The following is a 57389-nucleotide window of genomic DNA, read 5'->3' on the forward strand; positions in this document are numbered from 1 at the left end:
TGGCCTGTGCCATCAATACTCACTGTGCTGCTGTATACTTCCGGGGTTTCCAGCTCTTGCCAGACTTCTGCGCCATCAGGATTCTCGTACATGTGACGGGTGACTGTCTCAGTGAGCGTCTCGCCATCAATGGACCATGTGCCATCTGCGCCGAATGTAGCCATGGTTCCGTCGGCTCTATATTGCCAGATATCATCTGTTTCGCAGTTGCTGGTTTTGGGCGCCCATGTGCCTGTCAGCATCATGCTGGTTATCGTAGGTTCCTCTGGTTCCGGTTTGGCGGGCTGCTCTGCAGGAGGTGTCTGAGGTCGTGTAGCAGTAGTATCATCGCCCGCTTTCTGGCCATTCAGGTACCAAAGAATGCCGCCCAAAAGCATGGCAAGGGCAAGCAGGAGGATAACCAGGTTTTTCGCCTTCATGCCCGCGCGCCGGCTTCGCTTACGCCGCTGCTATTGTGACGGAGCGCTTTCAGCACGGTTTCCACAATCGCCTCGCTGTCGAGACCTGCTTCCTTATATTGTTTGTCGGGGCTGTCCTGGTCCTGGAACTGGTCGGGCAGGCGCATGGTGCGCAGTTTCAACCCGCCATCGATAAGGCCATCGTCACTGGCCATGGTGAGCACATGCGCGCCCAGGCCGCCAATCGCGCCTTCCTCAATCGTCACGCACACGTCATGGCTGGTGAGCAGTTTGCGGATCAGTTCCTCATCCAGCGGTTTGGCAAAGCGCAGGTCGGCTACAGAGGTGCTCAGCCCCTTTGCATCCAGCTCATCCGCGGCTTTTTCAGCTTCGGCCAGCCGTGCACCCAGCGACAATATGGCCACTTTCTTGCCCTCTCGAACCATCCGCCCCTTGCCAATTTCCAGCTTTTGCGGAACATCGGGCAGAGGCACACCGGTGCCGCTGCCACGCGGATAGCGGAACGCGATCGGGCCATCATCATATTCGGCCGCGGTATAGGTCATATGCACCAGCTCGGCCTCATCCGCAGCCGCCATCACGACGAAATTGGGCAGGGTGGCAAGGTACGTGACATCAAATGATCCGGCATGGGTGGAACCATCCGCGCCGACCAGCCCGGCCCGGTCAATCGCAAAACGCACGGGCAGGTTCTGGATCGCGACGTCATGCACTACCTGGTCATAGGCGCGCTGCAGGAATGTTGAATAAATCGCTGCAAATGGCCGCATCCCCTGCGCCGCAAGGCCTGCGGCAAATGTTACGCCATGCTGTTCGGCAATGCCGACATCGAAAGACCGTTCAGGGTGCGCTTTGGCAAATCTGTCAACGCCGGTACCCGATGGCATGGCGGCTGTGATAGCGCAGATACGCGGGTCACTCTCGGCCAGTTTGGCGAGCGTATCGCCGAACACATTTTGGTAAGCGGGCGGTCCGCCACCTGGTCCCTTGTCCTGTTTTCCGGTGACGACATCAAATTTGGCAACGCCATGATATTTGTCAGCTGATTCTTCGGCAAAGCTATAGCCCTTGCCCTTTTCGGTGACGACATGGATCAGGATCGGACCATCTTCGGCATCGCGTACATTTTCCAGCACGGGGATAAGATGGTCGAGATTATGACCATCAATCGGGCCGACATAATAGAAACCAAGCTCTTCGAACAATGTGCCGCCTGTGGCCATACCGCGCGCATATTCTTCTGCTTTTTCGGCGACATTGTGGACACGGCGTGACAGTTTGCCCGCCACCTTGCTGGCGAGGCTGCGCAGTCCCAGATATTCCGAAGAGGATACAGCGCGCGCCAGATAGGCGGAAAGTCCGCCGACAGGCGGCGCGATCGACATGTCATTATCGTTGAGGATGACGATCAGGCGGTTGCCGGCCTGCTCGGCATTGTTCATCGCTTCATAGGCCATACCTGCGCTCATCGCCCCATCACCGATTACCGCAATGCCTTTGCCTGGCTTGCCATTCAGCTTGTTGGCGATCGCAAAGCCAAGTGCGGCGGAAATGGAAGTTGAACTGTGCGCGGCGCCGAACGGGTCATATTCGCTCTCGCTGCGTTTGGTGAAGCCCGATAGTCCGCCGCCCTTGCGCAAGGTACGAATACGGTCGCGGCGTCCGGTCAGGATTTTGTGTGGATAGCATTGATGCCCCACATCAAAGACCAGCTTGTCTTCGGGGGTGTTGAATACGTAATGTATTGCGGTGGTCAGCTCGACCACACCCAGCCCGGACCCCAGATGCCCACCCGTGGTACCCACCGCGCTGATGACTTCGGCGCGCAACTCATCGGCCACTTGCCGCAATTGTTCCGGCTTCAGTTTACGCAGATCATGGGGGAAGTTAACCGTATCCAGCAACGGGGTTTCAGGATTCGGGGTGGGAGCGTCTGTCATATATTCTTTCCTCAGCTACGCGCCACTTTAGGGGCAAAAATGCGTGCTGTCGATTGTAATGGCAGAATTATGAACGGCGGTAGAACGAGCTATATGAGCGATGAAATGAATATGCGTGGTTATCAATCACACTCGCCGCATTTGCCGCGGACTTCTATAACCGGGCGGACATCACCGAAACCGGCTTTTTGTGCGGCATTGCGAACACTGCCGGAGAGAGCATCATCGTCCAGATGTGTGGCGCTGCCACATTCATCACAAAGCAGGAAAATGCAGTCATGCAGGCACCCAGGGTGTGAATTGGCGATATAGGCATTGGCGCTCTCGACGCGGCGAGCCAGATTGGTTTTCACGAACAGGTCGAGAATCCGGTAGACGCTGTTGGGCGCGACGCGCTTGCCGCGTAGCTCGCTTACGCGTTCGGCTATATCATAGGCAGAAGCCGGCTTTTTCACCTCGGCCAGCGCATCGAAAATGGTCGAACGCATATCAGTCCACTGCTCGCCCGCCTGTTCCAGTGTGGATTTCGCCGCGCTCGTCAGGTCGTCGCCCGCATGTTCATGATGATGATGTGCTGCCATGGACTCTATTTAGTGCATGGGACGGAGGAGCGCAAGATTAACCCCGTATCGGCTTTGCAGTATATAGCTTTGGAAACACCCGTTTCAAATTTGCCACCTTCGGCTTGTCCCAGCGCAGAATATAGCCATGGCGGGGGTTTTTGAACATAAAGTCCTGATGATATTCTTCCGCCTTATAGAATTTCTTATAGCCTTCGATTTTTGTCACTATGGGCTGCGACCAGATTTTCGCTTTACCCAGCTGGGTGATGTATGCGCGGGCCACGCGCAGCTGTTCATTATTCATTGGTACAATGGCACCCCGGTATTGGCTGCCACGATCCGGCCCCTGGCGGTTGAGCTGTGTCGGGTCCGTGGTGACAGAGAAAAACACCTGCAATAGCTGATCATAGCGCACGACCTTTGGATCATAGACCACGCGCACTGCTTCGGCATGACCAGTGTCGCCGTAATTGGTGCGGCGATAGGTGGCAGTGGATGCGCCACCGCCATGATAGCCCGATACCGCGCTTTTGACGCCACGCACATGGCTGAACACGCCTTCGACGCCCCAGAAACAGCCACCTGCGAAAATCGCGACTTGCAATTTGGCGGGTTCTTTTGCCGTAATTCGCGGTGCGGGGAGGATCTTCGCTTCTTCTGCGATGATCGCGGCAGCCGGTGACAGCGACATGATACCTGCTGCTCCCGCTATGGCAAGACTGAGCGCTGCGATGGGGAGTATGCCGCGCATATCAGCCCGGCGCCTGGATATGCGCCGCCACGCTGGTCAGTTTCTGGGAGATTTCGGCACGTGCGTCAGGTGCCTGTAATGCGAACAGCGCGGCTGTTCCTAGCGCAAAACCGCCAACAAAAAGGGCGAAAACTTCTGATTTTAAAAAATTTATCATCATCATGTCTTTCTTAGGCTGTGCTCTCTATTCGCACCAACGCATGAAACGGTTACATGGGTGCGGCATTTATTTGCCCCTGTAGAGCGCTGCTATGGCATCAAAATAATGGATAAACTGTGAATAGGCGCACAGGTACGCGTTCAGCTTCTAACCTTATGGCGCGATAAACTGCGCCTGCATAAGCCCGCGAAGTGAATTGCCGATATAAAAGCCTTGCTCCAGATCGGCGGAGGTCAAAGCGGCTTCGCACGCTGTGCCGTTTTCCAGCATTTCGCGCCGTAATATGCCGGGCAAAAGGCCGAGTTCGAGCGGCGGTGTGCGATATCCCGCCTTCGCATCTCCCACGAAAATATGGGTGAAGCTGCCTTCGGTCAGGCGGCCTTTGGCATCGGTAAATATCACTTCGTCTGTGCCATGCTGGGCTTGCGCGGTTCGGCGTGCGTTATCATAAAAATCCCGGTCACTGGTTTTGTGCCGCAATCGGAAATCGTCGCTTTCCACCGGCAGTGGTGCGATGAAAACTTTCATCGGCCCCTTCGCCATTTTCGGCATGGGCTGCATTTCAATGGCAACCGCTCCGGCTTTGCCTAACATCAAACGGACTTTGACGGCGTGTTCAATATGAAAACAGGCGGCCTGTATCTGGTTGCGTGCGGCATGCCGGTCAAATTCAAACCCCAGCACCGCCGCGCTTGCCTTGATGCGTTCCAGATGCATTTCAAGGCGGAGGATACCGCTGGCCGGGTCGAAAGCCATGGTTTCTATCAGGTCAAACTTGCGCATGCTGCCTGTCAAAAACGCTCCTTTCAGCGCGCATTCGCGCCACTCCGATACCGGATCACTATCCGCGACTATAGCAGAACCCAGCCCCATAGTGGCGGTTTTTGTGGGCGTGTCCAGACGCAGTGTACGGATGGCGACATTAAATGCAGCATCACCATCCGCATCAATCCGCCCCATTGACCCGCAATAGGGACCGCGCGGACTTCGCTCTAGGCCAGCGAGTGTTTCCATGGCCCGAATTTTGGGCGCGCCGGTGATTGACCCGCATGGATAAATCGCGCGCAATATATCGGCAGGTGTCTTATCCTTTGCCAGTCTGGCTTTTACGGTAGAGGTCATCTGATGCACCGTGGGATAGCTTTCGATTGCAAAAAGATGTGGCACATGCACACTGCCTGTTTCGGCCACGCGTGAAATGTCATTGCGCAGCAGGTCGACAATCATCAGGTTCTCTGCCCGGTCCTTTTCATTGGCCTGCAAAGCTTTGACCGCCTTGTCATCTTCAGCAGGATTGGCATGGCGCTGGACCGTCCCTTTCATCGGGCGTGCGGTGATTTCACCTCTGTAAGCAGTGAAAAACAGCTCAGGAGAGAAGCTGAGCAGCCAGTCAGTCCCGTCATATATCATCCCGCCATATCCAGCACCTGCGCTGGCACGATAGGCTGCATAAATTGCAAACGGATCACCCGCATATTGCCCCGCCAGCTTATAGGTCAGGTTCGCCTGATAGATATCGCCTGCACGGATGGCGCGCTGCACCTCGGCATAGGCTGCATGATAGGCGGGGAAACTGATATCGGGCGCGGCATTATAAACCGCGCCTTCGCCGCTTTTTCGCTCGGCCAGCCATGCAGGAATATCGTGCGGTACAAGAGGGCGATAGCTTTCAAAAAAGGCGAACCAGCAAAGTGCTTTACTATTCGCGGGCAGTAAAGGCTCCAGGCGCTGCTCGAGTGCATAACCGGCTTCATAGCTGAAATAACCAGCCGCATGCAGCCCAGCCGCCTGTGCCCTATCCAGCTCTTTTAGCGCCGAGTGCAGTTCTGCCGAGTCATGGGCGGTGATGATACGAACCGGATTTTCATATAGCCGCGCATCCGATGCATCTTGCGCACGCGCATCGTCAAGCAACACAAAGGGGGTAATGGCAGTGGCTTTTTTCGCGGGCATTACCCCGCTTATAAACGCTTAGACAGGCTCCGCAAGCGAAGCCGCACCACCGCGCAGCGCATATTCCTGCGTGCCTTTGTGATAAACTTTATCCTGCGGCAGGACCGCGCAGTTGGCAAAGGTAAAGCCCGGGTCGAGCGATTCGTACAGATCGTTGAAATCACGGTCGACTGTCATCGCGAACAGCTCTTTAAAACTGTCGATCACGAAATAAGTCGGCTGCAGGTCGGAAATCACATAATCGGTACGCACCACCCGGTCGACATCCAGGTGGATACGATTGGGCGATTTGGCTTCCACGGCGAAAACAGCTTCAGTCGGGCCGGACAATATACCTGCACCATAGGACTTGATGCCATCGGCTTCGTTGATCAGGCCGAACTCGACTGTGTACCAGTACAGTGCACTAAGCGCTTTCAGGCGATTATATTTAAGCGCTTTCCATCCTGCACGGCCATAGGCTTCCATATAGTCAGCAAATACCGGGTCGGTGAGCAACGGCACATGGCCGAACACGTCGTGGAACACATCGGGTTCCTGAATATAATCGAATGTCTCGCGGGTGCGGATAAAGTTTCCGGCAGGAAACCGGCGATTGGCAAGATGCCAGAAAAATACATGATCGGGGATCAACATTGGCACGGGCACAACTTCCCAACCGGTAATGGCAGAAAGCTCTTCGCTCATTTCCTGAAAATCAGGTACGCCACCCCGGCCAAGGTCAAGCCGTTTCAGGCCATCCAGAAAAGCGGTCGCAGCGCGGCCGGGCAGGATATCCATCTGCCGTTTGAAAAGATCGTCCCAGATATGGTGATCTTCGGCCGTATAAACGCGTTGCTTTGGTTCCAGCCAGTCGAGCCCGACATGATCCGGCTTGGCAAGGGGTGCGGTAAAGGTATCAGTCGGAAGTTCGGGGATGGCTTCAAAAGCTGTTGTATTTTTCTGTATCAATGTCTGTTCCATACCGCGGTTATAACAGGGATAAGTTGAAATATCTTGCCTTATCCTTGCTATATACAAGGTGATTAAGGTATATTTTACCTCCAATGATACTATTTAGGAAAGTATTACCCGTTATGTCGATTTCAGAGGAAGATTCTAAAATACTGCGCGTGTTGCAGGAAGAAGGGCGCATTTCCAACGCTGACCTGTCTGCACGCGTAGGTATGTCTGCCAGCCCTTGCTGGCGGCGTGTTCGCAAACTGGAACAGGAAGGCGTCATCCGCAACTATGCTGCCCGGCTTGACCGGCGCGCACTTGGATTGGACGTCTATGCCTATATCAGTGTGCAGATTGAGGATCATAGCGAGGATATAACGGCGCGGTTCGAAAAGGCAGCCCTGTCTATTCCCGAAATCATCGCCTGTCACCAGGTAACGGGCAGTGCTGACTATATGCTGGTGGTGGCGAGCAGCGATCTCGACAGCTTTGCACAGCTTGCCAATAATAAACTGCGGCGGTTGCCGGGTATCAAATCGATCAATTCCAGCTTCGTTCTGAACGATGCCAAGCCATATGCCGGATTGCCAGTTTAACAGCCGCCTAAACCAGATAAGCGAGCGTCAGAAATGTGATCAAGCCTATGCTGGACGCGAAGATGGTTTTCCTGCGATAGGCCCTGGACAAGAGCCCGACAGCCAACCCGCCTATCACCACGCAGAACAGCGCGATACCGGCAAATATCTGAAACAGCTTGAACGCGGCTGGACCATGACCCTTATGCAGTTCCATCATGCTGTAATACAGGCCTGGCCTGTTATGCGTCGCATGCCACCCATCAGGTGTCTTTGCAAACCGGACGAAATTTTGTGAGGTGGGGCGCGTTGTGATCCGGTCTTCAGTAACGCGCAGGCTTTCAAAATCCGAATCTATATCCAGGTCATCCAGAATCAGGCGGATATCCTGTTCGATTGATGGACTGCCAGGATCAATCGCCCGATCCGCTGGAAGCGTGAGCGGTGTTTCAATAATTTCCGGTTCAATTTTAGCGAGATCAAGCGTGCCGGTAACCGCCACCATGATGAATGACGGCGCCAGAAGCGCCGCCAGGAAAAGATGGACAAGCACCAGCGTATTGCGGGCTTTGACTTGGTTGACTGCCATTAATAGCCGCTTTCTGTTTCAGAAGGTTTGGCGGTTTTGGTGATACCGGGCTTCGTGGCACCGCGGATAAGCGACTGTGCTTCGGCAATGGCTCTTTTCTCTTTCAGTTCACCTTTGGAAATTTCGGTGCCCATTTCCAAAAGCCGCCCGCTGATCACTGTTCCCGTGGCGGCCTCTTCTTCAACGGTGACGCCTTTATACCTGCCGATAGCTGCGTCCCATTCAGCCCGAACCGCGGCCCAGTAACTCTGTGTCTTACTCCAATAGTCGTCTGCGGCGCTAACAGGGTATCCATCAAATTTTCTATAGGTGTTCAGCACCGTTTCCTGGACGAATGGGACCAGTTTTCCGTCTACAAGGCCCATCTTGGTATTGTCCTGCCAATGGATCCATCCGCCCGGCATTGGTTGGTGCCGGTTAATGGCATTATAGCGGTCATAAACGGGGTTTCGCACGGCATCACGGCGGGCGAGTGGGCGCAGCGTCCAGTTGGAACGCCAGGTACGGATGCCGTTGACGGTTCTCCACTGCCCCCAGCCTGCATAGCGCGGACTGTCATCAACCTGATAGACGGTCTGTGACCAACGGCCTTTGCGCATCCGCTCGGGAACATCCTGAAGCACCCATTTGCCGGGCCCTGCGTAGGCGAGTATCTGTGCAGGCTCATATTCCCAGTCCTGCCGCCAGTGTTTGACGATGAATGGAGAATCATCGGAACCTACAACGAGCAAGTGCTGCAGCACGATTTTGCGGCCTGTATCTTCGATGATGCGCACACTTTCATGCCCGCCGGAAATCTTCGCCTTGATGGGTGTATAATCATCGCGCCAGGCAGTCGTTTCCTTCATATCGAAAGTCACTTTGTAATTGCCCGCCATCGCCAATATGTCGGCACGATCGGCGGTAAAGCTGGCCTGTTCCTGTTCAGCTGTGCGCTGTTTTACAGGGCCGTCCGCCAGTGCGGGCGTTGTGATAAGCGCTAATGCCAGCATGGCAGCGCCGAGTTTCGAATGTGCTTTGATAAACATGGTGTTTCTCCCCAAATATTAAAATGTTGCGCTGAGCGAGACGCTGAAATTGCGGCCAGGCTGCGTGAATGCGTCAGTTATGATGGATGTTTCGGCCAATCCGCGGACACTGCTCCAAAATGCGTACTTCCTGTCGGTGATGTTGAAGAGTCCTGCGCGGAGCTTGAAATTATCAGTTATGCGGGCAAACGCGGTTGCATCCAGGATCACGGATTCTTTCGGACGGAAGCATGCGGCGCTGCACACACCAACCGTTTCATTTGCTTCCTTCCGCGCGTTGTAGCTGACGATAAATTCACCGCCAAAAGCGCCGTCCGGATCGCGGTACCCAAGGCCGAATATGGCATTGAGCGGGTCTATGCTTGAAAGTGGCCGGTCCGCTTGCCCGGGTTGCTCTGTCTTGCCATCGGCAAAGGCCAGGGCGAAACGTGTCCGAAAACCGTTATCAGCCTGGTAACTTGCTTTGGCCTCAAAACCCTGAACAGCGACACTGGTAATGTTGACAAACTGGAAAATCGCCGGGTCACCAGGGCGAAAGGAACCGCCAATCTGTTCCTGGCTGATAAAGTCGTCGTAATCCGCGTGGAAACCGGTCAGGGCCAGGCTGACGCCATCTTCATTATAACGGACACCCGCCTCGAAACTTTCACTGGTTTCGGGGGTAAGGTCCGGATTGGGTTCTGACGTGTAACCAAAGGCCAGGTTCTCGAAAAAATTATTGACCTGGCTGGGCGTCGGTGCTCGAAAACCGCGCGCATAATTGCCGAACAGGCGGACACCGCCGCCCAGATTGGCGACAGCACCGATTTTCGGGGACAGTTTGGAGCCATCCTGCCCGCCAGGTGTGAATGTCGGCAATAGTGGATTACCGGTTGGATCCAGGTCATAAAAATCGTAGCGCAGAGCCGGATAAAGTGTAAAGGCACCGTCCGCGAACTCGATTGCATCGCCAATAAATATACCGCCGAGTGTGTAATCTGTGACTGGGAAGGCACGTGTGGGGAACACTTCACCAAAGGGGGGAACAACGCCGTCGCGCAGCCCTTCCTGCCGGGTCCAGCTGACATCGCCACCGAATGTCAGCGTGTGCTTGATGGAGCCGGTACGGAAGCTGGAACGGAAATCGGCAATACCGCCATAGACCCGGTTATCAAATGTATTGAGCCGTTCCCTGTCAGGGCGTGGGCGCGTGCCGGTGGGAGAGCGATCCTCATCGGCAAACTGCCGGTCTTCGCTGTCCTGCCAATAGGCGGCAATATGGGCATAGTCGATAACACCGCTGCTTTCCTCGCCCACATCATAGGTCCAGTCGAGCGAAACGCGGGTGCGTTTTGTTTCATCATTGGTGGTCAGGCTGTCGACGATCCAGCTTGGCGTAGGGCCGAACAGGAAAACAGGGCCGCGCCCGGACAGGACATCTGAAAATACTTCCCGGTCCAGATATTCGCCGGTCAGGCGGACACGGTGGCTATCATTGGACCAGACCAGCTTGCCCAGGAACGCATCGGATTCGCCATCCTGTGGATTGGGCGTTGTACGTGAGGAGTCTTCTGTGTCGACGGTTCCCTTGTTATCCAGTTCCTCAAAGTCGCGGCGGGAATAGGCCAGCATGGCGGAAAATTCGCCAAACTGCGCAGCCAGTGCTGTGGATTCTGCAAATTCATTGTCTGCAGAGCTGTACAATGCGCGAGCAAAACCGCCAAAGCTGTTCCCTTCATCAATAAAATCGACAGGGTCGGCTGTGATGAAGCTGACCGCGCCCGACAGGCCATCGCTGCCGTAAAGCGCTGATGCAGGACCGCGCAGGATTTCGACTGACTTGATAAGACCCACATCGGTGGCATTGCCGCGCCCCACGCTTTGCGCGCCAAAGCTGAACCCCTGCGGAGACCGGATGCCGTCCACCTGGATCAGCGCACGATTACCGCCAATGCCGCGAATGTTGAAATCTTCATTTCCTGCACGACCCGTACTGCCAAGCGCCGCACCAAAGCGGGCAGGCTGACGGCGGACCGTGACGCCCGGTTCAAAGCGGACAAGGTCTTTCACATCGGTTGCCAGTTCGTCGGCAATCTGTTCGGAATCTATAACCGTGACAGTGGCAGGCGCATTTTCCACTTCATCGGGAATCCGTGTTGCCGTGACCGTTATGACCGGCCCCGCATCAGCTGCCAGACTGTCTGAATCGTCGAACTCGGTAGCTACTGCACTGCCAGCCCAAAAAGGCGTCGCAGCGCATAGCGCCAATACGCTCACAGCTCTATATCTGTTCATTTCCGTCCTTTGCTAATGAGTATGATTCTCAATAGCATCTACATACAGGGATGATATATGGGCGCAAGAGGAATTTTCGTTTATGTGCAAAATTGTGTGGGAATGTCCGCCGACAGCGCATGAGTACGCTATGGACAAGCCTCAGCTAACGGGTTTTGCCCTCAATCAGCGTGCGCTTTGCGATGAGCGCATCACACAGGTAGCGCATGAGCGTCTTGATACGTGGTGTGTCTTTCAGGTCCGGGTGGGTGAGCACCCATAGGTGCTGGCCTGTCACGGTCTTTGCACCGGGCAGCCGCATCAGGTCAGGTTCGGTGTCGGCCATATAGCACGCCGTACGCGCCATACCCTGGCCTGCCAGCAACGCTTTGTGCCGCATGGTCAGGTCGCTCATGGCATATAGTATCGGTGCATCGGAAAATGGTGATGTTTTTTTCCATTCGTCCTGGCTCCAGTTATGCGCGGTTGCCAGCCAGCGGCGTTTTTCAGGCGGCGTGTCATCCAGATAGCCACGCTTGCAATAATGGCTGAGCGCATAAGGGAACAGGCGCCGCCCCACCAGATGATCGGATGGTTTATCTGTGCCGCGTATCACCATATCGGCTTCTGACCGGTCCAGATTGGCAAACCCGTATGAAGAGATGATGGTAAGGTCAATATCAGGGTAAAGCTTGCCGAACTCCCCTATATCTTCGAACAGCAGGAACTGGCCAATGGCTTCGGGCAGCGATAGCGTGATCGGCCCTTTGTCGGCGGAACCTGCGGCGCGTTGTTGCCGCTCAGCCCGCTGGGCAATTTCTTCCATGTCTTCGGCTGCGCTGACCATTTTTGCGCCGGTTTCAGTGGGACGATAGCCGCCGGCAACCTGTTCGAACAAAATACCTGCAGAGCCGGCCTGCAATGTAGCGAGGCGGCGGGAGACCGTACTGTGGTTGACGCCTAGAAGCCTGGCAGCGCTTCGCAAGCTGCCGCTGCGATGCAGCGCGAGTATAAGGCGGTAATTATCCCAATCATCCATTGGTGCATTTTTACACCACTAGATCCATAAGTAAATCCATTCATGTCCTAATTTCTGGGATATATGGTGCTAGTACGCAACTTAAACAATCATATGAGGTCCCATGCTTCCATTCCCCCGCGAAATCATTTCTTTCCCCATTCTGGCAGGCGTATCTCTGCTGGCCACGGCCTGTAGCGCAAATCCGGCCGCGCAAGCGAGTGACAAAACTGAAGTCGCTTCATCAAATGAATCCAGTGTGCTGCAACTGAAATTCCGAAAAGGGCAGGTCCTGTCCTTTGTGGCACCTGAAGCGCGTGAAGACGGCGACGCTGCCCGCGAAGCTTATTACAGCAAGGCTTTCCCCATAGCTGAAAAACTGGGTTTCAGCCGCAAAGCAGTGTTACGGGTGCAGGACAAGATTATCAGCGATTACGACCCGAGCGGATTCATACTCTATTCCTGGCCTGATGCAGGTGCATTGGCAGCATTTGAGGCGGATTCCGCATGGCCTGCCATCAAGGCTTCGCGTCCCGATGCCTGGTCGGAGCTTAAAATATATACGGACGAGCTGGAGGAAGACCTGACACTCAGTTTTGATCCGGCCAAGACATATACGGTTGTTGTGGCCTGGCTGAATCCGGGCAAGGAAGCGGATTATGCGCGGTACCTGGATGGCATTACTGAAGCAGTCAATGCTGCAGGTGGGCGGTTTATCTACAAGATGAAAGACCCTGTTTTTGAAAGCCATGCGTCATCGCCTGCCGCGCCGCAGCAACTGACCTTTGTCGAATGGGATAATGTTGAGGGTTTTTCGAAGGTCCGGCAGAGCGACGCATATAAGCAGAATCAGCAATATTTCGCGAGTGGTGTCGATCATGTCGAGTTCTACCGGCTTGCCCTGCCTGAGGAAAAATAGCGCTACCGAAAAAACGTCAGTCATTTTTGTGCTATAGGAGCATGCGACTCTGTAATTGCAACAGGAGTGACTGACCCATGCCCTTTTACAACGACCTGCGTCCCGACAGTGATCATAAGAAGCGTGATTATGCGCTGATCTTTCCGGACATGAAAAAATCGGAGAAGAAGCGGGCGATACAGGGGATATTGCGTCTGAAAGAGGGGTTGGACACGCATATCCCGCCGCGCCGGACGGGCAGCAGCCTGTTGATCGCAAGCTGGAATATCAAGGAATTTGGCCATACACGGCAACGCTTGCCCGAGGCTTATTTCTATATTGCCGAAGTAATTGCGCGTTTCGACCTGGTGATTGTGCAGGAAATCAAGTCCACGCTGGATGACTTGCATATACTGCTGCGTATTTTGGGCGGGGACTGGGACTATATCGTCAATGATATCACCAGCGGCGATGACGGCAATTCGGAGCGCAGCGCGTATCTGTACAACAATAAACGCGTGAAGCTGTCGGGCACCGTGGGCGAGCTGGTGCTGTGGAAGGACATCACCGATGGCAGTGCGATCAAACAGCTTAAACGCACGCCATATCTTACGGGCTTTCGGGCCGGGTGGAAAGAATTTGCGCTGCTTAACGTGCATCTGCAACCGGGTGATGACAAGGAAGAGGTTAAGTACCGCAAGCAGGAAGTCAGCCTGATGATGCGCGCTCTGGCAGAGAAGATGGACGAAGGCTGGACCAAACGCCTGGTCATTGCGGGGGATTTTAATTTCTACCGAAAGAAAGATGATGAAACGATTTCCATTATCGAAGACGCTGGGTTTTTCGAGATTGAAGGGTTGGTCGGCGTCAATACCAATGCCGCTGACAAACACGCATTTGACCGCATGTTCATCCGCAAGAATGAATATTTCAAAATCGTGCGGGACATTGAGGGCAGCCGCGTGGGCGGTGTGTTCAATATTTTCGACTATGTGTACCGCGAAGGGCAGGCGAAGCGGTACAAGAAATATATTCTTGAGAGCTATGGCGGAACCAAGGATCTGGATGGGGATGATGTTGCTCTGGAAAAACAGTACCATGTTTACTGGAAGCGCAACCAGGTTTCAGATCACCTGCCGATCTGGTTTGAACTGGAAATAGACAGCTCACAGAAATTCCTGGAGGGCAAGCTGGAATCTTTTTAGGTTTTCGGCTCCGATGGATGGATCAGCTATTGGCATCAATCCATTCGATCAGTGTGTCGACATCGCATATTTCAAGCGATCCATAGCCGGTCTGCATCAGGCCCTGCACCGCCAGCGTCTTGAGCGCCTTGCTGAGTGCCACTCGCGAAACCGCCATTTCTTCGGCAAGATCATTCTGGCGTACCGGCATTTCTACCCGGCCCTGTGCATGTCCGGCTTTTTCGAGCAGATTTTTGGCAAGACGTACTCTTAGCGGCAGGCGGCGTTCGTCTTCAAGCAGCTGCAAAGCACGGTAAAACTGACGGGTGACATGGCCGATTATATAATCGCGCAGTTCCGGGTGGCTGTCCATAAGCCGGTCGAGCTGTATTTTTGAAATGATCCGGAGCCGGCAATTTTCCGCAGCATAGGCATCAAAAGCACGGTTTATACCTGCAAATAATGGAAGTTCACCATAGGCCTCACCCGCAGTCAGCACCGTAAGAACGTTGGTATAACCATTCATATCAGTGTTGCTGAAACGTACGCCGCCACGATCAATTATCGTAAATTCCTGGCCGGAATCTCCGCTCTGGTGAATCATCTGCCCCTTTTCATAAGCGACGATATGACCCTGTGCAGAGATGGCATGGCGAAGCTCTTCGGGCAGCGTCGTATAGAAACTGGCCAATTGCAGAGGGCGAGTGAGTATCTGGCGACTGTTTTGCATAAAAGTAAACTAGTTTATTTTTCGATGTGCGTCACTGGTTTATATGCCTATTCAAGATAAACCCGTAGCGCAGCAACCTGTTCCATAAGTTTGGTAAAAGGAGACAAGATGAAGCCTGAGATGCTTGTTATATTAGGCATTTTCATGGGCTTTACCCTGCTGGAAATCCTGCGTACCGGTTTTTTCCATAAGAAAGGCCAGAGAGGCAAGGACGCCTGGGTCGAGATTATCGGTACTGTCACGTTGCTGGGCTTTACCCAGCCACTGGTCCTGGGCACAGCCTATTTTCTTATGTCACACGTGTTTCCGGGGGCGGAAGGTAGCTGGGCGGTGTTGCCCATCATTGCGCAGGTCGCGCTGCTTTTGGTATTTGACGACCTGACCCAATATGGCTGGCACCGACTATCACACAGCGTGCCATGGCTGTATGCGCTGCACCGCCCGCACCACGATGCCCCCTATATGAGTACGCGAATCGTTTATCGGAACAATATATTCTATTATTTCCTGATGCCGGGCATCTGGTTTTCCGGTGCGCTCATTTACCTTGGCCTGGGCTGGATTTACGCGTTCTATATCATAGTCAAAATGACGGTGATTATCGGTGCGCATAGCGATGTGCGCTGGGATGAAAAGCTGTATGAAATAAAATGGCTATCGCCGCTTATGTGGGTGGTGGAACGCACAATATCGACGCCAGCAACGCATGGCGCACATCATGGACGCCATGCGGCTGACGGTATTACCAACTATAAAGGCAATTATGGAAATCTGCTGTTTTTCTGGGATGTGCTGTTCGGCACGGCTAAAATTACACGCCGGTATCCATTGCAATATGGTGTTGAAAACCTGCCTGAAGTGAGCGCTGCGCAGCAGCTGCTTTGGCCGATCGTCCGCACCAAGAAATCCCCTGGTCCCGAGGAGACAGCGAACATACCAGCCGTGTAAGGCGGGTCGCATAGTTTGGGGGGGAAATCGCCGGACCAGCTAAAAAGCTGGCCGGCGATTTTGTTTTATTATCTGTAATTGACGCTACGTTATCCAGAAAAAACCCCGAAAATAGAGTTTTCTGAACAGTTGATAACCGCTGGCACTGCTTGACATTTGCGGCTGTGAGCCCGAGAATCCCTTAATTGCGTTACAAACAGAGGCAAAGAAGCCCGCAACGCACAGTTTGCAGGAGAGTATTAATGGCCACCGTATTTGCCGCTGACATGGCCCCGCCGCCCAAACCGCCGTCCATGCTATTGGCGCTCAGCGAATTACCGCGGGCGATATTTGAATTGGGCAGCCTGCCCTGGGCATCGCCGCTATTGTCGAAAGCGCCCAAGGGTGATGGCCATCCGGTGCTGGTGCTGCCCGGCTTTATGGCAAGCGATGGTTCGACGGCGCTGATGCGCCGCTTTCTGGAAAAACGCGGCTATGATGCGCATGCCTGGAAACTGGGACGCAATCTTGGCCCCAAATCGATTGGCAGCGAGGCGGAGCATCTTATCGACCTTCTTGACGCTGTACATACGCTGACGGGCAAAAAAGTGAGTCTTGTGGGCTGGAGCCTGGGCGGTGTTATGGCCCGGCAATTGTCACGCCGTCGGCCTGGTGCTGTACGCCAGGTCATTTCGCTGGGTTCGCCATTTGCCGGTCACCCCAAAGCGACAACTGTCTGGAAAATCTATGAACGGCTGACCGGACACAAGATTGACGATCCTGATACACTGAAGCAGCTTGAGGAAAGCGAATTGCCGCCACCTGTGCCTTCGACCGCGATTTTCAGTAAGGCGGACGGTATTGTCGCATGGGAAATCTGCCGTGAACCCGAAGGTCCGCAAACTGACAATATCGAAGTATATGGCAGCCATTGCGGCCTTGGCGTCAATGCGGCTGTGCTTTATGCGGTCGCCGACCGGCTGGCACAGGACGAGGGCGACTGGAAACCGTTTGACCGCAAGGGTGTACGCGGCTTTGTCTATCCTTCATCAGGGCACTAAGCCTCTTACAATTACAGCTTAACTCGCTTTCTTTCGTGCAGGCGCTTTCTTCTTGGCAGCTGCCTTGCGAGGCTTCGTCTTCGCGGCTGCTTTAGGCTTGGTTTTTGCTTTACTTTTTGTGGCAGGTTTCGCTTTTGGCTTGGCTCCCGTCTTTTTGGAAGTCGTGCCCAGTGTGGCCTTTTTCAATTCCTCAAACGTTTCCTGCATGGCGGCCGCGTAATTTTCCGGATCAGGCATCATGTCACGGTCAGACGTGAAGGAAATGCCGATCGTACCGCGATAGCTGTAGACTGCGTTGATAAGGCCCATGCCGTCAAAAACAGGGCCCAGGCTGTAGGTCGCAACCATTTCTGCCCCTGCGAAATAGAGCGGTATAGGGCTACCCGGGATGTTGGTGACGACGCAGTTGAATGCGGGTGAGTGTGCATTAGCCACGCCCATGCGTGTATAAAGCCGCGCGGCAATACCGCTAATGCCCGCAGGCATCAATTTGTTGTAATCGGCAAGCGTGCGTGCACCGATGGCGTTGGTCATCGCCTTGGAATTCTGTGCCTGTTCATGCACGAATTCAAGCCGTGCCACAGGGTCTTCAATATGCGTGCCGAGCGCGACAACCATGGCAGATACCTGATTGCCCATGGCTTTCTTTTCACCCTCGCTGCGCACAGAAATGGGTGCCATGGCGTTCATGGTCGATTTAGGCAGATCTCCACGTGATTTAAGATATTTGCGCAGCCCGCCTCCGACGATCGAAAGGATCGCATCATTGACCGTTGCACCCGGGACTGTGTCCTTGATGGCGCGGATATCTTTCAGCGGGAACATGGCCGCGTCGAATACTCGGTGCGGTGATACCTTGGCATTCAGCAGCGTCTTGGGCGCAGTGCGTGCGCCTTTCAGGCTGATTTCACCCTTGCTGATTTCACGGCCCAGCCGGGCGATACCGGGCAGGGTGCGGCCAATGGTTTCAACCACGCGTAGCGGCTGTGTGATATTGTTAACATAGCTACGCGCGAGCAGTTCGGCGACATTGGGCATATTCTCCGGCTTCCATGGCTTGCTCGCCGGGCGGTCGGGAATGTCAGGGGTAAGGTCATGCACGGCAGCGGCCATTTCCACACCGGACATGCCGTCAATCGCGGCATGGTGCACTTTGGATATGACCGCGAAACTGCCCTTGGGGATGCCATCTATATTGTCGAGCCCTTCGACAACGTTAAACTCCCAGAGCGGTTTTTCCATATCGAGTGGACGTGCATGCAGCCGTGATGTCAGGATGCATAGCTGCCGCCAGTCACCTGGCTTGGGCAGGGCAAAGTGGCGGACATGATATTCCAGGTCAAATTCAGGATCCTCGATCCAGTAGGGATGGTCGACATCCAGCGGTGCCCGCACCAGCCGCTGGCGAAAGGCGCGCGCGCTGTCCAGCCGGCTTTCTATGAAACGCAGGATATCCTTGAACCGGACAAAGCCGCCAGGTGCAGTCGAAGGATCGTATATTGCGCATGACCCGATATGCATCGGTGTTGTGCGTGTCTCCATATAGACAAAACTCGCATCCTGACCGCTCAACTGTTCCATAAATTTGCCTCCTGCACGCAGAATCGCCCCACTGCGATTTCCCGAGTCCCAAGGCATAGCATGACTTTACGGGGATGGCATAATTGCGCGGGCAAGACGGACAAGGAACATGCAATGCCGTAACGGCAGCCTTGCCACTGCCCCATATGCTATATGCCGGAGATGGTGAAAATGGAGCGGGCGAAGAGATTCGAACTCTCGACCCCAACCTTGGCAAGGTTGTGCTCTACCCCTGAGCTACGCCCGCTCGAGCGGCTGGTCCGGGTGCGCAGAAATATCTGCCTGCCTACCAGCGAAGTGGGCGGTTAGCATGGAGGTTTTATGCCTGCAAGCCTTAAAATAACATCCTGCCTGATTTTTTCGTATTATTTTCGTGTGCGCATTCATAAATCAGGGCTTGGCATCGCGGTGAAGGGTGCCCATGTTAAAGCGGATGCTGCGCAGGGGCTGCGCATGCTATATGAGATCATCAAACGGAGAATGAAACTTGGCCAGTATGGGACTGACAACCGAAGAACAAAAACTGGTGGAGGAATTCCGCACACAGGTCGTGGAACCTTCCATGTCGGGCATTGTCGTGCTCGATTTCTGGGCCGAATGGTGCGGGCCGTGCAAGGCGTTGACGCCAGTTATCGAAAAGGCCTGCGCGGAATATGCCGACAAGGGCGTGACGCTGGTCAAAATCAATGTCGATGAAAACAAGTTCATCGCCAGCCAATTCCAGGTGCAGTCGATTCCGACTGTATACGCGTTGTTTCAGGGGCAACCGGTTGCTGACATGACACAGGCGCGCACTGAATCGCAGATCAAATCAATTCTCGATCAACTGCTCGAAAAACTGCCACTTGGTGCCAATACGGAAACGGACCAGGCGCAGGATATCGCGCCTCTGTTGGAAATGGGTGAAGAAGTGCTGGCCGCAGGCGATGCCCAGCGGGCCTTTGGCATATTCGGGCAGATTACCGATATGGCGCCTGACAATATGGAGGCCATCTCTGGCCTGATCCGTGCGCTCATTGCAGGCGGCAAGGTCGAAGAGGCGCAGGCCATGCTTGATGAGCTGCCCGAAGACAAGACAGGCGATGCGGCGCTGGATCGGGCCAAATCAGCGCTTGCGCTGGCGAAAGAAGCGCCCACGAGCGGGGAAGCGGCCAAACTGAAAGCGCAAGTAGATGCGAATCCCGATGATCATGAAAAGCGGCTGGAATATGCGGGTGCACTGTTTGCCGAACAGCAGCGTGATGCCGCGGCGGACGAGCTGCTGACCATTATCCGGGCTGATAAAGACTGGAATGAAGGCGCGGCGCGGGCCAAGTTGTTGCAGATATTCGAATCGGTCGGACTGGAAGATCCGTGGGTTGCTGCAACACGGCGCAAGCTGTCGGCGGCGCTGTTCGGATAGGTTTGAATGACGGCGCTTACCATCACACGCATTTCGATTTTTCCGCTTCCGGGGGCGATCCTGTTTCCGGGCCTGCAATTGCCGCTGCACATGTTTGAGCCGCGCTACCGTGCCATGGTAAGTGATGCGATGGCGCGTGACAGGCAGATCGGCATGCTACAGCCCAATGATCAGAAATTTGACGGCATGGGCGGAGGAGAAGATGCGCCGGACCTGTTTCGCGTGGGTTGCTTGGGGCGCATCGCCGATGTGGAAGCAATGGATGACGGGCGCTATAATGTTATACTGGAAGGCATTGCACGCTTCCGTTTGATCCGCGAACTGGACGTGACGACCCCGTTCCGGCAGATTGAGGCAGAGTTGATTGAAGAGCTATCGGACAGCGATATATTGGCTGGCATTGAGCGTGCATCCCTTGAACGCGAAGCACGTAAGTTTGCCGATGCACAGGGCTATGCCGTGGACTGGGACCAGGTATCACGGCTGGACGATGTATCGCTGGTCAATGGTGTGTCACAGATTGCACCGTTTGACAGCGCCGCGAAACAGGCGCTGCTGGAAGCAGACAGCATTAGCGAGCGGGCTGAATTGATGGTGCAGCTGATGCAGTTTTTCAGCCGCCGCGATGACGATGATCCACGCGTGACATTGCAGTAACTTGGTTGCGCAGTGATGTTAGCTGACAATGCCCGCTAGCCCGAAGCTTCCACGCAATCCATCGATGATGAACTGTGCCGCCAGCGCGGCCAGCAACACCCCCAAAAGCCGTGTAACAACGGCTTCGACCTTGTCCCCCAACAGGCGCATGACGGGTCCTGCCGCCCAAAGCGCAAAGAATGTCAGGATAAGTACGGCGGCGACTGCGCCGAATATGATGGCTGCGCTTTCCATGCCTTCATTTTGCGACATAAGCAGCATGATTGAGGCGATTGAACCGGGTCCTGCCATCATCGGCATGGCCATGGGGAAAATCGAGACATCTTCGATTTCAGGTTGATCGTCTTCCTGCTGGTCAATGATTTTCTGCGCGCGTTCTTCGCGCCGGGCTGTGCGTTTTTCGAAAACCATTTCAATGGCGATGATAAACAGCATGATGCCGCCGGCGATGCGGAAGCTATCAAGCTCAATATGCAGTGCGGCGAGCAGCTGTTGTCCGAAAAGCCCGAATATCAGCAGGATGATCGCAGATACGATGACCGCGCGTAAAGCCATGGCACGGCGCTGTACATGGCTTGCGCCCGTTGTCAGGCTGGCAAATATGGGTGCGCAGCCAGGCGGGTCGATGACAACGAAGAAAATCGCAAATGCGGAGAGGAAAAGCTCAATATTGATCATGGCGTGGTCGCGGCAATTTCATCCTGAATAACGGGTTCATAGGCGCTGCCGTTCCAGATCGAAACGGTCAGAGTGCGCGCTGTATCCGCCTTTACATCCCATGTCCACTTCAGTGTCTGGTCACGCGACATACGCGTATTTGCCTGCGGAGCGTGTACAGGCACATTGCCATTGCACGATGCGATGCGTGTCTGCACAAATTCCGGTTTCTCGCGGGCATTGCCGGCAAAACCTCCATGATCGAACAGGAATTTCCAGTCTGCATCGGCAGCGCGCACGTCATAGCGGCGTTGCCATATGGTGGTGTAATAGCCTTGCAGTGCTTCACCGCCAATGAAACCGCCCTTTGATGCGGCGGTACGGCCATCGCATGACATATAAATGGCTTCTGCTTCCCATTGTGGCGGTGTGGCTGGATCTGCGCGGCCCTTGAGCCATTCTTTCGCATTCATTGCCTCGGGGACCAGCATGATAGCGTCATCAGCCGCCAGTTCACGAAAGGCGGTCCATAGACCATCTTCGCGGGCTTTGCGGTTAAAGGCGATTTCCGCCGCGACGACGCCGCTCGGATTGGGTTGCAGCTTTTTCAGTTCGAAATCATTGCCGCTGCCGAATGGGCGGGCACAGGCAGATAGTGCAAGCACGCCTCCGATTGTGAAGAGCAGGGTAATTTTTTTCATCTAAAATCCTTCAGGATCGGGCAGGCCCGCGCGGCGGTGAGCGGCGACCAGGGTATTACGTAGCAGGCAAGCAATAGTCATCGGGCCAACACCGCCTGGTACGGGTGTAATCGCGGCGGCATGGCCGATAACTTCCGCCGTGGCGACATCGCCGACCAGCCTTGTCTTGCCTTCTACGCCCGAAGCAATGCGGTTGATGCCGACATCAATGACAACCGCACCCGGTTTGACCCAGTCGCCCTTGACCATTTCGGCGCGGCCTACGGCGGCAACGACAATATCGGCACGGCGCACGACCTCGGAGAGGTTCTTGGTACGGCTGTGCGCGAGGGTAACGGTACAGTTTTCCTGAAGCAGCAATTGCGCCATGGGCTTGCCGACAATATTGGAACGGCCCACAACAACGGCGTCCAACCCGGATAAATCACCCAGCCTGTCTTTCAAAAGCATCAGGCTGCCCAGCGGGGTACAGGGGACCAGCGCATCTTCACCAACGGCGAGTTTCCCCGTGTTGATGACGTGAAAACCATCGACATCTTTTGCAGGTTCAATCGCGGCAATGACTGCCTTGTCGTCAATGTGATCGGGTAACGGCAATTGCACGAGTATCCCGTCAATGGCTTCGTCTGAATTCAATTTTTCAACCAGCGCAATCAGCTCGGCCTGGGAGATATCGGCATCGGGGCGGTGCTCTATGCTTTCCATGCCGGCGGCCACAGTTGCCTTGCCTTTGGAACGGACATAGACCTGGCTGGCGGGGTCTTCCCCGACAAGCACCACTGCGAGGCCAGGTTTGCGGCCCGCGGCCTTTACAAAATCAGGCACGGCATCGCCAATACGTGCGCGCAGTTTCGCGGCAAATGCCTTGCCGTCGATAAGGGTCGGGTCTGTCATATGGCTTTAGTAGACAGCAAGATTGCCAATGACAATCATCAGGACCTGCAGACCGATAATCAGCACCAGCGGAGACAGGTCGATTGCCCCGGTGTCAGGCATCATCTTACGGATGGGATTGAGCAGCGGGGCCAAGATCATATCAAATGACGAGTAAATCGCCGATACGGCCGGGTTCTGCATGCTGACAACATTGAACATCACCAACAGACTTATAATGAACTGCACGATGACAAGCATTACAATGACGTTGACGAGAAGGCTAAGTATCTGAAGTATCATGAGCATTTGCGGCTATCCTGTGACAAGCTATTCAATATAAGGTGTTATAGCTTACTAACACCCCTATGTGCAACGGGCTTTATTCCTCGCCCTGCGCCACACGGCGCACCAATGTGCCCGCGCCTCTTTCGGTGAAGAATTCAAGCAGCATTGCATGCGGCACCCGCCCGTCGAGAATGACAGCGGCGTCAACGCGCTGTTTCACTGCCTTTACACAGGTTTCCAGCTTGGGAATCATGCCGCCGCTGATCGTGCCTTCACTCTGCAACTGCTCAATTCTTGCCGGATCAAGGTCGGATATCATATGTCCGTCCTTGTCCAGCACGCCCGCCACATCGGTGAGTAGGAACAGCCGTGCGGCTTTTAGTGCACCAGCAACTGCGCCCGCCATTGTGTCGGCGTTGATGTTATAGGTCTGCCCATCCGGTCCCACACCTATCGGCGCGATGACAGGGATCATGCCTGATGCCGACAGGTTTTCGAGCACGCTGCAATCAACTTCGCTCGGTTCGCCCACAAAACCCAGGTCGACAATGCGTTCGATATTGCTGTCCGGGTCGCGGGCTGTACGGCGCAGTTTGCGTGCCTTTACAAAGCCGCCGTCCTTGCCGCTAATCCCGATGGCCTGACCGCCGGCGGTGGTAATCCACTGTACCAGCTCTTTATTGATCGCGCCTGACAGCACCATTTCAGCAACTTCCGCCGTTTCCTTGTCAGTCACACGCAGCCCGTCGACAAATTTGGATTCGACGCCCACGCGTTTCAGCATCGCGCCGATCTGCGGGCCGCCGCCATGCACGACAACGGGGTTGATGCCCACGGCTTTCAAAAGGACGATATCCTCGGCAAAATTGCGGGCAAGGTCTGCATCGCCCATGGCATGACCGCCATATTTCACCACAAACGTCTTGCCCGCATAGCGCTGTAGATAGGGTAGCGCCTCGGTCAGCGTCTCCGCCTTGGCCAGCATGGCAGGATCGTGGGCGTTGCCCGTCATGCGTTGCTGCTTAACCCGCCAGAGTCGAGTTGTTTACCTAGCCTGACAAGGAAGACGATGAGGAAGGGGACGAGGACAAAGGACAACACGACCTTGGCCAGCATCTGCCCGCCCATCAATGTCGCAATCGGGAATACGCCATAAAAGGCGATGGTGATGAACAACAGCGTATCAATAACCTGGCTGAGCGCGCTGGCAATCGCGCCGCGCACGGCCACAAACTTACCTTCACCACTGCCGCGCAGCATGCTGAAAATCGTGACGTTCAGGAATTGTGATGTACCATAGGCGACAATGCCTGCCGCCATCAGCCGCGGACTTTGCCCCAATATCATTTCAAAGGCGCTCAGGCGTGCAGGGTCCATTTTGTCAGCAGCAGGCAGGGCCAGCACCAGCAGTATGAACAGCATGGAGGCAATCAGCGGCACAAAGCCAAGTATGACGAAACGGTTGGCCATGGCGCGGCCATGCAGTTCCGCCACGGCGCTGGAGAGCATGACCAGCATTAGGAATGGGAAGATCCCCGCTTCGACAGCGAGTGGCCCCAGTGCAACCTGTTTGTTGCCGACCACGCCCGCCAGTACAGTCATTCCGCCATAAAGCAGCGCGAATACCAGCAGCGAAAGCGGGATTGTCCGGCAGGACAATATGCCTTCACCCTGTGTTTCAGTGGAAGGAGCAGGGGCTTTCACATGGACGCCCGCTTCGTTCAGTTCGGAATGTTGTGTATCGGTCATTTCGGATTGTTATCGCCTTTTGGCTCCCGTGAAAAGGCGGCTTGTCAGGTAAAAACTCGCTTTATCCACAATTGCCGTGCTTTACGCAGGTGAATGGTTGTGGTTAGGACAGTTCCTGATCCATCGTTGCCTGGGCCCTGTTTCGGGATGAGGCGTCAAAATACTGCTGCATCAATGGCAGCCACATTCGGGGGAATGACATGAACCGCTACCTGATGAGCCTGATCGGAATCGCCATTATAATCGGCATTGCGCTGCTGCTGTCGAGCAATCGCCGCAATATCCGCCTGCGTGTCGTGGGCGCGGCGTTTGCGCTACAGGCGGGCATAGCGGTGCTGGTGCTCTATGTCCCCTGGGGCAAGGCCGCGATACAGGGTATGTCGCAGGGGGTGTCAAACCTGCTTTCCTATGCCAATGAAGGCACGGCCTTCCTCTTTGGCGCTTTGGCGTCGGATGAGTTGGGGCAGAATTTTGCGATTCAGGCGTTGCCGGTCATCATCTTTTTCTCGGCACTGATTTCGGTGCTCTATTACCTTGGCATCATGCAGTTTATCATTAAATGGGTGGGCGGTGCGATCCAGAAAATCATTGGCATTTCCAAGGTGGAAAGCCTGTGCAGCGCGGCCAATATCTTTGTTGGGCAAAGCGAATCCCCGCTGGTCATTAAACCGTATCTTGCGGATCTTAAACCCTCGCAGCTATTTACGGTGATGAGCGTTGGCATGGCGGGTGTGGCGGGTACTATCCTCGCCGCCTATGCTGCGATGGGCATCCGTATTGATTACCTGCTGGCCGCGGCGTTCATGTCCGCGCCCGGCGGCATTTTGATGGCGAAGATCATTATGCCTGACAATCCCGATGAAGTTGTCGATGACAGCAATATTCAGGCACTTGAGTATGAAGATGAAAAACCGGCCAATGTGATTATGGCGGCAGCGATGGGCGCGCAGACCGGCGTAAAGCTGGCTGTGGCGGTTGGTGCAATGGTGCTGGCTTTCGTGGCACTGGTGGCGCTTGCCAATGGCATCGTGGGCGGTATTGGCAGCTGGTTCGGATATGAGGGTCTCAGCTTCCAGCAGGTTATCGGTTATATCTTTGCGCCGATCATGTACCTGCTCGGCGTGCCATGGAACGAAGCGTTGCAGGCTGGCGGCCTGTTCGGAACCAAGGTGGTGCTGAACGAATTTGTCGCCTTTATCGAACTGGGCAATGCCGAAGGGCTGTCACCGCTTACAGTTGCAATCGCAACGTTCGCGCTGTGTGGTTTTGCGAATTTCAGCTCAATCGCCATTCAGATGGCAGTAACGGGCGGCCTCGCCCCTACGCAGCGACCGATGATAGCGAAGCTGGGCCTGAAAGCGCTGGCGGCAGGTTCGCTCGCCAACCTGATGAGCGCGGCTTTGGCTGGCCTGCTGATAACGCCTGATGCAGCGGGCGCGGTGGTCAGGGAACCGGTGACGGTGGAAGCGCCGGCGGAGACCGATGCGCCGGCCGGGAGCGAAAACGCTGCTAAAGGCGAGACTACGCCTGCCGAGTAATTTTCGTCATCCTGTCATCCTGAAATAAGTTTAGGATGACAGGCGCCCGGCACATCACTCCTCCCTGAGCGCCTTTTTCAGCTCATAAAGTTTGTCCAGCGCATCGCGCGGACTCATCGCATCGATATCCATATCGGCAATGGTATCGCGGATGGCATCGCTATCGGCCTCTTCCTCTTCAGCAATAGAGGCCGCGAATAGCGGCAGGTCATCCAGCCCTGCTGCCAGACCGCCCGTCGCAGCCCGTCCTGCTTCTAGCTTGGACAGCACTGCCTTTGCGCGGGCCAGAACCGGTTTGGAAATACCCGCGAGCTTCGCCACGGCCAGGCCGTAGCTGCGGTCTGCCGGACCTTCAGCCAGTTCGTGGAGCAGCACGAGTTCGCCTTTCCATTCTTTGGCGCGAACATGATGGAGCGTGAGCGCTTCGAGTGTTTCGGCAAGCCGTGTCAATTCATGATAGTGAGTGGCGAACAGGCAGCGGCAGCGATTGCTTTCATGTACCGCCTCAACCACGGCCCAGGCGAGTGCCAGCCCGTCATAGGTGGAGGTGCCGCGCCCGACTTCGTCCAGAATCACGAAACTGTCGGGTGTCGCCTGCGCCAATATGGCGGCAGTCTCGACCATTTCTACCATGAAGGTAGAGCGACCCTTGGCCAGATTATCAGAAGCGCCGACACGGCTGAACAACCGGTCGACAATGCCCATGCGTGCGCGGCTGGCCGGAACAAATCCGCCCGCCTGCGCCAGCAATATGATAAGCGCATTTTGCCGCAGAAATGTCGATTTTCCGCCCATATTGGGGCCGGACACCAGCCAAAGTCGGTCTTCCGGCTGCAAACGGCAATCATTGGCCACAAATGGCGCATTGTCTTTGGCAAGCGCAGCCTCAACCACCGGATGGCGACCATTTTCGATTTCCAATACCGGCGTGTCCGCAAATTCGGGGCAGGACCAATTACCTTCCGCTGCTCGCTCCGCATGACTGGCGGCAACGTCGATGCGGGCAAGTGTCTTGGCGGTGGCGGCAATCGCATCTTTGCGGGCTATGACCTGTTCAATCAGGTTTTCAAAATGCGCTTCTTCGGCGGCAAGCGCATGTCCGCCCGCTTCGGCAATGCGCACGGCTTCTTCGTGCAGCTCAGTGGAATTGAACCGCACCGCACCTGCCAGGGTCTGCCGGTGGGTAAAACCCGAATCTTCCGCCATGAGCGTGTCGCCATGGCGCGCGGGTACTTCGACAAAATAACCAAGCACGGCATTATGTTTGATCTTGAGCGTGTTGATACCGGTCTGCGTACGGTATCTTGCTTCCAGCGCGGCAATAGCGCTGCGGGCGTTTTTGCCGGTGTCGCGCAGTTCATCAAGCGCGGCGTCATATCCGGGTTTGATATAACCGCCCGACTGCCGTTCGGTCGGTGGTGTTTCGATAAGTGCATTGTGGAGCAGGTCCACCAGCGCGCCATGACCATCAAGCGCGGGCAGCCATTGCTGCAAAAGCTCGGGCGTGCCATCCAATGTGCGGAGCTGTTCGCGCAGCGTGCGGGCGGCATCCAGTCCGTCGCGCACCTGACCCAGGTCACGCGGACTGCCGCGCAGGGCGACAATGCGTCCCAGAGCGCGGGCAATGTCGGGGATGGATTTCAGAATATCGCGCAAATTATCGCGCAGCAGGCGATCTTCATGCAGCCAGCGCACTACGTCTAGCCGTGCCCGGATCGCGGCCTTGTCACGCAGCGGCGCAGCAAGGTCATTCGCCAGCGCCCGTGCGCCCGCCCCAGTTACTGTCCGGTCAATATTGCCGAGCAGGCTGGTGTGCCGTGTCCCGTCTGTACCGACGAGTATTTCCAGGCTCTCCCGTGTTGCCTCATCGATCAGCAGGAATGTGTTTTTTCGGATACGCTGCGGCATCTGTAAAAAAGGCAGGCTACCCTTGGTGACATGCTCCAGATACTTGAGCAATCCGCCCGCTGCAGCAAGCTCCGCGCGGGTGAAGTCACCGAAACTGTCCAATGTGGCGACTTCGAAATGGGTGCGCAGCGCGGCATCGGCGGCGCTGCTATCAAACTCGCGTGCGGCGCGCGATTCATATGACAGGTCCGAAAGCTGCATGGTTTCCGGGGCGATAATCTCACTTGGATTAAGGCGCGCGATTTCCGCGTTTAATGAGTCCGCTCCCACTGCCATCATGGCAAATTCGCCCGTGGAAATATCGCATACTGCAAGGCCGGTTTCCCCGTGGACATTTGCAAGCGCGAGTAGGCGATTGTCGCTGCGCGCATCGAGCAGGTTTTCCTCGGTCAGCGTCCCCGCCGTCACGAACCGGACTATGTCGCGTGCCACGAGGGATTTTGATCCACGCGCCTTAGCTTCGGCAGGCGTCTCGGTCTGCTCGGCAATCGCTACCTTGTGTCCCGCGCGGATCAGTTTGGCGAGATAGCTTTCGGCGGCGTGGACCGGTACGCCGCACATTGGCACGGGTTCGCCTTCATGTTGGCCGCGCGAGGTCAGCGCAATGTCGAGCGTGGCCGCAGCCGCCTTGGCATCGTCGAAGAACAACTCAAAAAAATCACCCATGCGGTAAAACAGCAGGGAACCTTCTGCCTGCGCTTTCAGCTCAAGGAACTGGGCCATCATCGGCGTGGGTCCCTTGGCTTTTTTGCCCGATTTTTTCTGCTTTGCTGACATGCTGCGCCTATCGATAGCCGAGCGGTACAGTCATGAAAACCCCGCCATACAGCCAGTTGTTGAAAACCGCATTCGTGAGATTTTCCTCTATCGCTTATGTGTATTAGACGCTACGTAAGGCGCTGTTACGCGCAAATCACCGCGCCCGAATTTGGGGAATTTTGAAAATATGTCTGACGATAGCAACGTTCCATTTACCGACCGTGAAGCCCTGCTGTTCCATAGCTATGGGCGTCCGGGCAAGATTGAGATTGTTGCATCCAAGCCCATGGCGACGCAGCGCGACCTGTCGCTGGCCTATTCGCCCGGTGTGGCGGTTCCCGTCCGCGCTATCGCTGATGATCCGGGTACGGCATATGACTATACTGCCAAAGGCAATCTTGTCGCAGTGATATCGAACGGCACGGCCATATTGGGTCTTGGCAATCTGGGCGCACTTGCGTCCAAGCCGGTGATGGAGGGCAAGGCGGTTCTATTCAAGCGCTTCGCCGATGTGGATTCGATTGATATCGAGCTGAAGACCGAAGATGTGGATGCCTTTATCAATGCTGTTGAGCTCATGGAGCCTAGCTTTGGCGGCATCAACCTGGAAGATATTGCGGCCCCGGCCTGTTTCATTATCGAACAGACACTGCGTGAACGGATGAATATTCCAGTATTCCATGATGATCAGCACGGCACCGCAATCATCACTGCAGCGGGACTGATTAATGCCTGCCTGCTCACCGGACGCAAGGTGGAAGATGTCAAGGTTGTGGTAAACGGCGCGGGCGCAGCGGCAATCGCATGCACCGAGCTGATCAAGGCGATGGGCGTCGCCAATGACAATGTCATTATGTGCGACCGCTCAGGCGTGATTTACCAGGGGCGCGAAGAGGGCATGGATCAGTGGAAATCGGCGCATGCTGCGAAAACGGATGCGCGCGACCTTACTGAAGCACTAAAGGGTGCAGACGTATTTCTGGGCCTGTCTGCGGCAGGCGCGCTCAAACCGGAAATGGTGAAAGATATGGCCAAACAGCCGATTATATTTGCCATGGCCAACCCGGACCCTGAAATTACACCACCGGAAGCAAAAGCTGCGCGGCCTGATGCGATTGTTGCTACGGGACGTTCGGATTATCCCAACCAGGTCAATAATGTGCTCGGCTTTCCGTTTATTTTCCGCGGCGCGCTGGACGTACGTGCGACACGTATCAATGACGAGATGAAAATCGCGGCGGCACAGGCTATTGCCGAGCTTGCCCGCGAACAGGTCGCCGAGGAAGTGGCAGCAGCTTATGGCGGTACGGCGCATAAATTTGGCGAGGATTATATCATTCCCGCACCGTTTGACCCTCGGCTTATGGAAGTGGTCCCTGCGGCGGTGGCGCAGGCGGCGATGGACAGCGGGGTTGCGCAAAAGGATATTACCGACATGGTGCGGTACCGCCATGATCTCAAGGCCCGCCTCAACCCGACCACATCGGTGCTGACACAGGTCTATGAAACTGCGCGCAAGAAACCAAAACGCGTGGTTTTTGCTGAGGCTGAAGAAGAGGTCGTTCTGCGTGCGGCGATCCAGTTTCGTGATGGCGGTTATGGCACGCCGGTGCTGGTCGGCCGTGACAAACGGGTTCTGGACAAGCTGCACCAGCTGATGGCTGATAACCCGGGTGACTTTGAAATTCACAACAGCGCCAATTCACCGCTGGTCCCGAAAATGGTCGATTATCTGTACGAACGTCTGCATAGGCGCGGGTATCTGAAACGTGACGTACAGCGCATGGTCAACCAGGAACGCAACGTGTTCGCCGCGACCTTGCTGGCGCTGGGTGAAGCAGATGCGATGATTACCGGTGTTACCCGGACGTTCAGCCAGTCCATGCGTGAGGTCCGCCGCGTACTTGACCCCAAAGCAGGTCAGGTGCCCTTTGGCATTCACGTTATGGTGGGTGCCAGCCACACTGTATTTTTAGCTGATACGACCGTTAATGAACGGCCCAGCCCCGAAGAACTTGTCTGGATTGCGGAGCAGACCGCTGCGGTTGCGCGGCGCATGGGGCATGAGCCGCGCGTGGCATTTTTAAGCTATTCGACATTTGGTAATCCCGCGGGCAAATGGCTTGACAATATTCGCGATGCCGTGGGCATACTGGATAGCAGGGATGCCAATTTCGAATATGAAGGTGAAATGGCACCCGATGTCGCACTCAATCCCAATCTGATGAGGAACTATCCGTTCTGCCGTCTGTCAAGCCCGGCCAATGTGCTGGTCATGCCAGGGCTGCAGTCGGCCAACCTGTCGGCAAAAATCCTGCGCGAGCTGGGCGGTGATGCTACAGTCGGGCCGATGATGGTGGGTATGGAAAAACCTGTACAGATCGCAACCATGTCATCGACTGCATCCGAATTGCTGACGCTTTCGTTATTGGCAACGGCAGGGATTGTGAAATAGGGCTAGCCCTGCTCACCCAGCAAGTGCCTGCGCATCATGCCGATAAGCTCATCGGGTGAAAAAGGTTTATTGAGCAGGTCGGCATGCGGGCCGTCACCTGAAAGCTCTCCACCAGCATAGCCTGTCATCAGTACAACCGGAATATCGGGGAATTCGCTTTTGACATGGGCTGCCAACTGTTGGCCATCCATGCGCGGCATACGGATATCGGATAGCACAAGTCCGGGTTTTCGGGGCATGCCGCGCAATATGGCGATCGCCTCTTCGCCTTCGCTTGCTTCTGTCACATCCATTCCCTCTTCACGCAGCAATTCGGCCACATGCCCGCGCAAGTCATGATTGTCTTCGACCAGCAACACGAACTTGTCAGCCATGTCCTTCGCGGGCATTTCGTCATGCGCTGCTGAAACCGGCTCGCTCGCGGAAATATCGTCTTGATGCTCCGCGGCGGGCAGCCACAGGGAAATGGTCGTGCCTTTACCGATTTCGGTATCAAGCGTGACAAAACCACCTGATTGCAGCACAAACCCCTGCACCTGACTCAGCCCCAGCCCAGTTCCTCTGCCGGTTTCCTTGGTTGTGAAAAATGGTTCGAAAATCTTTTCCGCAATGTCATCGGCAATGCCTGACCCGGTATCACTGACACATATTTTGACAAAGTCACCGTTGCTTGCATGGCCGCCAAGCTGTTCGCTGTCCGTTTCACTCACGGTGTAATTACCGACTTTCAGCGTGATACGCGCATCTCGCTCGCTATCCTGATCAAACGCATCACGCGCATTGACGATCAGGTTGAGGATGGCATTTTCAAGCTGCGCTGCATCGATATTGATGGGCCATGTACGCGCCGCACATTGGATATTGAAACTATGGCGCGCATCCAGCACCTGTTTAGCCAGAGGGATCAGGCCATCGATAAGCTCGTTGACGGATGTGATGGCCGGGGTCAGCGACTGGCGCCGGGCAAAGGCAAGTAGCCTTTGCGTGAGTGTGGCGGCACGCTGCGCACCTTCACGCGCGTTGCCGATGGCAAGATCGGCTTTCTCATAGGCTTCTTTCCGAAGCCGGCTGCGCGCTATATCAAGATTGCCCAGGATAATAGTGAGCAGGTTATTGAAATCATGGGCAATTCCGCCGGTCAATTGGCCGATGGATTCCATGCGTTGTACATGTGCGAGTTGCGCCTCGGTCTCACGGTCCTGGGTGATATCGCGGGCAATACCGAAAATCAGGTCATCCTGTCTGGCAAGATTCCAGCTTAAGTAAAGTGCATCCCCGTTGCTGCCACGCATGATGCGCTCCAGAGTGACACTGGTTTCGTCATTTTCAAGAGTTGCGGGCCCGCGGTCCTCATCTTCATGGAAATAATCAGCGACTTTCTTTCCGCTATTTGGATCTATCTCTCCAAAAGCCTGTTCCCACGCAGGATTACCGGCCACAATCGTGCCATTGCTGCGTGCAATAAGCATCATATCGAGCGAACTGTCCCACAGCCGGTCACGCTGGTCAGCGGCGAGTTCTGCTGCAATCTGTTTCACCGCCAGATTTTTGCGCAATTCCAGCAACGCTGCTGCCTGCCGTGCCAAAGCGGCGAGGGCATTGGAATATTTGAAATCATCGCGCGGCTTTGTATCCGACATACAGATTGTGCCAACAGCATAACCTTCGGGTGAGATTATCGGCGCACCTGCATAAAAGCGGATATGCGGCGGCCCGGTGACAAGGGGGTTGTCGGTAAAACGGGGATCCTTGTGCGCATCCAGCACAATCATCACTTCATTCTGGCGGATGGCATGGTCACAAAAAGCAATGTTGCGCGGTGTTTCAGTGTCACTGAGGCCGATCGCTGATTTGAACCACTGCCGTTCTTCATCGATCAGCGCCATATATGCGATGGGAACATTTGCAATTGTCTGTGCAGTCGCAACCAGATCGTCGAACAGCCGCTCTGTCGTGCTATCCAGTATGTCATAGGAACGCAGCGCTGCGAGCCTGCCCGCCTCGTCATCTCCCAGGAATAGCTGCTGTGTCGAATCTGCGTCCTGGAACATGGGTGGAAAATGGCCTGCCTGTTTGATGGGCTGTCACCTTAGCTAGTCATGGGCCTCCAAGCAAACCTGATTATCCGCAGCGGCGATAGCGAAAATACCATACTTCATGCCCTTGTTTGCGCGCCTTTGCCTCATAACGGGTTTCGGGCCAGCCGCCCGGACGTGTCAGGAAATCGTTTGCACTGTCGCATAGCCATTCAAATTCGCTGCGTTGGCGCATGATCATCATAGCGTGTTCGACATAGACGGGATGGTCTGTACCAAAACGAAATTCGCCGCCTGCCTTTAGTTTACGGGCAATCAGATCAACCGGGCCATGGTTCATGAAACGTCTTTTGGCATGGCGCGCTTTCGGCCATGGATCGGGATGGAGCAGATAAACGAAGCTGAGCGCATCATCGGGAATACGCTCCAGCACATCGAGTGCGTCGCCCATATGCAGACGGATATTGGGCAGGACACCATCGCGGATATGCATGAGCGCGCCAACCACGCCGTTCACAAAAGGCTCGCAACCGATAAATCCGTGATCGGGCAGCATGTCAGCACGGTAGGCCATATGCTCGCCAGAACCGAAACCGATCTCGAAATGCATCGGTCGGTTCGCGCCGAAAAGTCCCTTTGCCGTGACCGGACCTTCCGTTGGCACGGATATCTGCGGCAGCAGTTCATCGACAAGCAATTGCTGACCATCACGCAGTTTCTTGCCCTTGGAGCGGCCATAAAGCCGGCGCATCGTGGTGGGATCGGAATGGGGTTTATGGGACATGGGATAGCCGATTAGACAGTTGCAGATATTTTGCAAGTTTGATGATTGTTACACATGTAAATCCATACGCGCGTTAACCAATTGTTTACACTCTTTAACTATTTCATAAACTTATGAATAGTAGCGATTTTTTCTCCATACTGACCATGGTGATCTTAATGCTGTTTTCGGGGGTCTTTCTAGGCCTGTATCTTTATGACCGGAAACATCATTTTCCCGCCTGGGTTTCTGCGGCCTATGCTGCGGCGCTGCTCGCGTATCTGACGGATATTAACCGCACGATATTTCCGTCAATTATAGCGGATTATGTCACCAATACATTTTTCTGGATGTCGGGAATATGTATCATCATGGCTGTATGCACGCGCCTGAAAAAACAGGTTCCGGTATTGCCGATCAGCGTATTATTGCTTGCTGGACTTGCCGCGCAAAGCTGGTTCAGCTTTGTTCAGGATGACCTTATCACACGCTCAATAGTAGCAAATCTGTTTTCCGCTTTTGTGCTGATGACAGTGCTGCCCTTGCTGTGGCAGTCCGCGACCATTGCGATTGACAAGGCTATTTTCTGGGTTACGTGCGGGCTTGTGGGAAGCTACCTGCTGCGACCCATCATCATTTTCATGGTGATGGGGGAAACGCATACGCATGAGACTTACACGACATCAACAGAGGCGTTGGCCCAGCAAATGACAATCGCGGTTGCCAGTTTGGCGGGCGCAGTCACGCTGCTTATCGCTGCGGGCTATGACATCGTGGTGCGCACGCAGCAGGTGAATGTCATTGATCCGCTGACAGGTGTGCTCAATCGCCGCGGTTATGAAGAACTACTCGAAGAAACGGGTGCAAATGCTGACGAGCAATTGGTTGGCCGCGCGGTGATGATGTTCGATGTTGATGCCTTCAAGCAGGTGAATGACAATTACGGCCATCATACCGGTGATGCCGTGCTGGCCCGTATGGCGACAACGGCAAAAGCGGTTATCGAGCACCATGGCCAGGTCGCGCGGGTCGGAGGTGAGGAATTTGCCGTCATACTTAACGGCACCAGTTCCGCGGTTGCGCACGAGCTTACCGAGCATTTACGTTTGGCATTCGGGTTGCTGGTGCACCCGGAATTGCCTTCAGGCGCGTCAATTACCGCGAGCTTTGGTATTGCCTATACGCAGAATGACGAGACGCTGAAACGCACGCTCAGGCGCGCCGACATGGCTTTATATGCAGCCAAAGACCGTGGTCGCAACCGTATCATCGACAGCGCTGACCTGCGCCGTGAAGTGCCAGTGGAACATGTGGCCTAGCCCTTAGAGCAATTGCCCTAGAGTGCTGCTTTCAGTTTATCGACTAGATTAGTTTTTTCCCATGGGAAAAGGTCACCGTCTGCTGTCCGGCCAAAATGGCCATAGGCGGCGGTTTTCGCGTAGATCGGCTTATTCAGGCTCAGATGTTCACGAATGCCTTTGGGTGTCAGGCGCACCAGGTTTGGCAGCACGGCTTCAATCTTGGCTTCATCAACGCCGTCCGCGCCGGTGCCGTGCAAATCGACATAGACGGACAGCGGTTCAGCTACGCCAATGGCGTAGGACAGCTGTATCGTGCAGCGTTTGGCAAGCCCGGCCGCGACAATATTCTTGGCGAGATAGCGCGTGACATAGGCCGCGCTGCGGTCGACTTTCGTCGGATCCTTGCCAGAGAACGCGCCGCCGCCATGCGGGGAAGCGCCACCATAGGTATCGACAATGATTTTACGGCCGGTCAGGCCAGCATCACCGTCAGGGCCGCCAATTTCAAAACGCCCCGTCGGATTGACATGAATGACGGTCTGGTCGGTTACAAAACCACCGGGCAAAACGTCTTTGAACACGCCAACGACATAATCGCGCAGTTCATTATATTTGGCCTCATCGCCTTCGCCGTTGTGAAAGAAATATCCGGGTGCGTGCTGTGTGGACACTACCAGAGCGGTGGCCTCAACAGGTTTGCCATCGACATAGCGCAGCGAAACCTGGCTTTTGCTGTCAGGTTCCAGGAACGGGGCTTTGCCACTGTGGCGATCTTCGGCAAGCCGTTCCAGGATCTTGTGGCTGTAATCCAGCGTTGCTGGCATTAAATCGGGGGTTTCATCACAGGCATAACCGAACATGATGCCCTGATCGCCCGCGCCTTCGTCTTTTTCTTCGCCCGCGTCCACGCCCTGCGCAATATGCGCAGACTGGCCGTGCAGGTGATTTTCAAATGTCAGCGTTTCCCAGTGAAAACCGTCCTGTTCATAACCGATGCGGCGGACTGTATCGCGCACGGTCTCCTCAATCTCTTCCAGCGCACCATCGGCCCAGCCATTTTCGGCGTCATATACGCCGCGGCAGCGTATTTCACCCGCCAACACGACACGGTCCGTGGTGGTCAACGTTTCGCAGGCCACACGCGCTTCGGCGTCTTTGGAGAGGAATAGGTCGACAATGGCGTCGGAAATCTGGTCGGATACCTTGTCCGGATGTCCTTCGGAAACGGATTCGGATGTGAATAAATAGCTGTTGCGCATGAGTTTTCCTATCGTTTCGATATAGTGCTTTGCGACGCACTTATACATATAAAGAATTCTTTATACGCCCTTTAACGGCGGTGCCTGCCAATAGCAACAGCCGATATGAGCAATATGATGGCAAATACGATTGGCAATATGTTGCCATAACGCGCAAACAGGGTCGGCGCATGTGCGGCGGGCAGTGCGGTATCAATCCGTCCTGCCTGTCCGATGGGCACCGATTCCCGTATCCGGCCATTTGCATCAACCACGGCACTGATGCCCGTCGGTGTGGACCGGATGACGGGCAGTCCTTCCTCAACCGCGCGCAGTTGTGCCTGTGCCAGATGCTGGGGCGGTCCCCATGCACCGAACCATGCATCGTTGCTGGGGTTGAAAATGAAATCGGGCCGGTTGTCAGGATCAACCACCTGGCCGGAAAAGATGATTTCATAACAGACCTGAATGCCTGCCGTCCCAAAACTGGCCAAGTCAATATTGCGCGGGCCGGGGCCGGGGGTGAAATCAAGGTCGCCGGGGGCAAGGCGGCTAAGCCCGAACAGCGACAGAAGAGGGCGCATGGGCAGATACTCGCCATAGGGAACGAGATGGCTTTTGTCATAACTGCTGATAAGCTCGCTATCGGTATCCATCGCCATCACGCTGTTGCGGGCGCCGTAAATCTGTCCGCCCGCATTCACGTCGAGCTTGAGCGCACCCAGCACCATGATATCGCCGGTGTTCATCGTGGCGCGCAGCCGAGCCCGCGATTGTTCGGGCGAACCGGGGTAATAGAAACGGTTGGGATAACCTTTTTCCAGAAAGTCGGGAATTGCGGCTTCAGGCCAGAATATCAGGCGCGGCTTACTGCTGTCTGATTGTGTCAGCTGCGCGAGCTTTGCAAAATTCTGTGCGGCATTGTCTTCCTCCCATTTCACATCCTGGCCGATATTGGGCTGGACGACTGTGATGGGGGTTTTGGCGGGTGCTGTTTCAGTTATCCAGAAAAAAGGTGCCAGGTTTAGCGCCGCAAGCAGTGCGAGCATGGAAAGCGAAGACTTCCAGTTTCTTTGTAGCAAAAACACCAATGCTGCCGAGAATAAGACTACAAAGCCAGCCAGGCCATATGTACCTGTTATTTTGGTGAAACCGGTCATAGGAAGGGTGACAAGTGATGCACCCAACGGATTCCAGCTAAATCCGGTAAAGACCCAGCTTCTCAGCCATTCGGTAATGATCCACATTCCGGCAAATGCGAGAACTAGAACCCAGTTCGCCCTTGCTACGCCATTCCGGCCCTGGATTAATTTTGCGATCCACCATGCCGCCAGCGCCGCCAGCGCCGGATAAAGCGCCAGATAAAGCGAGAGCAGGACTACCGCGATATAGCCCAGCCATACAGGCATAGCGGCCTGAAAAGTAAAAGCCGTGGCGATCCAGTTCAACCCAAGCACGAAATGCCCCAAACCAAAGAGCCAGCCTCGCCCAAAAGCCGCTTTTTTATTCGGTGCGATGGCTATCAGGTGAATCAGCAGCGCAAGGCATACCAGAGTGGCCGGCCATAGACCGAGCGGCGCAAAACCTGTTGCGGACAGAACGCCAGTGATAAGCGCCAGCCATTTGGGATAATCGAATATTCGCGTCAGAATGTGCATGGCAACGCTATGCCTTTGCTTTGCGTGCGATGCAATCTTGCTTTTTACAGGGCACCGGCCCATGTTCCACAGCATGATATTTACCGCTCTTTTTACCGCCCTGCTTGCACAGGCGTCTCCTACCGCCCCTGTACAGCAGATAAGGCCGCTCACCGATATTCATCGCCGTGACATGCGCTGCGCCGCGGTGTTCGCGATTGTGGCGTCCGAGCAGGGCAGGGGCGTGCAATCAGCGCTCGAATATCCTGCGCTCGGCAAGCGTGGGAAAGCCTATTTTGCCGATATAGGCCAGCGCATTGTGGAGCAAACCGGCCAGCCGCGCGAAGCGGTGCAGCAGGAATGGGTGGACGTGGCGGAGCAACTGCAGAAAGAGGCGCGCGAAAGCAATGATCCGACCGCGGCCGTGGCTGCAAATATGGGAACGTGCCTGCCGCTGCTTGATGCCGCTGTACCGCCGCCGGACAAACCGGCATTGCCGCAATGTGCCATATATCTGCAACTCGCCTATGAAGAGATTTACGCCCGTGAAGGCTTGTCACCCGCTGCGCAGGACATGAAGACTCTGGCCACCGTGCTTGGCTCGCGGGCACGCGACATGCTGCGCGAGCAGGGCAAGAGTGGTTTTGAAATCGACACGTATCTGTTCAGCGTACGTGAAAAGATTACCGCTGATGCCGCTGCAGAGCCAGATCAGAATATAGATTACGAACACTGTTTCGAACTCGCCAAACCGTGATGCAGGGTCTGCGTCCGTTTCATCTGGCCGTGCCGGTGCATGACCTGGATATGGCGCGCAGGTTTTACGGGGATGTGCTGGGCTGCGAAGAAGGCAGATCATCGGATCGCTGGATTGATTTCAACCTGTTCGGGCATCAATTTGTTGCGCACCTGGATGAGAGCCACACGGTGCGTCCCGTCATCAATATGGTTGATGGTAACGCTGTGCCTGTGCCGCATTTCGGTGTAATTTTGGCTATGCCGCAATGGCAGGCGCTGTCTGATCGGTTGATCGCTGCGGACACAAAATTTGTCATAGAGCCGCATATCCGTTTTGCAGGGCAGGCGGGAGAACAGGCGACCATGTTTCTCCAAGACCCCAGTGGAAATGCGCTGGAGTTTAAGGCCTTTGCCGATGATGCACAGATATTTGCGGTGGATTAAGCCCGTTTAGATCGGATCGTTCAATTGCTCGATTGATGTGACGCCGCTGCATTTGTCGCCTTCACCAGGACCGCTTAGCTGTGCAGCCAATATGAAACCGCCAACAACCAACACCACAAAAAGAACGCTCAAAATACCGAGATATTTCTCAATAAAGACTTTAATTGGGGCACCGAATTTCCAGAACAGGAAGCCGACCAGAATAAACTGGAAACCGCGAGACAATATGCTGGCCCATATGAATGTGAATAGATCCATATGGATGAAACCGGCAGTAATGGTCAGCAGCTTGAACGGGATAGGTGTTGCGCCTTTTACCAATATGATCTCCGCACCATATTCGCGCAGGTAGCAGGCAGCAGAAGGGAAGCTTTGCGAAAGCCCCAGAATGGACAGCACTGACTGACCAACGGTTTCGTAAAGGAAAAATCCGATCGCATAACCAAACAGCCCGCCCAGAACTGATGCTATGGTGCACAAAATGCCATAACGGAGCGCTTTTTCCGGACGTGCCAGGCACATCAAACCCAAAAGCGGGTGCGGCGGGATCGGGAAGAAAGAGCTTTCCATGAAAGAGATTACAAACAGCCATCGTCCCGCATGATGGTGCGAGGCTTTTTCCATGGTCCAGTCATAGAGTTTTTTGAGCATGGGGTCTGTTACGTTTCTGTTTGTTTAGTGGAGATGAATGGGTCTGTGCCGTATTCTTATCCATAAGTCGATTGGATTGTATCTGGCTCACTCTCGTTCGCAATTCGGCGCTATCCCGCTCCCCCGCCCAACCTTCCGGCACGGTAGTAAATTATCGGGAGGTTGGGCAGGGGAATGGGCTGTGCCGAATTATTGCCGTGAAGCAATCAAATCAACATATCAATGCCCGCCTGGCGCGCCCGAGATTTCCTCTGATAATTCAGCCGGGGTTTCACGGCCATGATCAGTGCCTGCAGTGCGATTGCCCTTGGCGAGTGCAAACACCACGCCTGACAATGCCATCAATGCAACAATGTTCGGCAGCGTCATCGCCGCATTGGAAATGTCGCCGAGGCGCCAGACCAGTTCAAGCGGTGCGAATGAACCGACAAAGATCACGACGCACCACAGCACCCGCCAGATCATGTGCAGCGTTTTTTCGCCGCGCAGTGAAGCCCCGGGAAGCTGGTCGTAGAGGTACGTAATCGCACGTTCGCCGTAATAGCTCCAGGTAAGAAGAGTGGTGAACACAAACAGGATCAGCGCGACCGAGACGATCAGCGTGCCAACCGGAATACTGAATATAGTGTAAGGAAATGCTGCCGCATAGGCACCCGATGTCATGGCAAAACCATTCAGATCAGATTGCCATGCATGATTGACAGCCACGGTTGCGCCATCGACTGTTGCGGTAAAATCGCCTTGAACGGTGAGCATGACAAGCGCTGTCATGGTGCAGATGACCACCGTGTCGATAAATGTGCCCATCATCGCAAAACGGCCTTGAGCGGCAGGATCATTGGTCTGTGCAACGGCGTGGGCGATTGGGGTTGAGCCTTGACCCGCCTCGTTGGAAAACAGGCCGCGCGCGACACCGGCACGGATCGCGATAATGATCGCCGCGCCCAGGAAACCGCCGCTTGCCGATTGCGCATTAAATGCGCCGCCGAAAATGCGTGCGAATGTTTCGGGCAGGTCAGGCAGGTTCATCAACAGCGCGACGAGCGCCATCAACAAATATGCGCCCGCCATCCACGGTACAATTGTTTCTGCAACCCGGCCGATAGATTTGATGCCGCCGATAATCACGACAAATACGGCAATCGCGGCGACCAGCCCGCCAATCCATTCTTCGATACCGAACAGTTCATTGGCACTGTCGCCCAGGCTGTTGGCCTGAATGCCGTTGCCCGTCACAACCGCCGAAAACAGCGTGCCGAGACAGAACAGGACAGCGAGCCATTTCCACTTTGGGCCCAGGCCCAGCGTGATATATGTCATCGGTCCGCCGCGATATGTGCCTTCCTCTGTCTTTTCACGGAAACGCACTGCCAGTGAACCTTCGGCAAAGGCCAGCGCCATGCCGAACAGGGCCGTGACCCACATCCAGAATATCGCGCCCGGGCCGCCCAGCGTGATCGCGGTGGCCACACCGGCAAGGTTGCCCGTACCGACTTGTCCGGAAAGCGCAGTCGAAAGCGCGGCAAAAGGCGAAATTTCACCCGCGCCCTTGCCATCGGATTTCTTGAAAAGCCCAGCCATCGCAGGGAATAATTTGCGCACCGGATAGCCTTTAAGGCCGAACATGAAATATAATCCTGCGCCAAGCAGGATAATGACCATGGGCGGGAAGGGCATCAGCTCTTCGCCATTCCATTGTCCGGCCCAGATAAAGTCCGACACATTGGTGATGGGATCAATCATCCCCTCCAATGCGGCGGCAAAGCTACCCTGTTCTGCTGCGCTCACGAAAATTCCTCCCAGTAAATTTTTCTTATTGGGAAGCAGGATTAGCAGGCGCGGCGGATTTCGCAAATGTTTAAGCTTGCGACTGTGTAAAAGGCTACACTCAGAACCAGAAGCGCGCACCCACGACATAATTCGTGACGCTGGCATCTTCGCCTTCCGCGCGGACGAAATTGCGGCTGCGGCTCAGTTTCCATTCCTGTTCTACACCGATATAAGGCGCGAATTCGGGGGTGATTTCGTAACGTAGCCGCAGCCCCAACTCCACATTGTCAATGCCTGCACCAATGCTGAGTTCAGGAATGTCCTGCGCCGACAGGTTCGTCTCAATGCGCGGTTGCACGATGAGTTTTTGCGTAAGGCGCTGGTCATACTCGGCCTCGATACGTGCGGTAAGATTGCCTTTGTCTGACAGGAAAGCCGCCGCGTCCACCTCAAACATATAGGGTGCGATCCCCTGCACGCCGAACACGGCATGGGTGCGCCACGGACCCGCCAGGTCCTGCCGCACCCCGGCCTGCACATCCCAGAAGGGCGCTATGGCGCGGCTGTAGAGCGCCTGCACCTCGGCATCTTCCACGGCTTCGCCAAAACTGCCTTCACCCTCGCTTTTGAACCAGAATTTATTGATGTCGCCGCCATAATAGCCCTGCGCGTCCCACAGATAGCCGTCATGACCCGCACGGGCGCGATATTCTGCCCGGTCACCCTGGAACCAGAAAACCTGCATGTTGCCGTGCTCGCGGTACAGCGCCTCGCGTGATGGCCGCATCGCGTCCGCGCCCCAAATGGCATCGGCGGCGCGGATCGGACCGGATTCCGCATTGGCTGACGGGTTTTGGGGCCGGGCGGGCTTGTGATCGCCATGGTCCATTTGTGTATGATCCATCTGGCTGTGGTCGGTCTCAAGTGCGTCTTCGGATGTTTTTTCGGGCGGTGCGGGCATTTCATGCGTGCCATGGTGTTGATGCTGGGCATGGTCCTGCGCCGCAAACGCAGTTGCGGTGACAGGAAAGACGAGCAGGACAGCGGCAAGGACGGGCATCACGCATCCCCCGCAAAGGCGACGCTGACCGCCTGCATCATGCCGGCGTGCATATGGTAGAGCAGGTGGCAGTGGAACGCCCAGTCGCCCGGCTCGTCGGTGGTGACATCAAAGCTGGCGCTGCTGCCCGGCTGGACGATCAGCGTGTGTTTTTTTGGCTGGTGATGGCCCTGTCCGTTGACGATTTCGAAAAACATGCCGTGCAGGTGGATGGGGTGCGCCATCATCGTGTCGTTGACCAGCTTCACCCGCACGCGTTCGTCATGGGCAAAGTGGATCGGGTCATCGCCCACTGCGCTGAATTTCTTCCCGTCGAAACTCCACATATAGCGTTCCATATTGCCGGTCAGGTGCAGCTCCATCTCACGCCCGGGCACGCGTTTGTGGTGGTCGGGTTCCAGCGAACGCAACATCCGGTAATTAAGCACCCGGTGCGGCACGTCATCCAGCCCCAGACCTGGATAGCCGGTGCGGTCGAGAGGATTCATGGCGACCATATCGATGCCGGGGCCGGTCTTGACCGTATCGGGCAGCCGTGACGTGTCGCGCATATTCATGCCGCCTGCCATATCGTGACCGCTATGGTCCATCATTGGTTTTGCAGCTTCGATCGTGGTTTGCGTGCCATGTCCCATTGCGGTGTGGTCCATTTTACCATCGTCCATATCGTCATGGCCCGTATCTGCTCCATGCTCCATGCCCGTCCCATGCCCCATATCTGTCATGGTCAGTAAAGGTGGATCGCGCAGCGGCGGGATAGCCGCCCTTGCGCCTGGCGTGCTTGTCAGCATGGCCGCTGCCATGCCGGAACGGTCCATGCTTTCGGCGATTAGTGCAATCGCACCCGCTTCGCGCGGACTGACAATCACATCATAGGTTTCGGCGACACCGATCTGCAGTTCGTCCACCTCGACCGGTTCCACGTCCTGCCCGTCGGCCTGCACCACCTGCATCGGCAGGCCGGGCAGGCGGATATTGAAAAATGTCATCGCGCTGCCATTGATGATGCGCAGCCGCACCCGTTCACCTGGCTGGTACGGCAACTCCAGGCCGTCCCCGGTGGCATAACCATTAATCATATAGCTATATGCCGGTGCGGATACATCGGCGATATCGGTGGGCATCATCCGCATGCGGCCCCACATGCGGCGCTGCTCCCCGCTGAAAGCATAATCGTCGCTGGCGCTGGTTTTCTGCCGGCTGAAATAACCTTCGCCGGTCTTCAGCTTTTTCATGATTGTGTGCGGGTGCATCGGCGTGAATTCGCTGAGCAGGATCACATGCTCACGGTCATATGCGACCGGGTCCGTGTCTGACGGGTCAATGATGATCGGGCCGTAATGGCCCATCTGTTCCTGCAGTCCTGAATGGCTGTGATACCAATAGGTGCCCGACTGGCGTACATCGAATTTGGCGGTGAAATGGCCGCCAGGCGCAATGCCCGGAAAGCTGATGCCCGGCACGCCGTCAAACTGGAACGGCAAAAGCAGCCCGTGCCAGTGCACCGAGCTGTCCTCGCGCAGCATGTTGTGGACCATCAGCTGTGCCTGCGTCCCTTCTTTCAGGCGGATCAACGGTCCCGGGATGCTGCCGTTGAGCGCAATGCCATGCCCGCTGCGCCCAGCCGCACTGAAGCGGCCCTCACCGATATGCAGATGCACTTCCGGCCCGCTGAGTTCATCCATGCCTTTCCTGATCGCGCCATGGTGCTTTGCGCCGCGCATCTGCCCTTTCGCCCATGCGGGCATGGCGAGGCCGGAAGCGGCAGACAGCGCTGCGAGACTGCCAATCATCTGCCGTCTGGTAAGGCGGGGGGAAGTGATCGAATCCGTCATGAGCGTTGCGTCTCCTCGGGCATTCTTCTATATACCCCTATAGGGTATTTCAAGAAGGAATTTATACGCCATGCATGCAAAGGATAATACAGGCGTTCTCAACCGTTTCCGCCGGATCGAGGGACAGGTGCGCGGTATTGCGAAAATGGTGGAGGATGACCGCTATTGCATTGATATCCTTACCCAGCTCCAGGCGGTGAAGGCCGCGCTTGGCCGCGCGGAGAGCGAGATACTCAAAAACCATGCCGCGCATTGCGTCGCTGAAGCGATTGAAAGCGGAGGCGAGGCGGACCAGCGTGAGAAATTCACAGAGCTGGTCGAACTTTTCGAAAAGGCGAAGCGGTAGGGGAGAGTCCTTTTTGATTTCACGGCGAAATGCCGAGTCTTTTGATCTCACGCTAGAATGCTTCGCATTCAGCTCCGATGGGGTTCCGGCCAATAAGGCCGGGCACGCAGTCGCGCTTGCGGTGCTGCTGGTCGCAGCACCGGGATTTCGCCATACGGAACATTCATGTGAAATTGCAGCAGCATGATTGCTATCGTTTCGCGCTGTCCACCGCTGCGCCTAGCAGCGCCGCAAGGCTGACCGGCCACCGGGCTTTGTTGGCCCGCCCCACCGGAGGCATTCACGGAGTGAATTGCCGTGAGGTCAAACAGACTCAGCACCTCGCCGCGAGGTTAAACAGACTCCGCTTGCCCGAATCTTGTAGTTATGCCAATTTAACCGTTCAATTAATTTTTGGAGCGCCTAGCCATGACCCAGCAAACCCAGATCCATATCGACAAGAACAACCTCGCCCAGGCGGAGGCGGTCGTCAGTGACCTGCCAGAACTGGGCGCAGGCGAAGTGCTGCTGGAGATTGAGAGTTTTGCGCTGACGGCCAATAACATCACCTATGCGGTGATGGGCGAGCAGATGAAGTACTGGAATTTCTTTCCGTCGGGCGATGATGGCAAGGGCATTCTCCCCATGTGGGGACATGCGAAAGTGGCGGCATCGGGCCATGATAATTTCGCGGTAGGAGAGCGGCTTTACGGATACCTGCCCATGGGCAGTCACCTGGTCGTACAGCCGGGCAAAATATCGGACGGCGGCTTTATGGACATGGCGCCGCACCGCCACGAAATGTCACCGCTGTACAGCCAGTACCGGCGGCTGGCAGCGGATCCGGCACACCATCCCGATTTTGAGGACGAGCGTTCACTATTTTCGCCGCTATTTGCCACCAGTTTCCTGATCGAGGATATGTTCCGCCGTGCGGAATGGCACGGAGCAGACGCGCTTGTCATGACCAGCGCGTCGTCCAAGACCGCGATGGCGCTGGCGCACGTGGCACGCGCCTCCAGCCCTGGAATCAAGCGCATTGGCCTGACTTCGGCAGGCAATGTCGAGTTTACGAGAAACCTTGGCTTTTATGATGAAGTTGTGGCCTATGGCGCAGTCGATACACTGGACGCGGATGTGCGCACCGTATCGGTAGATTTTGCAGGCAATGGCGAGGTGCTGGCTGCTATCCACAGTCATTTCGACAGCAACCTCGCCTTTAGCTCACTGGTGGGTGCCACCCATGTAGATGCGCGCGGCGGTGCGCAGGGGCTGGCTGGCCCTGCGCCCATATTGTTCTTTGCGCCGACCGCGATGCAGGAGCTGATCGCGGAGATTGGCCCAGCGGGCTTTGCTGAAGCAATGGCGGGCCGCTGGAATGGTTTCGTGAAGGATGTAGCGGGCCAGGTGACTGCCGAGCAGATTGACGGTGCCGGGGCCATCCGCGATGCGTACCGCGAAATGCTGGCAGGCAAGGTTGCACCCACACGCGGGCTGATGTGTTCTTTTTGAGGGTGAAATCAAAAAGACTCTACCTTCACTCCTGTGCGGGCATGAGTTCCATGTCGATTGTTTTTGCCGCCTTGTATGCATCGCGTTCGGATAGCCGCGCGGCATAGGTGGTGAAATTATCACGCTCTGGCAATGTTTTGAACTGCGTGCCCCAGATCACCTGCGACCCCATATAGATGTCCGCCGCCGTGAAACGATCGCCGCATATATATTGGCGCTCGCCCAGCATACCATCCAGCACGTCCACCATCTGGTCATATGTGCCATATCCTGCCATGCGCGATTTTTCTTCGTCGGTGTGAAAACCCAGGCTGTTATTGATGATTGCCGCTTCGACCGGCCCGGCGCCATAGAACATCCAGCGGTAATAGTCCGCGCGCTCGTCCGCTGCTGGGGTGAGATTGCTGCCTGGAAAGACATCGGCCAGATAGGCGCAGATTGCGGCGCATTCGGTCACGATCTTACCATCATGCACAATCGCAGGAACTTTGCCCATCGGGTTGACCGCCAGGTAATCAGGCGATTTCATGTCCTCATAGGCAATAATATGCTGGTCATAATCTGCGCCCGCTTCATGCAGCGCCCAACGGGCAATCTGTCCGCGTGACATGGGGTTGGTATAGAACTGGATCGTGCCCGACATGATAATCTCCTGTTTCGAGTCCGTGCAGGCACTATGCTATCACAGTCGGCGCTGAAAATCGGTCCTAAAAATCGAACAGCCAAATCCTCGCCAGTTGGCTCTGGTGAAATATCCTCCCTCTTTTGCGCGGGCATGAATTGGGCTAACATGCAAAAAGCGCCGCAATCGACCGGTGAACATCAACGCTGACGCGCAGCTGTTAAAGGCTTTGAATGGAAGATAATTCGCACGAAAACGGAGATGAGGGCAGGGCAGGCACACCGGCTGGGTTTGGCTGGCTGCGTGAGGCGCTGCTCGGTGAAATCGGCGAAGAGGCGCTGGCGGCGCTGGCGGATGCGGCGGAACGGCGCGTTATTCCGGGCGGGCGCAACCTGGTTGAACAGGGCAATGATGCGAACGCGATATTTTTTGTCCAGACTGGCCGGTTCCGTGTTTTGGTAACGCAGCCCGATGGCGCACAGCGCATGGTGGCAGAGGTCAATGCCGGGGAACCGGTGGGCGAGCTTGCCTTTTTCGGGGGCGGCAAGCGCACGGCAACGGTGCAGGCAGCGCGCGATTCGATCGTGCTGGCGCTGGGGCGGGAAGCCTATGACGCGGTTGCGGCGGCGTATCCTGGAATCGTATCGGTCCTGCTGGGTGCGGTGTCTCGGCGGCTGGCCGCTGTGACCGCAAGAACGCCGCAGATGGAGGCGCAGGCAGCGCGCGTTATTGCTGTCCTGCCCGCCGGTAACAGCAACTATCCGAAAGATTTTGTGCAGCAGGCAGGCCATGCGCTGCAACAGGTCATTGGCACAGCGCAGTCAGTGACGGCGGTGGCAGAGGGTGACGTGACAGCGGCGAGCAGCGCGGAATATGAGCGCTGGTTACAGAAGGAAGAGGAGCGTGGCGGCTATGTGCTGGTCGATGCGCGCGGAGACATGGACTGGTCGCGCATGGTGTGCCGTAATGCAGATGCATTGGTGATGGTGGCGGACGCTGCCATGGCTGACAGCACGCCATCCGACCTTGAGGAAGCGGCATTCAACTGGATCTGGCCTGAAAACCGGACGCTGGTAATGTTGCGCGAGACATCGGATACCGAAATTTCTGGCACGCTTCGCTGGATGCGGCCGCGTGAACCGCATCTGCACCTGCACCTGGCGCGCGATGTTCCAGCAGATATGATGCGACTGGCGCGCTTTTTGGGCGGATGTGCGGTGGGCCTGGTACTGGCGGGCGGCGGCGCGCTGGGTTGTGCGCATCTGGGCATAGTGCAGGGGCTGCGTGATGCGGGCGTACCGATTGACTATATTGGCGGCACCAGCGCGGGCGCGGCGATGGGCGCGGCGATTGCGCAGGGCAACAATGTCGATGCCACGCTTGATCAGATGGAAGACATGTTTGTTGGTAAAAAAGCAATGAAACGTTTAACCGTTCCGGTTCATTCATTGCTTGACCCGCGCGTTTTTGATGCCGAACTGAAAGAACGTTACAGCACCCGCGATATTACCGATCAGCAGGTCCCGTTTTTTGCCATATCGACCAATCTGACCACCAATGACCTGCATGTGCATGACAGCGGGCCGCTCTGGGAAGCGGTTCGCGCATCGGGATCGCTGCCGACCATATTGCCGCCCTTTATCGACGATGCGGGCAATATCCTGGTGGACGGGGGCGTGCTGGACAATATCCCCGTGCTCACCATGCGGGCGCGCAAGGCAGGGCCGAATATTGTCGTGATGCTGAATGATGCCGGGCAGCCATGGCGTGTTGATGCTGCCTATGACAGCCTGCGCAGCCGGGGACAGCTACTGCGCGACGTCGTGCTGCGCCGCCGCGCACCTGATGATTTTCCGAAACTGGTCGATGTGATGCAGCGTTCCATGGTGGTGTCCAGCCGGATGGCCGCCCGCTCCATGCTGCGCGAAGGCGACATATTGCTTAGCCCGCCCATTGTGGATGGCATGCGGATACTTGACTGGCATCTGGGCCGCAAGCAGGCCGACATCGCGGCGGATTATGTCGCTGAACAGATAGCGGGAAATGCATCCTTGCAAAAATTGATAACCGAATAGGCACAATAGATTACATATTTTTAATTATGGAATCTCTGCATCGCCGCCTTAGTTTTCGACAACATAGGGGGCTGTTATGCAAAAGATTTCAATATTTATCACTGCATTTTCATTGCTGCTTGCGGGCTGTAGCACGCGCGGCGAACTGCTGACGCTGAAGCGTGACAATTTGTTGCAGGTTGAGCGAAATATGCTGCAGGTTCGTGAAAATGCTCAGGCGGCGCTTTATAATCCTGGCGATTATGACCTGTACCTAAGCCTTAATCGCAGTAACTTTGATGCGATTCTTTCCGGATTTGACAATAGCATGATTGGCATAAAGGTGGGCCGGCGGGACGTTGACGTTACCCTGAATTCCGCGCGCATGAATTTTCGTGCCGGCAGCCCTGGAATAATGCTCGATGCAAAGGCGAGTGACAAAGGTTCTGGTGTGGAAGCTGCGCTTAAACTGGACTCACGCCTGTTGCTGGAAGCCGATCCGGAACAGCCAGGGCAATATAATATGCGCATTGTGGCCACGCGCGTCGTGCCGGACCTGCGATGGGGCATATTCAATTTTACGAAAGCGCGGTTTGTGCGCGATATTCTGGCTCTTGAAGCAGTTCGATTTACCGAGAAGCTCCCGGTTGTAACGCTACCGCTGGCACAGGATTTCGCGGTAGGCGCTAATGCTTCCGTGCGGCAGGTCATATTGCCAACGGGCAATCGCAGCTCAATCACCGGCAATGTGTCCACGCCCGCGAACAAGGTTGAAGGCAGAGTCGCCGTCAAGCAGATCGTTTTCCTGAAAAACGGTGTGCATATTTTTGCAAATGTGGAGGGGCTTTGATGAAACGCTATATCACCATGGGAGTCAGTATTGCAGTCTTGCTCTTTCTTGCCGGATGCCAGTCCTTGGCAGGTGGTAATGCCGGACTGGAAAGGGAGATTGCACAGATTGAAACGCGGGTCAGCAACCTTGAGTCGGATATTGTGCAATCCACACCGGATATATCGGCATCGACCGCCGCGCTACGAACGAAAATGAAATACCGTCCGCTAGCCTCTTGGGCAGAGCGGTTTTCGGCAATGCCCAGTGCCAATCGTACATTACGTTTCCAGCAAACCCGTAAGAGGAGATCAATACACCGGCGGCGGGAAAGGTGCCGGCTTACCGGGAGAGAGCGGGATACGGAAAATGCCTTTATACATGAAAATGATTCCACACGCGCCGCTCTCGTCCTGAAAAACTTTACTGTCACGTCGCGCAATGATGGGTTGATACTGACTGGTCGGCTCGATTTTGATGGGCGTACACAGGTGGCAGGGACTGCACGCAATAAATGCTTCGGTGGTTGGTCTCCCACAGTGTCAATAGGTGTGCCCGTGCAAGCAGACGAAACGGTTAAATTCAAACTGACTCTGTCACAGGCAGAACAAGGTAGCCTGCGTTATAATATGGATAATATTGCGCCGGAAACTATCGGTGCGAGGCTAAGCACCCGGGTTGCAGGCTTTAATCTACGCACTACCATGCGCATCAAGGGGATGTTGGGCCGGTTGGTGTCTGGTGAAGTGCCGCTCCTGTTTGGAAATACTGGCGAAATCATGCTGCCGAATGGGGAGCCTGTTCCTTACAGGATCAGTACCACCAATCCGCAATTTTCGAGTGATATGACAGGAGTGGAACTGGTCAGTGATGTAGAAATTATTGTTGGTGACAGTGCAGTTGGCAGGTAAGGCGGCGTCATGAATATTAACCTGTAGAAAAATTAATAACCAAATAGGTAAAAATATCTTGACATTGTCACGCTCTTTATGTAGATAAGACGAACATCGCGATAGTGTGATTCGGACGTGCAGCGGGCATGTCATATAATCTGCGAACCGGCAGTGAAATTCGCATGGATCGCCATTCTGTATTTTTGAATCATATAACCCTTTTCTCAGTTTCAGGGGAGAGAAGGATTGTACCAAAATGGTAAAAAATAATGTCAAAACAAACCAAAGAAAACTATTTGGTAAAAAGCGCAAAAAACAGTTTCTGAGGCATCTCCGCAGGCACCGCGTGGTGAAACATGCAGCGCGGGCAGCAGGTGTTGGCATGAGCTGCGTCTATGAGCATCGCAAAAAGGATAGTGATTTCGCGTGCAAATGGGATGCCGCTTTGGGCGTGAAAAGTGAAATGGTGCCGCAGATTATCAATCCTGGCGGTCACGGTGCACGTACTTTCATGGTGAAGCAGTGCCACAATGCATTTTCCGGCGCGCAAAAGGAAAAGTTCCTGCGCAAGCTGGCCGAGACGTGCAATATTACGCAGTCCGCCGAATATGCAGGGACAACGCGCAAGACAGTGCTGTGTCACAGGCAAAAGGATCCGGTGTTTCAGGCCGCGTATCGGCAGGTGATCGATAATGCCCATGCCGAACTGTCCATGGACCTGCTGGCGCGGGCGCGCTTTGGCACGCCCAAACCGGTAATGTCGGGCGGTGTGCAAACGGCCACGGTAAAGGTGCATAATGACAGTTTTGCATTGCGCGTGCTTGAACGGCTGGACCGCATGTCTGAAAACCGTGTCGCTGCGGCACAGGCAAAGGCGCAGGCTGAGAACGGACCGGATTCGATCCGGGCGCGGCTTGACCGGCGGCTGGCCGATATGCGTGCCCGCCTGCTCGAAACCCGGCCTGAGCTGGTGCAGGGCGCGGGCAGCAATGATGGCGATACAGTTGAATGATACGGCGTATATATGATGGCACACCCTCAATCGGCGAACGGTTGGCGGGGGCAGATCCGGCGGCGCTGCAGAAATATCTGGATGAAATGCCTGATGATGAACTGCGCGGGCTTTATTTCAGCTGGGCGACATGGGGCCGCAAGGAACAGCAGGTGCCGCCGGGCAACTGGCGCATATGGATGATCATGGCGGGGCGCGGCTTTGGCAAGACGCGCAGCGGAGCCGAATGGGTGCGCGATATTGCCGTACGTGATGGCAATGCCCGCATCGCACTGGTCGCGGCGAACATGCATGAGGCGCGCAGCGTGATGGTGGAAGGCGCGGCGGGGATAGCCGCGGTGACGCCGGAAGCGGAGCAGCCGATATATGAACCTTCATTACGCCGGCTGCGCTGGGCGAGCGGTGCGCGTGCCACGCTCTATTCGGCCGCCGATCCGGACAGCCTGCGCGGCGGTGAGCACAGCCATGGCTGGTGCGATGAAATTGGCAAACGGGACCATGCGCCAACGGGGGTTTCGACCCGCGCGGAGGCGGCATGGGACAATCTTCAGATGGGCCTGCGCGCCGGGACACGGCCGCAGGTGCTGGCCACCACGACGCCGCGGCCCGTGCCGCTGGTGCAGCGGTTGGTGGATATGGATGATGACGGTGATGGCACATTGGCGATCACGCGCGGCACCACCTATGCCAATGCCACGCATCTTGCCGGCGCGTTTGTGGGCATGATGACCGCGCAATATGGCGCGGGGCAGTTGGGGCGGCAGGAACTGCATGGCGAGTTGCTGAGAGATGTGGAAGGCGCCTTGTGGAGCCGGAGCCTGATCGAGCGGTGCCGCGCTGAACCGGAAAGCAGGGAATATATGCGCATCATAATCGCGGTGGATCCGCCTGCGAGCAGCCGTGGCGATGCGTGCGGCATTATTGCTGCGGGTTTACTGGCAGATGGCAATGCGCACGTGCTGGCCGATGCCAGTGTGGACGGAGCCAGTCCGCATGTCTGGGCCGCTGCCGTAGCCAAAACCTATACCGCGTGGAAAGCGGACCGGGTGGTTGCCGAAGCGAACCAGGGCGGCGATATGGTGCGGAGCGTTTTGCAGGCGGCAGATATGAACCTGCCCGTCCGGCTGGTCCATGCCCGCCGCGGCAAATCCGCCCGGGCGGAGCCGGTGGCGGCATTGTATGAGGCGGGCCGTGTGTTTCACGCAGGCCATTTCGGCAAGCTTGAGGATGAAATGTGCGGGCTTATGGCGGGCGGCAATTATATGGGCCCGGGAAGATCGCCGGACAGGGCCGATGCGTTGGTGTGGGCGCTGACGGAGTTGATGCTGGAAAGGCGCGTGGAACCGAGGGTGTGGGCCGGGTGAGAGTCTTTTGATTTCACGGCTATTTTTCGCTTATGCGAAAAGCCTCCAAATGGGTTCCGGCCAATAAGGCCGGGCGCGCAGTCGCGCTTGCGAGCGGCTAGTCGCCGCTCGGACTTGTGCCATACGGGACGATTCGCGGAACTGCGGTAACATGATTGCAGGCGTTTGGCGCTGTTCCGAGTTGCTTGTCGCAACCCGGCAAGGCCGACCGGCCGTCGCGGCTTACTGCCGCACCCCACCGGAGGTATTCACGAAGTGAATTGCCGCGAGGTCAAACAGACTCGGTTCGCCGTGAAATCAAAAAATAAGCATGACGATTAGTACATAAGGAACCCAAAACATGAACCTTTTCAAATCGCTGTCCCTCGCTTTCAAGGGTGGGGGTGGGCGTCCGGCTCTGTCCCGTTACGGGGGCGGTGCGGGCGTGATACCCACTTATGCCGAGGGCGTTTCATCTGGCGATGAAGCGCCCTTTTCTTATACGCGTGACGTTGAAGCGGCGTACGAGCGCAATCCGGTGGCGCAGCGCGCGGTGCGGATTGTGACGGAAGGGATTGCGGGCGCGCCGCTTGCCGTTTCGGATGACCGTATCCGCGCGCTGGTCAGCGCCGCCAGTGCGGGGCAACCCTTGCTGGAGACGATCGCGGCGCACCTGTTGCTGCACGGCAATGCCTATGTGCAGGTCGCACGCGGGGGTGATGGAATGCCGGCAGGGCTTTATGCGCTGCGCCCCGACCGGGTGACGGTTGAGGTTGATGTGCAGGGCTGGCCTGCCGCCTTTACCTATCGCGCCGGGGAAAACCACACGCGATTCGATGCGGAAACACCGGACGGATACCCGCAGGTCATTCACATAAAAGGTTTTCATCCGTCGGATGACCATTACGGCCTGGGCTGTCTGGGCGCGGCGGCGGGGGCTGTGGCGGCGCACAATGCCGCCGCGCGCTGGAACGCGGCATTGCTGGGCAATGCGGCGCGGCCATCGGGCGCTTTGGTGCATGACGGGGGTGAGGGGGGCATGCCGCTGTCACCGGAGCAGTTTGACCGGCTGCGCGCAGAGCTGACCGCGACGTTTAGCGGCGCGCGCAATGCCGGGCGGCCGATGGTGCTTGAAGGCGGTCTGAAATGGCAGCCGATCAGCCTGTCGCCTGCCGACATGGATTTTGTCGCGCTCAAAGCCGCGGCGGCGCGGGACATTGCGCTCGCATTTGGCGTGCCGCCCATGTTGCTCGGCCTGCCGGGTGACAATAGCTATGCCAATTACCGCGAGGCCAACCGCGCCTTGTGGCGGCTCACGCTGCTGCCGCTGTCGGGCAAGATACTGGACGCGCTGGCAGAAGGCTTGCGAGGCTGGTGGCCGGATGCGGCGCTGTCGGTCGATCTCGATAAAATCACCGCGCTTGCCGAGGACCGCGAACGGCTGTGGAAACAGGTGAATGCGGCGGAGTTTCTGAGCGATCAGGAAAAACGGAACATATTGGGAGTGAAATGAGGCGCGGCGGCGGTGCTGCGAATTTTTTGATTTCACGGCTAGTTCGCTTTGCTCACGCCTCCAAATGGGTTCGGCGCAATAGGCGCCGGCGGCCGGTCGTCCTTGCCGAGTTGCTGGACGCAACTCGGGATATCGCGACACGGTAGCGATCATTTTGTTTCGACTAAACGAGCGACTCCATTTGGCAAAATCCCGAACGGCGAATTCGCCGTTCGCAAGCGCGACTGCGCGTCGGGCCTTATTGGCCCGAACCCCATCGGAGGCATTCACGTAGTGAATTGCCGTGAGATCAAATAACGAAAAGGAAAAACCCCATGAACAACGAAGATATGCTCGCCCGCCTGATGGCACAGGCGCAAAGTGAAGGCAGTGACCTTGTGACACTGCGCGCGATTGTGGAGGAAGCCAGCGACCTGGGCGCGGGCCGTGTGCTGGAGCGGCTGCATCTATCAGATGAGACCGCGCAGGATGATCTCGCCGAAATCCGTGAACTGCTGCAGGCCTGGCGCGATGCCAAGGCAAGCGCGTGGAAAGCGGCCATCACATGGGCGGTACGCGGCACGCTGGCGTTGCTCTTGATCGGCATTGCGTACCGCCTTGGCCTCGCGGACCTGATCGGGTGAGCGGCATCCGTTTCGCAGGCTATGCCGCGATATTTGACCGGATTGACCGTGGCGGCGACATGATCCGCCCGGGCGCTTTTGCGCGCTCGCTTGAACGTTCAGGCGGCTCCCTGCCCGTTTATTGGCAGCACCGCCCGGGCAGCGCGGTCGGCCATGTGACCTATGCGCGTGAGGATGCACGCGGCCTGTGCGTCATTGGCGACATTGCGGAGGGCAGCGAAGCGGCGGCCATGCTGGCGCGCGGCGCACGCGGCCTCAGCTTCGGCTACCGCGTCCGGCAGGCACGTGGCACGGCCCCGCGCGAACTCACGGAAGTCGATATTGTCGAGGTCAGCCTGGTCCACACCCCGATGATGCCTATGGCGCGGGTGCACCTGGCAATAAAGGAGAGCTTGCAAATTGCCTGACTGTTATATATCCATATAACAGTAACACAGTGAAAATATTCCCTGGGGGAGTGTCCTGATGAAAAAGATGATTGCTGCGATATGCCTGTTTTCCCTGTCTGCATTGCCTGCGAAAGCAGAAGAGGCACAGGCGGAGCCGGTGCGGGTGATGGTCCTGGGAACCTATCATTTTGCCAATCCCGGGCTTGATCTCAATAATGCGAAAGCGGATGATGTGCTCGCCGAAAAACGCCAGCGCGAACTGGCCGCGCTGGCGGTCACGCTAAAGACGTTTTCGCCGGACGCGGTGGCTGTCGAGGCGCGGGCTGCGCCGCCCTATGCGGATAGCGGCTATATGGCTTTTACGCCCGCGGACCTTGGCAGGGAAAGGAACGAAACCGTACAGATCGGGTATCGCACAGCCCATCTGGCGGGGATTGACCGGGTTTATGCGATTGACGAACAACCGGAAGGAGACGAGCCTGACTATTTCCCCTATGGCGCTGTCGCCGCGCAGGCGGAAGAAACGGGTGATGCCGAACGGCTGAAGAAAATGTCTGATTTCGCCCCGGTGCTTGCGCGCTTTGAAAAGATGCAGGAAAAACAGACCGTCCCGCGGCTGCTTTCATTTTGGAACAGCGATGCAGTACCCACCGCCTTTTACTGGGATATCATGACGATCGGCAAAGGCGAAAAACAGACCGGCGCGGAACTTGCCGCCTACTGGTTCATGCGCAATGCGAAGATTTTTGGCAAGCTCACCCAGGTGACCCGGCCCGGCGACCGCGTGATCGTGGTCTATGGCAGCGGCCATAATTACTGGCTGAAAGAAATGGTCAGGAACACACCTGGCTATGAACTCGAAGTCGTGCAACCCTATCTGGAAAAAGCCGATGTGATGCTACGTGAATAAGACAATATGAGTGTGAACGAAAAGCCGCCCAACCGGGCGGTTTTTTTGTGCCTGAAACAATCCCCCAAACCCCAAACCCAAAAAGGAAATTACCCCTATGGAAAATCTCTCAAACCCCTGTGAAGCCCTTGTTGAAACCGAAGCTCCTGTCGAGACAAAGGCAGGTGTTGCGCCCGCCGCTTCGCCGCGCGATCCGATGGAGGAGTCGTTTGACGTGCTTTTGAGCGCTCAGGCGCATGCGCAGCGGCTCGATACGCTGGAAGGCGATGTGACCGAGGTGAAGGCCGATGTCAGTGCGCTCAAAAACGACAATGAAGCGATCAAGTCGAGCATGA

General features: G+C 55.9%; 53 protein-coding genes and 1 tRNA gene (2 of these 54 running past the window's edge). 24 read left to right on the forward strand and 30 right to left on the reverse strand.

All coding sequences use genetic code 11. The features are described 5' to 3' along the window. From G6Q15_RS03260 to phhA, 7 genes are all read right to left on the reverse strand, one after another. Positions 1–419, reverse strand: the 5' portion of a protein-coding gene (locus tag G6Q15_RS03260) for a hypothetical protein (RefSeq protein WP_164115600.1). It extends 52 nt beyond the left edge of the window; 419 of the gene's 471 nt are visible here — the first part of the coding sequence; it begins with the start codon at positions 417–419; its stop codon lies off the left edge, out of view. Next, positions 416–2359, reverse strand: coding sequence for a 1-deoxy-D-xylulose-5-phosphate synthase (gene dxs, locus G6Q15_RS03265; protein ID WP_164115602.1), 1944 nt, complete (start codon positions 2357–2359; stop codon positions 416–418). The genes G6Q15_RS03260 and dxs overlap by 4 nt, the downstream gene beginning before the upstream one ends. A 122-nt stretch (positions 2360–2481) precedes the next feature. Further along, a complete protein-coding gene (locus G6Q15_RS03270) occupies positions 2482–2940 on the reverse strand; it encodes a transcriptional repressor (protein WP_164115604.1) in 459 nt (152 codons plus the stop codon). Between the two features lie 37 nt (positions 2941–2977). Then, positions 2978–3673, reverse strand: coding sequence for a peptide-methionine (S)-S-oxide reductase MsrA (gene msrA / locus G6Q15_RS03275; RefSeq protein WP_240330722.1), 696 nt, complete (start codon positions 3671–3673; stop codon positions 2978–2980). A gap of 1 nt (position 3674) precedes the next feature. Beyond that, complete coding sequence (locus tag G6Q15_RS03280; protein ID WP_164115606.1) at positions 3675–3836, reverse strand: hypothetical protein; 162 nt, start codon at positions 3834–3836, stop codon at positions 3675–3677. 150 nt (positions 3837–3986) lie between these two features. After that, complete coding sequence (pabB, locus tag G6Q15_RS03285) at positions 3987–5786, reverse strand: aminodeoxychorismate synthase component I (RefSeq protein ID WP_164115608.1); 1800 nt, start codon at positions 5784–5786, stop codon at positions 3987–3989. A gap of 18 nt (positions 5787–5804) precedes the next feature. Continuing rightward, a complete protein-coding gene (gene phhA / locus G6Q15_RS03290; RefSeq protein WP_240330723.1) occupies positions 5805–6737 on the reverse strand; it encodes a phenylalanine 4-monooxygenase in 933 nt (310 codons plus the stop codon). A gap of 125 nt (positions 6738–6862) precedes the next feature. On the opposite strand from phhA, the gene G6Q15_RS03295 reads away from it, so the two are divergent. After that, entirely contained in the window at positions 6863–7321 is a 459-nt protein-coding gene (locus G6Q15_RS03295) for an Lrp/AsnC family transcriptional regulator (protein ID WP_164115612.1), read from the forward strand. Positions 7322–7328: 7 nt separating this feature from the next. Here G6Q15_RS03295 and G6Q15_RS03300 read toward each other — a convergent pair whose 3' ends face one another. The 4 genes from G6Q15_RS03300 to G6Q15_RS03315 form a co-directional block, all read right to left on the reverse strand. Next, entirely contained in the window at positions 7329–7889 is a 561-nt protein-coding gene (locus tag G6Q15_RS03300; RefSeq protein ID WP_164115614.1) for a hypothetical protein, read from the reverse strand. Next, complete coding sequence (locus G6Q15_RS03305; protein ID WP_164115616.1) at positions 7889–8917, reverse strand: DUF6607 family protein; 1029 nt, start codon at positions 8915–8917, stop codon at positions 7889–7891. Before G6Q15_RS03305 ends, G6Q15_RS03300 begins: the two co-directional genes overlap by 1 nt. Positions 8918–8935: 18 nt before the next feature. Next, positions 8936–11191, reverse strand: a complete 2256-nt coding sequence (locus G6Q15_RS03310; protein WP_164115617.1) for a TonB-dependent hemoglobin/transferrin/lactoferrin family receptor — start codon at positions 11189–11191, stop codon at positions 8936–8938. 145 nt (positions 11192–11336) lie between these two features. Beyond that, positions 11337–12209, reverse strand: a complete 873-nt coding sequence (locus tag G6Q15_RS03315; protein WP_164115620.1) for a LysR family transcriptional regulator — start codon at positions 12207–12209, stop codon at positions 11337–11339. A gap of 103 nt (positions 12210–12312) precedes the next feature. Between G6Q15_RS03315 and G6Q15_RS03320 the strand changes: the two genes are divergently transcribed. Then, entirely contained in the window at positions 12313–13107 is a 795-nt protein-coding gene (locus G6Q15_RS03320) for a hypothetical protein (RefSeq protein WP_164115622.1), read from the forward strand. Positions 13108–13184: 77 nt separating this feature from the next. After that, positions 13185–14291: an endonuclease/exonuclease/phosphatase family protein gene (locus G6Q15_RS03325; RefSeq protein WP_164115624.1), complete on the forward strand. Its 1107-nt coding sequence runs from the start codon at positions 13185–13187 to the stop codon at positions 14289–14291. 22 nt (positions 14292–14313) lie between these two features. Here the strand turns inward: G6Q15_RS03325 and G6Q15_RS03330 are convergent, their stop codons facing one another. Then, positions 14314–15000, reverse strand: coding sequence for a Crp/Fnr family transcriptional regulator (locus G6Q15_RS03330; RefSeq protein WP_164115626.1), 687 nt, complete (start codon positions 14998–15000; stop codon positions 14314–14316). A gap of 108 nt (positions 15001–15108) precedes the next feature. Here G6Q15_RS03330 and G6Q15_RS03335 point away from each other — a divergent pair, with 108 nt between their 5' ends. After that, positions 15109–15948 carry a sterol desaturase family protein gene (locus G6Q15_RS03335; protein WP_164115628.1) on the forward strand — a complete coding sequence of 280 codons (840 nt, stop codon included), beginning with the start codon at positions 15109–15111 and terminating at the stop codon, positions 15946–15948. A 242-nt stretch (positions 15949–16190) separates the two neighbouring features. After that, complete coding sequence (locus G6Q15_RS03340; protein ID WP_205518071.1) at positions 16191–16988, forward strand: alpha/beta fold hydrolase; 798 nt, start codon at positions 16191–16193, stop codon at positions 16986–16988. An 18-nt stretch (positions 16989–17006) separates the two neighbouring features. On the opposite strand, the gene G6Q15_RS03345 is transcribed toward G6Q15_RS03340, so the two are convergent. Together G6Q15_RS03345 and G6Q15_RS03350 are read right to left on the reverse strand one after the other, a co-directional pair. Continuing rightward, entirely contained in the window at positions 17007–18569 is a 1563-nt protein-coding gene (locus G6Q15_RS03345) for a wax ester/triacylglycerol synthase family O-acyltransferase (protein WP_164115630.1), read from the reverse strand. 172 nt (positions 18570–18741) lie between these two features. Then, positions 18742–18816, reverse strand: a tRNA-Gly gene (locus G6Q15_RS03350). A gap of 249 nt (positions 18817–19065) precedes the next feature. Here G6Q15_RS03350 and G6Q15_RS03355 point away from each other — a divergent pair. Together G6Q15_RS03355 and G6Q15_RS03360 are read left to right on the forward strand one after the other, a co-directional pair. Continuing rightward, positions 19066–19971 carry a tetratricopeptide repeat protein gene (locus G6Q15_RS03355; protein WP_164115872.1) on the forward strand — a complete coding sequence of 302 codons (906 nt, stop codon included), beginning with the start codon at positions 19066–19068 and terminating at the stop codon, positions 19969–19971. A 6-nt stretch (positions 19972–19977) separates the two neighbouring features. Beyond that, the gene (locus tag G6Q15_RS03360; protein ID WP_164115632.1) at positions 19978–20628 is read left to right on the forward strand and encodes an LON peptidase substrate-binding domain-containing protein; all 651 of its coding nucleotides are present in this window, start codon (positions 19978–19980) and stop codon (positions 20626–20628) included. Between the two features lie 18 nt (positions 20629–20646). Here the strand turns inward: G6Q15_RS03360 and G6Q15_RS03365 are convergent, their stop codons facing one another. The 6 genes from G6Q15_RS03365 to G6Q15_RS03390 all read right to left on the reverse strand — a co-directional run bounded on the left by G6Q15_RS03365 (position 20647) and on the right by G6Q15_RS03390 (position 24749). Continuing rightward, a complete protein-coding gene (locus tag G6Q15_RS03365; RefSeq protein ID WP_164115633.1) occupies positions 20647–21306 on the reverse strand; it encodes a MarC family protein in 660 nt (219 codons plus the stop codon). Then, positions 21303–21986, reverse strand: a complete 684-nt coding sequence (locus G6Q15_RS03370) for a hypothetical protein (RefSeq protein WP_164115635.1) — start codon at positions 21984–21986, stop codon at positions 21303–21305. Before G6Q15_RS03370 ends, G6Q15_RS03365 begins: the two co-directional genes overlap by 4 nt. Beyond that, positions 21987–22880, reverse strand: a complete 894-nt coding sequence (folD, locus tag G6Q15_RS03375; protein ID WP_164115637.1) for a bifunctional methylenetetrahydrofolate dehydrogenase/methenyltetrahydrofolate cyclohydrolase FolD — start codon at positions 22878–22880, stop codon at positions 21987–21989. It lies immediately after the preceding gene. A 6-nt stretch (positions 22881–22886) separates the two neighbouring features. Next, on the reverse strand, positions 22887–23162 hold the full coding sequence (locus G6Q15_RS03380) for a YggT family protein (protein ID WP_345940284.1): 276 nt from the start codon (positions 23160–23162) through the stop codon (positions 22887–22889). A 79-nt stretch (positions 23163–23241) separates the two neighbouring features. Further along, entirely contained in the window at positions 23242–24159 is a 918-nt protein-coding gene (gene argB, locus G6Q15_RS03385; RefSeq protein WP_164115640.1) for an acetylglutamate kinase, read from the reverse strand. Continuing rightward, the gene (locus G6Q15_RS03390; RefSeq protein ID WP_240330740.1) at positions 24156–24749 is read right to left on the reverse strand and encodes a queuosine precursor transporter; all 594 of its coding nucleotides are present in this window, start codon (positions 24747–24749) and stop codon (positions 24156–24158) included. Before G6Q15_RS03390 ends, argB begins: the two co-directional genes overlap by 4 nt. Positions 24750–25096: 347 nt before the next feature. Between G6Q15_RS03390 and G6Q15_RS03395 the strand changes: the two genes are divergently transcribed. Beyond that, positions 25097–26434, forward strand: coding sequence for a NupC/NupG family nucleoside CNT transporter (locus G6Q15_RS03395; RefSeq protein ID WP_164115644.1), 1338 nt, complete (start codon positions 25097–25099; stop codon positions 26432–26434). A gap of 54 nt (positions 26435–26488) precedes the next feature. Here the strand turns inward: G6Q15_RS03395 and mutS are convergent, their stop codons facing one another. Then, on the reverse strand, positions 26489–29119 hold the full coding sequence (gene mutS / locus G6Q15_RS03400; RefSeq protein ID WP_240330724.1) for a DNA mismatch repair protein MutS: 2631 nt from the start codon (positions 29117–29119) through the stop codon (positions 26489–26491). A gap of 169 nt (positions 29120–29288) precedes the next feature. Here mutS and G6Q15_RS03405 point away from each other — a divergent pair, with 169 nt between their 5' ends. Continuing rightward, complete coding sequence (locus tag G6Q15_RS03405; protein WP_164115646.1) at positions 29289–31556, forward strand: NADP-dependent malic enzyme; 2268 nt, start codon at positions 29289–29291, stop codon at positions 31554–31556. Between the two features lie 2 nt (positions 31557–31558). Here the strand turns inward: G6Q15_RS03405 and G6Q15_RS03410 are convergent, their stop codons facing one another. Together G6Q15_RS03410 and G6Q15_RS03415 are read right to left on the reverse strand one after the other, a co-directional pair. Next, the gene (locus tag G6Q15_RS03410; RefSeq protein WP_164115648.1) at positions 31559–33607 is read right to left on the reverse strand and encodes a response regulator; all 2049 of its coding nucleotides are present in this window, start codon (positions 33605–33607) and stop codon (positions 31559–31561) included. A 70-nt stretch (positions 33608–33677) separates the two neighbouring features. Continuing rightward, complete coding sequence (locus G6Q15_RS03415; RefSeq protein ID WP_164115650.1) at positions 33678–34376, reverse strand: tRNA (guanine(46)-N(7))-methyltransferase TrmB; 699 nt, start codon at positions 34374–34376, stop codon at positions 33678–33680. Positions 34377–34489: 113 nt separating this feature from the next. On the opposite strand from G6Q15_RS03415, the gene G6Q15_RS03420 reads away from it, so the two are divergent. Further along, positions 34490–35674, forward strand: a complete 1185-nt coding sequence (locus tag G6Q15_RS03420; protein ID WP_164115652.1) for a GGDEF domain-containing protein — start codon at positions 34490–34492, stop codon at positions 35672–35674. A 17-nt stretch (positions 35675–35691) separates the two neighbouring features. On the opposite strand, the gene metK is transcribed toward G6Q15_RS03420, so the two are convergent. Beyond that, entirely contained in the window at positions 35692–36915 is a 1224-nt protein-coding gene (metK, locus tag G6Q15_RS03425; RefSeq protein WP_164115654.1) for a methionine adenosyltransferase, read from the reverse strand. A gap of 71 nt (positions 36916–36986) precedes the next feature. Further along, positions 36987–38552, reverse strand: coding sequence for an apolipoprotein N-acyltransferase (gene lnt, locus G6Q15_RS03430; protein ID WP_164115656.1), 1566 nt, complete (start codon positions 38550–38552; stop codon positions 36987–36989). Between the two features lie 73 nt (positions 38553–38625). Here lnt and G6Q15_RS03435 point away from each other — a divergent pair, with 73 nt between their 5' ends. Both G6Q15_RS03435 and G6Q15_RS03440 read left to right on the forward strand, forming a co-directional pair. Continuing rightward, positions 38626–39288, forward strand: coding sequence for a hypothetical protein (locus tag G6Q15_RS03435; RefSeq protein ID WP_164115657.1), 663 nt, complete (start codon positions 38626–38628; stop codon positions 39286–39288). Continuing rightward, complete coding sequence (locus G6Q15_RS03440) at positions 39288–39713, forward strand: VOC family protein (protein ID WP_164115658.1); 426 nt, start codon at positions 39288–39290, stop codon at positions 39711–39713. Before G6Q15_RS03435 ends, G6Q15_RS03440 begins: the two co-directional genes overlap by 1 nt. A gap of 6 nt (positions 39714–39719) precedes the next feature. Here the strand turns inward: G6Q15_RS03440 and G6Q15_RS03445 are convergent, their stop codons facing one another. From G6Q15_RS03445 to G6Q15_RS03460, 4 genes are all read right to left on the reverse strand, one after another. Beyond that, positions 39720–40364, reverse strand: coding sequence for a YqaA family protein (locus G6Q15_RS03445; RefSeq protein WP_164115659.1), 645 nt, complete (start codon positions 40362–40364; stop codon positions 39720–39722). A gap of 219 nt (positions 40365–40583) precedes the next feature. After that, positions 40584–42152, reverse strand: a complete 1569-nt coding sequence (locus tag G6Q15_RS03450; protein ID WP_240330725.1) for an alanine/glycine:cation symporter family protein — start codon at positions 42150–42152, stop codon at positions 40584–40586. Positions 42153–42252: 100 nt separating this feature from the next. Further along, a complete protein-coding gene (locus G6Q15_RS03455) occupies positions 42253–43194 on the reverse strand; it encodes a copper resistance protein B (protein WP_164115660.1) in 942 nt (313 codons plus the stop codon). After that, the gene (locus tag G6Q15_RS03460) at positions 43194–45029 is read right to left on the reverse strand and encodes a copper resistance system multicopper oxidase (protein ID WP_164115662.1); all 1836 of its coding nucleotides are present in this window, start codon (positions 45027–45029) and stop codon (positions 43194–43196) included. Before G6Q15_RS03460 ends, G6Q15_RS03455 begins: the two co-directional genes overlap by 1 nt. Positions 45030–45099: 70 nt before the next feature. Between G6Q15_RS03460 and G6Q15_RS03465 the strand changes: the two genes are divergently transcribed. Continuing rightward, positions 45100–45375, forward strand: a complete 276-nt coding sequence (locus tag G6Q15_RS03465; RefSeq protein ID WP_164115664.1) for a metal-sensitive transcriptional regulator — start codon at positions 45100–45102, stop codon at positions 45373–45375. A gap of 408 nt (positions 45376–45783) precedes the next feature. Further along, positions 45784–46866, forward strand: coding sequence for a DUF2855 family protein (locus G6Q15_RS03470; RefSeq protein WP_164115666.1), 1083 nt, complete (start codon positions 45784–45786; stop codon positions 46864–46866). 25 nt (positions 46867–46891) lie between these two features. Here the strand turns inward: G6Q15_RS03470 and G6Q15_RS03475 are convergent, their stop codons facing one another. Continuing rightward, entirely contained in the window at positions 46892–47509 is a 618-nt protein-coding gene (locus G6Q15_RS03475) for a glutathione S-transferase family protein (RefSeq protein ID WP_164115668.1), read from the reverse strand. Positions 47510–47721: 212 nt separating this feature from the next. Here G6Q15_RS03475 and G6Q15_RS03480 point away from each other — a divergent pair, with 212 nt between their 5' ends. The 10 genes from G6Q15_RS03480 to G6Q15_RS03525 all read left to right on the forward strand — a co-directional run. Continuing rightward, a complete protein-coding gene (locus G6Q15_RS03480; RefSeq protein ID WP_164115670.1) occupies positions 47722–49563 on the forward strand; it encodes a patatin-like phospholipase family protein in 1842 nt (613 codons plus the stop codon). Positions 49564–49639: 76 nt separating this feature from the next. Further along, complete coding sequence (locus G6Q15_RS03485) at positions 49640–50392, forward strand: hypothetical protein (protein ID WP_164115672.1); 753 nt, start codon at positions 49640–49642, stop codon at positions 50390–50392. Next, a complete protein-coding gene (locus G6Q15_RS03490; RefSeq protein WP_164115674.1) occupies positions 50392–51282 on the forward strand; it encodes a hypothetical protein in 891 nt (296 codons plus the stop codon). Before G6Q15_RS03485 ends, G6Q15_RS03490 begins: the two co-directional genes overlap by 1 nt. 331 nt (positions 51283–51613) lie before the next feature. Then, positions 51614–52276, forward strand: a complete 663-nt coding sequence (locus G6Q15_RS03495) for a hypothetical protein (protein WP_164115676.1) — start codon at positions 51614–51616, stop codon at positions 52274–52276. Continuing rightward, positions 52273–53640: a terminase family protein gene (locus G6Q15_RS03500; protein WP_240330726.1), complete on the forward strand. Its 1368-nt coding sequence runs from the start codon at positions 52273–52275 to the stop codon at positions 53638–53640. The genes G6Q15_RS03495 and G6Q15_RS03500 overlap by 4 nt, the downstream gene beginning before the upstream one ends. A gap of 340 nt (positions 53641–53980) precedes the next feature. After that, positions 53981–55132, forward strand: coding sequence for a phage portal protein (locus G6Q15_RS03505; RefSeq protein ID WP_164115678.1), 1152 nt, complete (start codon positions 53981–53983; stop codon positions 55130–55132). Positions 55133–55446: 314 nt separating this feature from the next. Continuing rightward, complete coding sequence (locus G6Q15_RS03510; RefSeq protein WP_164115680.1) at positions 55447–55755, forward strand: DUF6127 family protein; 309 nt, start codon at positions 55447–55449, stop codon at positions 55753–55755. Next, positions 55752–56162, forward strand: coding sequence for an HK97 family phage prohead protease (locus tag G6Q15_RS03515; RefSeq protein WP_240330727.1), 411 nt, complete (start codon positions 55752–55754; stop codon positions 56160–56162). Before G6Q15_RS03510 ends, G6Q15_RS03515 begins: the two co-directional genes overlap by 4 nt. A 58-nt stretch (positions 56163–56220) precedes the next feature. Beyond that, positions 56221–57054 (forward strand): DUF5694 domain-containing protein, encoded by an 834-nt coding sequence (locus tag G6Q15_RS03520; protein ID WP_164115684.1) that lies wholly within the window; start codon positions 56221–56223, stop codon positions 57052–57054. 97 nt (positions 57055–57151) lie between these two features. Next, on the forward strand, positions 57152–57389 hold the beginning of the coding sequence (locus tag G6Q15_RS03525; RefSeq protein WP_240330728.1) for a phage major capsid protein. 1025 nt of this gene lie beyond the right edge of the window; 238 of the gene's 1263 nt are visible here — the first part of the coding sequence; it begins with the start codon at positions 57152–57154; the stop codon falls past the right edge of the window.

The sequence above is a fragment of the Sphingorhabdus sp. Alg239-R122 genome, from assembly GCF_900537065.1.
Lineage (GTDB): Bacteria > Pseudomonadota > Alphaproteobacteria > Sphingomonadales > Sphingomonadaceae > Alg239-R122.

What these genes read in the sequence shown, in the direction of transcription:
- G6Q15_RS03470 (WP_164115666.1), top strand. Translation starts at nt 45,784, where the DNA reads ATGACCCAGCAAACCCAGATCCATATCGACAAGAACAACCTCGCCCAG.
- G6Q15_RS03405 (WP_164115646.1), top strand. Translation starts at nt 29,289, where the DNA reads ATGTCTGACGATAGCAACGTTCCATTTACCGACCGTGAAGCCCTGCTG.
- G6Q15_RS03320 (WP_164115622.1), top strand. Translation starts at nt 12,313, where the DNA reads ATGCTTCCATTCCCCCGCGAAATCATTTCTTTCCCCATTCTGGCAGGC.
- dxs (WP_164115602.1), bottom strand. Translation starts at nt 2,359, where the DNA reads ATGACAGACGCTCCCACCCCGAATCCTGAAACCCCGTTGCTGGATACG.
- lnt (WP_164115656.1), bottom strand. Translation starts at nt 38,552, where the DNA reads ATGCACATTCTGACGCGAATATTCGATTATCCCAAATGGCTGGCGCTT.
- G6Q15_RS03395 (WP_164115644.1), top strand. Translation starts at nt 25,097, where the DNA reads ATGAACCGCTACCTGATGAGCCTGATCGGAATCGCCATTATAATCGGC.
- G6Q15_RS03415 (WP_164115650.1), bottom strand. Translation starts at nt 34,376, where the DNA reads ATGTCCCATAAACCCCATTCCGATCCCACCACGATGCGCCGGCTTTAT.
- argB (WP_164115640.1), bottom strand. Translation starts at nt 24,159, where the DNA reads ATGACGGGCAACGCCCACGATCCTGCCATGCTGGCCAAGGCGGAGACG.
- G6Q15_RS03380 (WP_345940284.1), bottom strand. Translation starts at nt 23,162, where the DNA reads ATGATACTTCAGATACTTAGCCTTCTCGTCAACGTCATTGTAATGCTT.
- G6Q15_RS03505 (WP_164115678.1), top strand. Translation starts at nt 53,981, where the DNA reads ATGAACCTTTTCAAATCGCTGTCCCTCGCTTTCAAGGGTGGGGGTGGG.
- metK (WP_164115654.1), bottom strand. Translation starts at nt 36,915, where the DNA reads ATGCGCAACAGCTATTTATTCACATCCGAATCCGTTTCCGAAGGACAT.
- G6Q15_RS03435 (WP_164115657.1), top strand. Translation starts at nt 38,626, where the DNA reads ATGATATTTACCGCTCTTTTTACCGCCCTGCTTGCACAGGCGTCTCCT.
- G6Q15_RS03455 (WP_164115660.1), bottom strand. Translation starts at nt 43,194, where the DNA reads ATGCCCGTCCTTGCCGCTGTCCTGCTCGTCTTTCCTGTCACCGCAACT.
- G6Q15_RS03330 (WP_164115626.1), bottom strand. Translation starts at nt 15,000, where the DNA reads ATGCAAAACAGTCGCCAGATACTCACTCGCCCTCTGCAATTGGCCAGT.
- G6Q15_RS03420 (WP_164115652.1), top strand. Translation starts at nt 34,490, where the DNA reads ATGAATAGTAGCGATTTTTTCTCCATACTGACCATGGTGATCTTAATG.
- G6Q15_RS03520 (WP_164115684.1), top strand. Translation starts at nt 56,221, where the DNA reads ATGAAAAAGATGATTGCTGCGATATGCCTGTTTTCCCTGTCTGCATTG.
- G6Q15_RS03300 (WP_164115614.1), bottom strand. Translation starts at nt 7,889, where the DNA reads ATGGCAGTCAACCAAGTCAAAGCCCGCAATACGCTGGTGCTTGTCCAT.
- G6Q15_RS03305 (WP_164115616.1), bottom strand. Translation starts at nt 8,917, where the DNA reads ATGTTTATCAAAGCACATTCGAAACTCGGCGCTGCCATGCTGGCATTA.
- G6Q15_RS03480 (WP_164115670.1), top strand. Translation starts at nt 47,722, where the DNA reads ATGGAAGATAATTCGCACGAAAACGGAGATGAGGGCAGGGCAGGCACA.
- G6Q15_RS03410 (WP_164115648.1), bottom strand. Translation starts at nt 33,607, where the DNA reads ATGTTCCAGGACGCAGATTCGACACAGCAGCTATTCCTGGGAGATGAC.
- G6Q15_RS03445 (WP_164115659.1), bottom strand. Translation starts at nt 40,364, where the DNA reads ATGCTCAAAAAACTCTATGACTGGACCATGGAAAAAGCCTCGCACCAT.
- G6Q15_RS03440 (WP_164115658.1), top strand. Translation starts at nt 39,288, where the DNA reads ATGCAGGGTCTGCGTCCGTTTCATCTGGCCGTGCCGGTGCATGACCTG.
- G6Q15_RS03475 (WP_164115668.1), bottom strand. Translation starts at nt 47,509, where the DNA reads ATGTCGGGCACGATCCAGTTCTATACCAACCCCATGTCACGCGGACAG.
- G6Q15_RS03365 (WP_164115633.1), bottom strand. Translation starts at nt 21,306, where the DNA reads ATGATCAATATTGAGCTTTTCCTCTCCGCATTTGCGATTTTCTTCGTT.
- G6Q15_RS03370 (WP_164115635.1), bottom strand. Translation starts at nt 21,986, where the DNA reads ATGAAAAAAATTACCCTGCTCTTCACAATCGGAGGCGTGCTTGCACTA.
- G6Q15_RS03280 (WP_164115606.1), bottom strand. Translation starts at nt 3,836, where the DNA reads ATGATGATGATAAATTTTTTAAAATCAGAAGTTTTCGCCCTTTTTGTT.
- G6Q15_RS03390 (WP_240330740.1), bottom strand. Translation starts at nt 24,749, where the DNA reads ATGACTGTACTGGCGGGCGTGGTCGGCAACAAACAGGTTGCACTGGGG.
- folD (WP_164115637.1), bottom strand. Translation starts at nt 22,880, where the DNA reads ATGACAGACCCGACCCTTATCGACGGCAAGGCATTTGCCGCGAAACTG.
- G6Q15_RS03360 (WP_164115632.1), top strand. Translation starts at nt 19,978, where the DNA reads ATGACGGCGCTTACCATCACACGCATTTCGATTTTTCCGCTTCCGGGG.
- G6Q15_RS03355 (WP_164115872.1), top strand. Translation starts at nt 19,066, where the DNA reads ATGGGACTGACAACCGAAGAACAAAAACTGGTGGAGGAATTCCGCACA.
- G6Q15_RS03295 (WP_164115612.1), top strand. Translation starts at nt 6,863, where the DNA reads ATGTCGATTTCAGAGGAAGATTCTAAAATACTGCGCGTGTTGCAGGAA.
- mutS (WP_240330724.1), bottom strand. Translation starts at nt 29,119, where the DNA reads ATGTCAGCAAAGCAGAAAAAATCGGGCAAAAAAGCCAAGGGACCCACG.
- G6Q15_RS03510 (WP_164115680.1), top strand. Translation starts at nt 55,447, where the DNA reads ATGAACAACGAAGATATGCTCGCCCGCCTGATGGCACAGGCGCAAAGT.
- G6Q15_RS03500 (WP_240330726.1), top strand. Translation starts at nt 52,273, where the DNA reads ATGATACGGCGTATATATGATGGCACACCCTCAATCGGCGAACGGTTG.
- G6Q15_RS03460 (WP_164115662.1), bottom strand. Translation starts at nt 45,029, where the DNA reads ATGACGGATTCGATCACTTCCCCCCGCCTTACCAGACGGCAGATGATT.
- G6Q15_RS03465 (WP_164115664.1), top strand. Translation starts at nt 45,100, where the DNA reads ATGCATGCAAAGGATAATACAGGCGTTCTCAACCGTTTCCGCCGGATC.
- G6Q15_RS03340 (WP_205518071.1), top strand. Translation starts at nt 16,191, where the DNA reads ATGGCCACCGTATTTGCCGCTGACATGGCCCCGCCGCCCAAACCGCCG.
- G6Q15_RS03310 (WP_164115617.1), bottom strand. Translation starts at nt 11,191, where the DNA reads ATGAACAGATATAGAGCTGTGAGCGTATTGGCGCTATGCGCTGCGACG.
- G6Q15_RS03490 (WP_164115674.1), top strand. Translation starts at nt 50,392, where the DNA reads ATGAAACGCTATATCACCATGGGAGTCAGTATTGCAGTCTTGCTCTTT.
- G6Q15_RS03270 (WP_164115604.1), bottom strand. Translation starts at nt 2,940, where the DNA reads ATGGCAGCACATCATCATCATGAACATGCGGGCGACGACCTGACGAGC.
- G6Q15_RS03345 (WP_164115630.1), bottom strand. Translation starts at nt 18,569, where the DNA reads ATGGAACAGTTGAGCGGTCAGGATGCGAGTTTTGTCTATATGGAGACA.
- msrA (WP_240330722.1), bottom strand. Translation starts at nt 3,673, where the DNA reads ATGCGCGGCATACTCCCCATCGCAGCGCTCAGTCTTGCCATAGCGGGA.
- G6Q15_RS03485 (WP_164115672.1), top strand. Translation starts at nt 49,640, where the DNA reads ATGCAAAAGATTTCAATATTTATCACTGCATTTTCATTGCTGCTTGCG.
- pabB (WP_164115608.1), bottom strand. Translation starts at nt 5,786, where the DNA reads ATGCCCGCGAAAAAAGCCACTGCCATTACCCCCTTTGTGTTGCTTGAC.
- G6Q15_RS03315 (WP_164115620.1), bottom strand. Translation starts at nt 12,209, where the DNA reads ATGGATGATTGGGATAATTACCGCCTTATACTCGCGCTGCATCGCAGC.
- G6Q15_RS03325 (WP_164115624.1), top strand. Translation starts at nt 13,185, where the DNA reads ATGCCCTTTTACAACGACCTGCGTCCCGACAGTGATCATAAGAAGCGT.
- G6Q15_RS03335 (WP_164115628.1), top strand. Translation starts at nt 15,109, where the DNA reads ATGAAGCCTGAGATGCTTGTTATATTAGGCATTTTCATGGGCTTTACC.